Origin of the sequence: Hymenobacter polaris (assembly GCF_012927305.1) — a bacterium.
Classification (GTDB): Bacteria; Bacteroidota; Bacteroidia; order Cytophagales; family Hymenobacteraceae; genus Hymenobacter; species Hymenobacter polaris.
The window spans coordinates 801,886-858,740 of sequence record NZ_JABBGH010000001.1 but is presented as its reverse complement, the minus strand read 5'-3'; the positions used below and the strand labels follow the sequence as shown (position 1 = coordinate 858,740).

At 65.0% G+C, this 56,855-nt stretch carries 48 protein-coding genes and 1 tRNA gene (2 of these 49 only partly in view); 16 read left to right on the top strand and 33 right to left on the bottom strand.

Going from position 1 to position 56,855, the window contains the following annotated elements; translation table 11 throughout:
- The 3 genes from HHL22_RS03665 to HHL22_RS03655 form a co-directional block, all read left to right on the top strand.
- On the top strand, positions 1-176 hold the 3' portion of the coding sequence (locus HHL22_RS03665; RefSeq protein WP_169529603.1) for a porin. It extends 940 nt beyond the left edge of the window; only the last 176 of its 1,116 coding nucleotides appear in the window; its start codon lies beyond the left edge, outside the window; it ends in the stop codon at positions 174-176.
- A 73-nt stretch (positions 177-249) separates the two neighbouring features.
- Positions 250-1,422 carry a universal stress protein gene (locus tag HHL22_RS03660; RefSeq protein ID WP_169529602.1) on the top strand — a complete coding sequence of 391 codons (1,173 nt, stop codon included), beginning with the start codon at positions 250-252 and terminating at the stop codon, positions 1,420-1,422.
- Positions 1,423-1,478: 56 nt separating this feature from the next.
- Positions 1,479-3,242 (top strand): HAMP domain-containing sensor histidine kinase, encoded by a 1,764-nt coding sequence (locus HHL22_RS03655; RefSeq protein ID WP_169529601.1) that lies wholly within the window; start codon positions 1,479-1,481, stop codon positions 3,240-3,242.
- An 89-nt stretch (positions 3,243-3,331) separates the two neighbouring features.
- Here HHL22_RS03655 and HHL22_RS03650 read toward each other — a convergent pair whose 3' ends face one another.
- The 4 genes from HHL22_RS03650 to HHL22_RS03635 form a co-directional block, all read right to left on the bottom strand.
- The gene (locus HHL22_RS03650; RefSeq protein ID WP_169529600.1) at positions 3,332-3,460 is read right to left on the bottom strand and encodes a membrane lipoprotein lipid attachment site-containing protein; all 129 of its coding nucleotides are present in this window, start codon (positions 3,458-3,460) and stop codon (positions 3,332-3,334) included.
- A gap of 497 nt (positions 3,461-3,957) precedes the next feature.
- Positions 3,958-4,030 (bottom strand) — tRNA-Thr (locus tag HHL22_RS03645).
- A 117-nt stretch (positions 4,031-4,147) separates the two neighbouring features.
- The gene (locus HHL22_RS03640; RefSeq protein WP_169529599.1) at positions 4,148-6,700 is read right to left on the bottom strand and encodes a DUF349 domain-containing protein; all 2,553 of its coding nucleotides are present in this window, start codon (positions 6,698-6,700) and stop codon (positions 4,148-4,150) included.
- Between the two features lie 97 nt (positions 6,701-6,797).
- Positions 6,798-7,355 (bottom strand): YqgE/AlgH family protein, encoded by a 558-nt coding sequence (locus HHL22_RS03635; protein WP_169529598.1) that lies wholly within the window; start codon positions 7,353-7,355, stop codon positions 6,798-6,800.
- A gap of 256 nt (positions 7,356-7,611) precedes the next feature.
- Between HHL22_RS03635 and pdxH the strand changes: the two genes are divergently transcribed.
- The 4 genes from pdxH (at position 7,612) to HHL22_RS03615 (ending at position 12,340) form a co-directional block, all read left to right on the top strand.
- Positions 7,612-8,268 (top strand): pyridoxamine 5'-phosphate oxidase, encoded by a 657-nt coding sequence (gene pdxH / locus HHL22_RS03630; protein ID WP_169529597.1) that lies wholly within the window; start codon positions 7,612-7,614, stop codon positions 8,266-8,268.
- Between the two features lie 49 nt (positions 8,269-8,317).
- A complete protein-coding gene (locus HHL22_RS03625; RefSeq protein WP_169529596.1) occupies positions 8,318-9,661 on the top strand; it encodes a DUF1015 domain-containing protein in 1,344 nt (447 codons plus the stop codon).
- A gap of 155 nt (positions 9,662-9,816) precedes the next feature.
- Positions 9,817-10,443: a Maf family protein gene (locus HHL22_RS03620; protein ID WP_169529595.1), complete on the top strand. Its 627-nt coding sequence runs from the start codon at positions 9,817-9,819 to the stop codon at positions 10,441-10,443.
- A gap of 100 nt (positions 10,444-10,543) precedes the next feature.
- Complete coding sequence (locus HHL22_RS03615; protein WP_169529594.1) at positions 10,544-12,340, top strand: hypothetical protein; 1,797 nt, start codon at positions 10,544-10,546, stop codon at positions 12,338-12,340.
- Between the two features lie 638 nt (positions 12,341-12,978).
- Here the strand turns inward: HHL22_RS03615 and HHL22_RS03610 are convergent.
- Positions 12,979-13,479: an HAD domain-containing protein gene (locus HHL22_RS03610; protein WP_169529593.1), complete on the bottom strand. Its 501-nt coding sequence runs from the start codon at positions 13,477-13,479 to the stop codon at positions 12,979-12,981.
- Positions 13,480-13,529: 50 nt separating this feature from the next.
- A complete protein-coding gene (locus tag HHL22_RS03605; protein ID WP_169529592.1) occupies positions 13,530-14,522 on the bottom strand; it encodes an NAD(P)H-dependent glycerol-3-phosphate dehydrogenase in 993 nt (330 codons plus the stop codon).
- A 144-nt stretch (positions 14,523-14,666) separates the two neighbouring features.
- Between HHL22_RS03605 and HHL22_RS03600 the strand changes: the two genes are divergently transcribed.
- The 4 genes from HHL22_RS03600 (at position 14,667) to HHL22_RS03585 (ending at position 20,160) form a co-directional block, all read left to right on the top strand.
- The gene (locus tag HHL22_RS03600; RefSeq protein ID WP_169529591.1) at positions 14,667-15,359 is read left to right on the top strand and encodes an HD domain-containing protein; all 693 of its coding nucleotides are present in this window, start codon (positions 14,667-14,669) and stop codon (positions 15,357-15,359) included.
- Between the two features lie 116 nt (positions 15,360-15,475).
- Positions 15,476-15,733 carry a hypothetical protein gene (locus HHL22_RS03595; protein WP_169529590.1) on the top strand — a complete coding sequence of 86 codons (258 nt, stop codon included), beginning with the start codon at positions 15,476-15,478 and terminating at the stop codon, positions 15,731-15,733.
- Positions 15,734-16,122: 389 nt separating this feature from the next.
- Positions 16,123-18,756 carry a DNA gyrase subunit A gene (gene gyrA / locus HHL22_RS03590; RefSeq protein WP_169529589.1) on the top strand — a complete coding sequence of 878 codons (2,634 nt, stop codon included), beginning with the start codon at positions 16,123-16,125 and terminating at the stop codon, positions 18,754-18,756.
- 198 nt (positions 18,757-18,954) lie between these two features.
- Positions 18,955-20,160 carry a tetratricopeptide repeat protein gene (locus tag HHL22_RS03585; protein ID WP_169529588.1) on the top strand — a complete coding sequence of 402 codons (1,206 nt, stop codon included), beginning with the start codon at positions 18,955-18,957 and terminating at the stop codon, positions 20,158-20,160.
- Positions 20,161-20,414: 254 nt separating this feature from the next.
- Here the strand turns inward: HHL22_RS03585 and HHL22_RS03580 are convergent, their stop codons facing one another.
- Together HHL22_RS03580 and HHL22_RS03575 are read right to left on the bottom strand one after the other, a co-directional pair.
- The gene (locus HHL22_RS03580; protein WP_394354441.1) at positions 20,415-20,813 is read right to left on the bottom strand and encodes a DUF3037 domain-containing protein; all 399 of its coding nucleotides are present in this window, start codon (positions 20,811-20,813) and stop codon (positions 20,415-20,417) included.
- Complete coding sequence (locus HHL22_RS03575; protein WP_169529587.1) at positions 20,788-21,591, bottom strand: HipA family kinase; 804 nt, start codon at positions 21,589-21,591, stop codon at positions 20,788-20,790. Before HHL22_RS03575 ends, HHL22_RS03580 begins: the two co-directional genes overlap by 26 nt.
- A gap of 174 nt (positions 21,592-21,765) precedes the next feature.
- On the opposite strand from HHL22_RS03575, the gene HHL22_RS03570 reads away from it, so the two are divergent.
- Positions 21,766-22,845, top strand: coding sequence for a hypothetical protein (locus HHL22_RS03570; protein WP_169529586.1), 1,080 nt, complete (start codon positions 21,766-21,768; stop codon positions 22,843-22,845).
- Between the two features lie 136 nt (positions 22,846-22,981).
- On the opposite strand, the gene hisIE is transcribed toward HHL22_RS03570, so the two are convergent.
- From hisIE to mnmA, 16 genes are all read right to left on the bottom strand, one after another.
- Entirely contained in the window at positions 22,982-23,668 is a 687-nt protein-coding gene (gene hisIE / locus HHL22_RS03565; RefSeq protein WP_169529585.1) for a bifunctional phosphoribosyl-AMP cyclohydrolase/phosphoribosyl-ATP diphosphatase HisIE, read from the bottom strand.
- 198 nt (positions 23,669-23,866) lie between these two features.
- The gene (gene hisF, locus HHL22_RS03560; protein WP_169529584.1) at positions 23,867-24,688 is read right to left on the bottom strand and encodes an imidazole glycerol phosphate synthase subunit HisF; all 822 of its coding nucleotides are present in this window, start codon (positions 24,686-24,688) and stop codon (positions 23,867-23,869) included.
- Positions 24,689-24,847: 159 nt separating this feature from the next.
- Complete coding sequence (locus HHL22_RS03555; RefSeq protein ID WP_169529583.1) at positions 24,848-25,570, bottom strand: 1-(5-phosphoribosyl)-5-[(5-phosphoribosylamino)methylideneamino]imidazole-4-carboxamide isomerase; 723 nt, start codon at positions 25,568-25,570, stop codon at positions 24,848-24,850.
- A 23-nt stretch (positions 25,571-25,593) separates the two neighbouring features.
- The gene (locus tag HHL22_RS03550; RefSeq protein WP_169529582.1) at positions 25,594-26,277 is read right to left on the bottom strand and encodes an imidazole glycerol phosphate synthase subunit HisH; all 684 of its coding nucleotides are present in this window, start codon (positions 26,275-26,277) and stop codon (positions 25,594-25,596) included.
- Positions 26,278-26,340: 63 nt separating this feature from the next.
- Positions 26,341-27,444, bottom strand: a complete 1,104-nt coding sequence (gene hisB, locus HHL22_RS03545; RefSeq protein ID WP_169529581.1) for a bifunctional histidinol-phosphatase/imidazoleglycerol-phosphate dehydratase HisB — start codon at positions 27,442-27,444, stop codon at positions 26,341-26,343.
- Positions 27,445-27,522: 78 nt separating this feature from the next.
- The gene (gene hisC / locus HHL22_RS03540) at positions 27,523-28,572 is read right to left on the bottom strand and encodes a histidinol-phosphate transaminase (RefSeq protein WP_169529580.1); all 1,050 of its coding nucleotides are present in this window, start codon (positions 28,570-28,572) and stop codon (positions 27,523-27,525) included.
- 133 nt (positions 28,573-28,705) lie between these two features.
- The gene (hisD, locus tag HHL22_RS03535; RefSeq protein ID WP_169529579.1) at positions 28,706-30,022 is read right to left on the bottom strand and encodes a histidinol dehydrogenase; all 1,317 of its coding nucleotides are present in this window, start codon (positions 30,020-30,022) and stop codon (positions 28,706-28,708) included.
- Positions 30,023-30,135: 113 nt separating this feature from the next.
- A complete protein-coding gene (gene hisG, locus HHL22_RS03530; RefSeq protein WP_169529578.1) occupies positions 30,136-30,987 on the bottom strand; it encodes an ATP phosphoribosyltransferase in 852 nt (283 codons plus the stop codon).
- 489 nt (positions 30,988-31,476) lie between these two features.
- The gene (locus tag HHL22_RS03525) at positions 31,477-32,142 is read right to left on the bottom strand and encodes an alpha/beta hydrolase (protein ID WP_169529577.1); all 666 of its coding nucleotides are present in this window, start codon (positions 32,140-32,142) and stop codon (positions 31,477-31,479) included.
- A gap of 475 nt (positions 32,143-32,617) precedes the next feature.
- Positions 32,618-35,143, bottom strand: coding sequence for a TonB-dependent receptor (locus tag HHL22_RS03520; protein ID WP_195809216.1), 2,526 nt, complete (start codon positions 35,141-35,143; stop codon positions 32,618-32,620).
- Between the two features lie 183 nt (positions 35,144-35,326).
- Positions 35,327-36,049, bottom strand: coding sequence for a ribulose-phosphate 3-epimerase (gene rpe / locus HHL22_RS03515; protein ID WP_169529576.1), 723 nt, complete (start codon positions 36,047-36,049; stop codon positions 35,327-35,329).
- A gap of 54 nt (positions 36,050-36,103) precedes the next feature.
- Positions 36,104-36,469, bottom strand: a complete 366-nt coding sequence (locus HHL22_RS03510) for a VOC family protein (RefSeq protein ID WP_169529575.1) — start codon at positions 36,467-36,469, stop codon at positions 36,104-36,106.
- Between the two features lie 25 nt (positions 36,470-36,494).
- Positions 36,495-36,818: a hypothetical protein gene (locus tag HHL22_RS03505; protein ID WP_169529574.1), complete on the bottom strand. Its 324-nt coding sequence runs from the start codon at positions 36,816-36,818 to the stop codon at positions 36,495-36,497.
- 153 nt (positions 36,819-36,971) lie between these two features.
- Complete coding sequence (locus HHL22_RS03500) at positions 36,972-38,672, bottom strand: S8 family serine peptidase (RefSeq protein ID WP_169529573.1); 1,701 nt, start codon at positions 38,670-38,672, stop codon at positions 36,972-36,974.
- Positions 38,673-38,802: 130 nt separating this feature from the next.
- Positions 38,803-39,603, bottom strand: a complete 801-nt coding sequence (locus HHL22_RS03495) for a hypothetical protein (protein WP_169529572.1) — start codon at positions 39,601-39,603, stop codon at positions 38,803-38,805.
- Positions 39,604-39,835: 232 nt separating this feature from the next.
- A complete protein-coding gene (gene mnmA, locus HHL22_RS03490) occupies positions 39,836-40,999 on the bottom strand; it encodes a tRNA 2-thiouridine(34) synthase MnmA (protein WP_169529571.1) in 1,164 nt (387 codons plus the stop codon).
- A gap of 243 nt (positions 41,000-41,242) precedes the next feature.
- On the opposite strand from mnmA, the gene HHL22_RS03485 reads away from it, so the two are divergent.
- From HHL22_RS03485 to HHL22_RS03475, 3 genes are all read left to right on the top strand, one after another.
- A complete protein-coding gene (locus HHL22_RS03485; RefSeq protein ID WP_169529570.1) occupies positions 41,243-41,569 on the top strand; it encodes a Dabb family protein in 327 nt (108 codons plus the stop codon).
- Between the two features lie 128 nt (positions 41,570-41,697).
- Positions 41,698-43,095 (top strand): alpha-L-fucosidase, encoded by a 1,398-nt coding sequence (locus tag HHL22_RS03480; RefSeq protein WP_206680682.1) that lies wholly within the window; start codon positions 41,698-41,700, stop codon positions 43,093-43,095.
- A 301-nt stretch (positions 43,096-43,396) separates the two neighbouring features.
- Positions 43,397-44,020 carry a beta/alpha barrel domain-containing protein gene (locus HHL22_RS03475; RefSeq protein WP_169529569.1) on the top strand — a complete coding sequence of 208 codons (624 nt, stop codon included), beginning with the start codon at positions 43,397-43,399 and terminating at the stop codon, positions 44,018-44,020.
- Positions 44,021-44,122: 102 nt separating this feature from the next.
- Here HHL22_RS03475 and trmB read toward each other — a convergent pair whose 3' ends face one another.
- From trmB to HHL22_RS03430, 9 genes are all read right to left on the bottom strand, one after another.
- Positions 44,123-44,788 (bottom strand): tRNA (guanosine(46)-N7)-methyltransferase TrmB, encoded by a 666-nt coding sequence (trmB, locus tag HHL22_RS03470; protein WP_169529568.1) that lies wholly within the window; start codon positions 44,786-44,788, stop codon positions 44,123-44,125.
- Between the two features lie 45 nt (positions 44,789-44,833).
- Entirely contained in the window at positions 44,834-45,556 is a 723-nt protein-coding gene (locus tag HHL22_RS03465; RefSeq protein ID WP_169529567.1) for a potassium channel family protein, read from the bottom strand.
- A 133-nt stretch (positions 45,557-45,689) separates the two neighbouring features.
- Positions 45,690-47,015, bottom strand: coding sequence for a bifunctional folylpolyglutamate synthase/dihydrofolate synthase (locus tag HHL22_RS03460; protein ID WP_169529566.1), 1,326 nt, complete (start codon positions 47,013-47,015; stop codon positions 45,690-45,692).
- Between the two features lie 157 nt (positions 47,016-47,172).
- Entirely contained in the window at positions 47,173-48,090 is a 918-nt protein-coding gene (locus HHL22_RS03455; protein ID WP_169529565.1) for a hypothetical protein, read from the bottom strand.
- A gap of 96 nt (positions 48,091-48,186) precedes the next feature.
- Positions 48,187-48,633, bottom strand: coding sequence for an ExbD/TolR family protein (locus HHL22_RS03450; RefSeq protein ID WP_241737958.1), 447 nt, complete (start codon positions 48,631-48,633; stop codon positions 48,187-48,189).
- 79 nt (positions 48,634-48,712) lie between these two features.
- Complete coding sequence (locus HHL22_RS03445) at positions 48,713-49,420, bottom strand: MotA/TolQ/ExbB proton channel family protein (RefSeq protein WP_169529564.1); 708 nt, start codon at positions 49,418-49,420, stop codon at positions 48,713-48,715.
- Positions 49,421-49,609: 189 nt separating this feature from the next.
- Positions 49,610-50,959: an HU domain-containing protein gene (locus tag HHL22_RS03440; RefSeq protein WP_169529563.1), complete on the bottom strand. Its 1,350-nt coding sequence runs from the start codon at positions 50,957-50,959 to the stop codon at positions 49,610-49,612.
- A 115-nt stretch (positions 50,960-51,074) separates the two neighbouring features.
- Positions 51,075-52,817: a TonB-dependent receptor gene (locus HHL22_RS03435; protein ID WP_169529562.1), complete on the bottom strand. Its 1,743-nt coding sequence runs from the start codon at positions 52,815-52,817 to the stop codon at positions 51,075-51,077.
- 116 nt (positions 52,818-52,933) lie between these two features.
- A complete protein-coding gene (locus HHL22_RS03430; protein ID WP_169529561.1) occupies positions 52,934-56,191 on the bottom strand; it encodes a tetratricopeptide repeat protein in 3,258 nt (1,085 codons plus the stop codon).
- 313 nt (positions 56,192-56,504) lie between these two features.
- Between HHL22_RS03430 and HHL22_RS03425 the strand changes: the two genes are divergently transcribed.
- Positions 56,505-56,855, top strand: the 5' portion of a protein-coding gene (locus tag HHL22_RS03425; RefSeq protein ID WP_169529560.1) for an ABC transporter ATP-binding protein. 672 nt of this gene lie beyond the right edge of the window; the window shows 351 of its 1,023 coding nt (coding positions 1-351); its start codon is at positions 56,505-56,507; the stop codon falls past the right edge of the window.

Below are 56,855 nucleotides of genomic sequence, written 5' to 3'. Positions count from 1 at the left end.
ACCAGGATTTCTACGCCGGGGGCACTTCGCTCAACTTCGACTACGTGCCCACCAGCCACGTCGCGTTCCGCATCGAGGGCCGCTACCTGCGCAGCGAAAACCCCATTTTCCAGCACGATTTCGGCTTTTCGCGCAACTACGGCAACCTCACGAGCAGCATTGCGCTGTCGTTCTAAGCTACCGCCAACTCTTCCCTAGGCCCCGCTACGCGCGCCGGGCTAGGGGAGGCGCCGCCCACCAGTTCTTATCATGAACCCCACCCCCGAAGATGCCCAGCGCGACCGCTCGGCCGAGCGCTTTTTGCGCCTGGTGCAGGCCAAGCGGCGCGGCACGCTCAAGATATACCTAGGCCTGGCCGCCGGCGTGGGCAAAACCTACCGCATGCTGCAGGAAGCCCACGACCTGCGCCAGCACGGCGTGGATGTGCTGCTGGGCTACGTGGAAACCCACGGCCGCGCCGGCACCGTGGCCCAGTTGCGCGAGCTGCCCGCCATGCCGCGCAAGCAGGTCTTTTACAAGGGCCACGCGGTGGAGGAAATGGACCTGGAGGCCCTGGAGCAGCGCCGCCCGCAGGTGGTGGTGGTGGATGAGCTGGCCCACTCCAACGTGCCCGGCTCGCGCCACGCCAAGCGCTGGCAGGACGTGGAGGCGCTGGTGAGCAAGGGGATTTCGGTGATTACGGCCGTGAACGTGCAGCACCTGGAAAGCCTGCACGACCAGGTGCTCAAAATAACGGGCACCGACGTGACCGAGCGCGTGCCCGACCAACTGCTGCGCGAGGCCGACGAGGTCATCAACCTCGACCTGACGGTGGGCGAGCTGCGGGCCCGCCTCGAAGAAGGCAAGATTTACGACGCGGCCAAGGTGCCAACCGCGCTGGCCAATTTCTTCCAGGCCGAAAACCTGCTGCAGCTGCGCCGCCTGGCCGTGCGCGAAGTGGCGCAACTGCTGGGCCACCAGGTAGAAACCGGCGCGGGCGGCGCCCCGGTCGTGCCCAGCCAGCGCCGCAACGACGACCGCCTGCTGGCGTGCATCAACGCCAACGAGCAGGCCGCCACCGAAATTATTCGCAAGGCATCGCGGCTGGCCGACCGCTTTTCGGCCGCCGCCTGGTACGTGCTCTACGTGCAAACCGGCCGCGAAAGCGCCGCCCGCATCAACCTGGCCGCCCAGCGGCATCTTATTAATAACCTGCAATTAGCCACCCAGCTGGGGGCGCAAGTCCTGCGGGTGAAGGACGACGACATCGTGGGTGCCATTCGGCGGGTGGCGCAGGAGAAGCACGCCACCCTGCTCGTGTGCGGCCTCACGGGCGAGAAGAGCCTGTGGCAGCAGCTGGGCCGGGGCGGCGTAACCCACGGCCTGCTCCGGGCCGTGGCCCGCGACGGCAGCGACCTGGACGTGTACCTGGTAAACTACTGACGATACGGACTTTATTGGCTTGGCGCGCCCGCGCGCCCTAGGGCCTCTTTCTCACTATGAACCTCAAAACCAAGATTACCCTCGGCTTCGTGGCCATGCTGCTGCTGCTGCTGGGCACCGGGGGCTACGCCTACTACTCGCTGCGGCAGCTCGACCGGGCCTCGCGCGGGGTGCTGCGGGCCAATCTGTACTCCGTCGAGCTGGGCCAGCAGATGCTGGGCGCGCTCGACCAGCTGGCCCGGCCGGCCGGGGCCGCCGCCGATACGGCCGGGGCCGCCCAGTTTGCCCGCGCCCTGCGCGCCGAGGCCGGCAACATCACCGAGCCCGGCGAACAGCAGCTCGTGGCGGACTTGCAGCGGCACCTGGGCCGGGCCCTAGGGCCCGGCCCAGGTGCCGCGCCGGCAGAGGTGGCCGCCCTGCGCCGCCTCACCTACCAGATGGTGGCGCTCAACACCCGCGCCCTAACCCAGAAGATAGAGCAGGCCAACCAACGGGCCGACCAAGCCAACCGTAACCAGGTCATCTTCCTGACGCTGGCCGTGCTGCTGGCCCTGGCCCTGGTGGGCAGCGTGCCCGAGGCGGCCGTGCAGCCCCTGCATAAGCTCACGGCGGCCCTGAGCCACGCCACCGAGCGCAACTTTTCGGCCAGCATTCCGCAGGAAAGCAGCGACGAGTTTGGGCAGGTGGCGCGGGCCTTCAACCGCATGCTGGGCCAGCTGCGCGAGTACCGCACTTCCACGGCCGCCGAGCTTATCACCGCGCGCAACCGCGCCGCCAGCATCGTCAACACCCTCGACGAGGGCCTGCTGCTGCTCGATGCCGACCGCCGGATTATCCTGGCCAACCCCGTGATGTGTCAGCTGCTAGATTTACCGGCCGAGCAGCTGCTGGGCCGGCCGGCCAGCATCGTGCGCCTCGAAAACGACTTGCTGCAAACCCTGCTCAAACCCCTGGACGCCCCCAGCCGCGCGGCCGCGCTGGCCGAGGCGCCCCTGCTGCGCATCACCCAGCAGGGCGAGGAGGGGTATTTCCGCGAGGCCATTCAGGACTTAATTTCCTTCAACGAAGCCACCGACAAAACGGAGCTGGTGGGCCAGCTGCTGACGCTGCGCAACGTGTCGGACTTCAAGAAGCTCGACCAAGTGAAGTCGAACTTCCTGGCTACCGTGAGCCACGAGCTGAAAACGCCGCTCAGCAGCATCAACCTCAATACCAAGCTGCTGCAAGACGAGCGCCTGCCCGCCGGCGAGCGCCTGCGCATCACGGGCCACATCCGGCAGGAAACCCAGCGCCTGCAGCGCATGGTGGCCGAGCTGCTCGACGTGTCGCGCCTCGACGCGGGCAGCGGCATTCAGCTCGACGTGCAACCCACCAACCTGGCCGAGGTGGTGGGCTACGCCACGGCCACCGTGCAGCCCCAGCTGGCCGACAAGCACCTGCGCCTCGACTTGCAGCTGGCCCCGGCGCTGCCCGCCGTGCGGGCCGACGTGGAAAAGACCACCTGGGTGCTCATCAACCTGCTGGCCAACGCCATCCGCTACTCGCCGGCCGAGGCCGCGCTCACGGTGGGGGCGGCGGTGGCCGGTGGCTTCGTGCAGGTGCGCGTGCAAGACCACGGTCCCGGCATCGCGGCTGAAAACCACGACAAGATATTCCAGCGCTTCGCCCAGATACCCGACAAAACCGGCTACCGCGGCGGCTCGGGGCTGGGGCTGAGCATTGCCCGCGAGTTCATCACCACCCAGGGCGGGCGGCTGTGGGTAGAGAGCGAGCTGGGCAGCGGCAGCACCTTCTGCTTTACGCTGCCAGTGGCCGCCTAGGGCCCCGCGTAGAAGCTAAGGCTACCAGCCTAGCGATAAAAAGGGGGGCGGCCAAGGTTGCGCCGCTTCCACCGTAACGCCAGATTGATTTACCGCCCAACTTCAGATTCACTTTGCCAATGCCCAAGATAGGGATTGGGCGCCGGTGCTGGTTCTTCCTTCTTTGAGCAGCCAGCAAGAGTAGCAACTAATCCGATAGGAAAAAGCAGGTTTTTCATGCCTGCTAAATTAAGAAAGGGTGAGCTTAAATACTCCCAGTTCACGCAAAAACCCTACTCGCGACCAGGTGGGGCGTTACTGGTACTAAATGTACTAGATGTTAAAGAAATTACGCTTTTGAATTCGCTGGTCGTGCTGACGATAGTGGTCCCGACTGCGCTGGTTGACCCGTTGGCGGTGCTTAATAGACGGAGTTAGGTGCTGCGTAGTGCAACTAGCCAGCAGCAGTAGCAGCAGAAATATAGCTTTCATAAGAAACGATGCTTAGCCTAGCTAGCTGCCTACGAAAAAGCTCCGCTGGCGGGTGGGGCCTAGGGCTAGCTATTTCTCTTGCTTAAGAAAGTACGCTTTATAACCTACCCAGCGGAGTTAGCTACCTACTACCTTCTGGCTGGGTGGCTCAATACGTAGTTTCTTGCCTTCTTTCAGGTTATGGCAGCGCCCAACAAAAAGCCCGCCGTAATCACTTGAATTACAGCGGGCTTTACAAGCCAAGAGCCCCCAGTCGGACTCGAACCAACGACCCTCTGATTACAAGTCAGAAGCTCTACCAACTGAGCTATGGAGGCTTGATGCGGGGGCAAAAGTACGGTAAAAACTCATTGCCAAGCAACCCAGGTCACAAAAAAGGGGATGCCTACCTAGGCATCCCCTTTTTTGTGGTTACACTGGCGCAACGGTAACGCTTAGCTGCGCAGCTGCTTGAGTTGCTTTTTAAGCTTGTCAATTCGCTTTTGAGCCTCGTCCATGCGCCCTTGGTATTCCTGGCGCAGCTGGTCGGCATTCTTGGAGCGGCCAAAGAAGTCCAGGTTGGTTTGCAGGGTAGCCACGTCGTTTTCCAGCTCCTGAATTTCGCGGCGCAGGCCGGTTTCGCGGCGGGCAAAGGCTTGCTGCGATTGGGGCCGGGCCTTGAGGCGGGCAACTTCCAGCTGGAAGAGCAAGTTGTCCTGGTCGGCGGGGGTAATGCCGGCCGTTTGGCTCAGGTACTTACCCATAAGCGTAAGGAATTGTTCCTCTCCCCGGTCGGTAGTGCCCGCGCCGGGCTGGTCGGCGGTGCCGGCAAAGGCCTGCCACTCAGCGGCTAGCTGGCGGAAACCCTCCAAGGTGCCGGGCTGCTGGGGCGAGAGCGCGGCCACGGCCTGGCCGAGCTTATCCAATTGGGTAGTTTGCTCGGCGCTGGCGGCTTGCTGGCGGTCTTCCCGCTGGCGAGTCTCCTGCTTGGGGCGCTCAAAGACGGCGTCGCAGGCGGCGCGGAAGCGCTTCCAGATTTTATCAGCCTGCTTTTCGGGCACGCGGCCAATGTCTTTCCACTCGCGCTGCACGCGCACGACCACGGCCCGGGCCTCGTCGAAGTTCGGGTTTTGCTGGGCGGCTTCGGCTTGCTCGATGAGGGCGTACTTGGCTTGCAGGTTGGTGTTCTTCTCCGAGTCCAGACCCTTGAAGAACTCGTTTTTATGATTGAAGAAAGCCTTGTAGGCGTTCCAGTACTGCTTGTTGAGCTGGTCGGCCTGGGCGCGGGGCACCGGGCCGGCGGCTTCCCACTCCTTCTTTATTTCCTGCAGCTCGTCGGTACGCGAGCGCCACTCGTTGACGCGCTCGGTGGTGAAGTCGGCAAAGGGCAGCACCCGCGCCAGCAGGGACTGCTTCACGGTCAGGTTCTGGGTTTCCTGGGCGGTGCGCACGTCCACAAACTCCTTGCGGCGCAGGTGCACGGCCTCCGAGGCGGCCAGAAAGCGCTGCCAGAGCGGCTCGCGGTGCTCGCCGGGCACCGGCCCGATGTGTTTCCACTCGTCGTGCAGCTTCTTCAGCTCATCCAGCGCCTTATTGATGCCGGGCACGGCCATCAGGGCTTCGGCGCGGCCGATGAGGGCTTCCTTGGCTTCCTGGTTGCGGCGGCGGTCCAGCTCCTTCAGCTCGTAGAAGCGGCCCTGGTTGGCGTAGTAGCGGTCGAGCAGGCCGTGGTACGTATTCCAGGTTTCTTGGCTGTCGGTTTGGGGCACTGGCCCCGTGGCCTTCCAGTCGGCTTGCAGCTGCTTGAGCTTCTGCGAGCTGTCCTTGGTTTCGGCCGATTCGACCAGGGTGCGGAGCTGGTCGAGCAGCTCCTGCTTGCGGGTCAGGTTTTGGGTGCGGCTCTGGTCTTCGGCCTTGGCATCGCGGGCGCGGCCCTCGCGAAACTCCTGCAGCGCCTGGTTAAGCTCGGCCTGGCTGGCGGGGGGCTGGAAGCTGAACTCCTGGGGCGCGTTGGCATCCTCGGCCAGCTTCTGGCGCGAGGCGGCACGGGCGGCCGCCACGTGGGTTTCGTACTGGCGGTTAAGCTCAAAAATCTGCTGGCGGTTGCGGCGGGCATCGGGCCGGCGCAGCAAGCCAATCAGGTACTGGGCCTGGCTGTCAAGGTCAAGCTGCGCAAAGTCGGGGGCGGCCGTTTCGGGCACGTAGTCGTCACCTTCTTCGCCGCCTTCACTGGCATCCGGGCTTTGCGCTTCCAAGTGGGCTACCTCCGCCTGGTGGGCCGCGGCGGCCGACTCGGTATCGGAAGTGGGCAGGGTGGCAACGCCCTCGGGGGCGTCCTCGATGTCCTCGGCGCGGGCTAGCGCGTGCACGGGCGCGGCGTCGGCGGCTGGGGCCGCCGGCTCGCCCTCGGCATTTACCGCCTGGGCTTGCTGGGGTGCTGCGGCCGCTTGGGGCTCGGCTTCCTCGCCGGGCGTCAGCATGGCGTCGCCGTAGTGGGCCACGGCGCGGGCCTGCGAGGCCGAGAGGTGCTCGGCGGCCACCTCGGCGGGCACGTGCTGCGCCGTTTCGGCGGCCGCGGCCTGCTCGGGGGCCCCCGCACCCGTCATGGGGTCGGCGGCGGGGGCCGGCGAGGAAGCCAGGCCGGGAGCCGGCGCTTCGGCGGGCGCCAGGGGGCTAGGGGCCGCCGCGCCGGGGGCATTGACCGGGGCCGGGGTGGGCACGCCCAGCTCGGCGGCCAGGCCGGGCTCGCCCAGCAGCGGGTTAATCTCGGTCTGGGTGGCCCCGCCGGCGGGCGGCTCGGCGGCATCGGCGGGGGTTTCGCTCAGGGCCGGGGCGGCGGGCGTGGCGGCCTGCGGAGCCGCCGGGTCAGCGGCCGCGGCGTCGGGCTGCTTGGACCGAATCTCAGCCAGGCGGGCTTCCAGGATGCTCATGCGGTCGGCCGCGGGGGCCGGGGTGGCCGCGCCATCGGGGGCAGCGGAGGGGGCGGGTTTTTCTTCTTCGGGCAGCATAAAACGAAACAAAAGCCGGCGGCGGACCGGGTAAGCGATGGGAAGTAACGACCGCCGGCACCGGGGGGCCAGGGAAAGGGGGAAGGAGAGGAGCGGGTTAGTTGAGGCGCGGGTCGAGCGGGTAGTTGGAAAGGGCGCGGTAGCGCCCGCCTTTTTCGCGCAGCACGCCCTGCCAGAGCGAATCAGCACCCAAAGTAAATACTTTCCCGGCAGAGGCGGGCTGTTGAATCCAGGAGCCCTGGGCAATTTCGCTTTCCAGCTGCCCGGCCGACCAGCCCGAGTAGCCCACAAACAGGCGCACGGCGGCGGCCGGGGCGGCCCCGCTGGTGAGGCGCGCGAGCAGCTCGTCGAAGTCGCCGCCCCAGTAAGTATCGGCCCCTAGGGGGGTGGCGCCGGGCAGGCCCGGCACCTGATGCACTACGTGCAGGGTATCGGGCTGCACGGGGCCACCTTCGTAGAGGGGCAGCTGGGCGAGGGGCGAGGCCGCCCCCAGGGGCAGCTCCAGCACGTCGCCAAGCAGGGTGGCCAGCGGACGGGTCAGCACCAGGCCGAAGGCGCCCTCGGCGGGGGCGTAGTGGCACAGCAGCACCACGCTGCGCTCAAAGTTAGGGTCGCCCAAAAAAGGCTTGGAAATAAGAAGGGAGCCGGGTTTCATACAACTGGTAGCTAGGATAACCAACGCCCGCAGCACCTGGCCACGAGGGCCGGCCGGGGATTGGAGCAGGCGGCCGGCGGCGGCGGCCGGGCCAGCGGCGCCCGCCGGGCGGGGCGCCGCTGGCGGGTAGCTAACGTAAAGTGGGCAGCAAGTAGTTTTGCAGCGCCGCCCGCCAGAACCCTAAATTTTACGGGGCCGCCCCCGAGTGGTTCCGCCGGCCGTTGCCGGCGGCCTTGTCCTAGCCCCGTTTTTTGCCATGACCGATACCGACCTTGCCAGCCTGCGCCAAACCTACGCGCAAGCCACGTTGCTCGAAGCCGACGTGCTGCCCCAGGCCGTGCCCCAGTTTCGGCGCTGGCTCGACGAGGCCCTGGCCGCCCAGGTGCCCGAGCCCAGCGCCTTGACCCTAGCCACGGTAGACGCCGCCACGGGCCAGCCCAGCCAGCGCGTGGTGCTGCTCAAGGGCCTGCCCGACGACGCGGGCTTTTTATTTTTTACCAACTACGCCTCGCGCAAGGGCCAGGAGCTGGCGGGCCAGCCGCTGGCCGCCCTCAATTTTTTCTGGCCCGCCCTCGAGCGCCAGGTGCGCGTGGAAGGGCGCGTGGAAAAAGCCGACCCGCAGGTATCAACCGCTTATTTCCAAAGCCGGCCCCTAGGCAGCCAACTCGGAGCCTGGGCCTCGCCCCAGAGCGCAGTAATTGGCAGCCGCCAGGAGCTGGAGCAGCGCGAGCAGGCGGTGGAAGCGCGCTTCGCCGGGCAAAACCCGCTGCCCCGGCCCGACAACTGGGGCGGCTACGTGCTGCGGCCCACGCGCGTGGAGTTTTGGCAGGGCCGCCCCAGCCGCCTGCACGACCGCCTGGTGTACGAGCTGCAAGCCGACGGCAGCTGGCAGATAAGCCGCCTGGCGCCGTGAGGCCAGGTAAACGTTAACAAGTACTACTTAACGGTGCGAGCAACCTGTTTTGGCTGATATTCAACCCCTGCGCGGCTGGCGCTACAACCCCGCCCTGAGTGCCCAACTAGAGGAAGTGACCTCGCCCTTATTCGACGTGGTGAGCGCTCGGCAGCGGGCGGCGCTCTACCGGCAACCGCTCAACTCCATTCACCTCTCGGTGCCGCAGGCCGAAGACGGCCTGGCGCCCGCCCCGGCGGCGGCCCGGCGCTGGGCTGCCTGGCAAGCCGAGGGCGTGCTGCGGCAAGATGAGCTGCCGGGCATCTACGTGTATTACCAGTACTTCCGGCTGCCGGGCGAAACCCGCGAGCGCTGCCGCAAGGGCTTTATGTGCCACATCCGGGCCACGCCCTGGGCGGAAGGGCAGGTGCTGCGCCACGAAAACACGCTGCCCGCCGCCGTCAGCGACCGGGCCGAGCTGCTGGCTTCCCTGCGCCTGCAAACCAGCGCCACTCACGGCCTCTACCGCGACGACAGCTTTGCGCTGGAAGCCCTCATGGACGAGGCCATGCAGGACCCGCTCTGCCAGACCGAGGAGGACTACCAGGGCGCGCGCGACGTGCTGGCCGTGGTGCAGGACGTGGCCGCCATCCGCCAGTTTCAGGCGGTGCTGGCCGCCCAGCCGGTCATTCTGGCCGACGGGCACCACCGCTACGAGGCCTCGGTGGCTTACCGCCAGGCGCGGCAGCTGGCCCTGGGGGCCGCCACCGGCCACGAGCCCTGGCACTACCATCTGATGTACCTCACCAACGCGGCCAGCGACGACTTGCGCATCTTGCCCACCCACCGCTTGCTGCGCGCCCTGCCGGCGGGCTGGACCAGCGAGACGCTGCTGGCGCGCCTGGCCGAGTACTTCGTGGTGCGGCCCCAGGCCGAGGCGCAGGACCTGCCCGAGCTGCTGGCCGGCAAGCCGGGGGCCTTCGGGCTGTACTTGCCGGGCGGGGCGGCCTACAAGCTGCGCCTGCGCCCCGAGCTGCTCGACCAAGTAAGCTGGCCCATGCCCGCCGCCGTGCGCGCCCTCGACCTCACGCGCCTGCACTACTTCGTGTTCGAGCGGGTAATCGGGGTGCTGGGCCCTAGGCAGCGCGCCTGGCCGGGCGTGGCCTACGTGCGCGGCCTGGCCGAGGCCCTGCGCCAGGTAGACCAGGGCGAGGCCGCGGCGGCCTTCCTCACCCAGGAAGTCACGATGGCCGAGGTGGAAGCCGTCTGCCACTCGGGCGCCGTGATGCCGCCCAAGTCCACCTTTTTCTACCCCAAGGTGCTCGGGGGCCTGCTCTTTTCCAGCGTGGCCGACGAGGAAACGGCCGCCGACCAGTCGGTGTTCGACTCGGTGTTCTGGCCGGCCCCCGGCTAGCGCTTTCGCCTGGCGGCCCGGCCTTAGGGGTAACTGGCCGTCCAAACAGGTAGCGGTTGCATGGAGCCCTATGGCTCTTGGTGGCCGAAACGGGTAAGCCCGCCCCAGCCACCCCCACTTGCCCAGAAGCCACGACGCTCTTACTTATTTTACTGATGCGCTTAGTTCTTGCCTCGGGCTCGCCCCGCCGCCGCCAGCTGCTCACCGATATGGGCTTGCCCTACGAGTTACGCCTGCGCGAGGTGGACGAAAGCTACCCGCCCCAGCTGCGCCGCGCCGCCATTGCCGAGTACCTGGCCCGGCGCAAGGCTAAAGCCTATCGCCCCGACTTGGCGCCGGACGAGCTGCTGCTCACGGCCGATACCATCGTGTGCCTGGGCGAGGAGGTGCTCAATAAGCCGGCCGATGCCGCCGAGGCCCGCGCCATGCTGGGTCGCCTGCAGGGCCGGGCCCACCAGGTGTACACCGGCGTGTGCCTGCTGCCCGGCGACGGGCGGGCGCCGCTGGTGTTTGCCGACGAAACCACCGTGCACTTCCGCGCCCTGAGCACCGCCGAGATAGCGCACTACGTGGCCCGCTACCAGCCCCTGGACAAGGCCGGGGCCTACGGCGCGCAGGACTGGCTGGGGCTGGTGGGCATCGAGCGGCTCGAGGGCTCGTACTTCACCGTGATGGGCCTGCCCACGCACCGCGTGTGGGCCGGGCTGGTGGCCCTAGGGTATTTCTCCGACCCTGACGACCCTGCTACTGGCGATACTACCCACCCCAACGCTCACCCCTAATTTCGGCGGCCAGGCAGCTTGCTTTCGCTTCTCTTATCTCTTATGCTCACCCGCGGCCCGGCGCCCGGCGGGCGTTCCTAGGGTATTCTCAACCATTCGTATGCGTTTCATTGGCCGGCTGGGGGCGTGGCTGGCGCTGGCACTGGCCGGTGCCCTGGGGCTGCTTTTCAGCCTAACCACCTACGGGCACCTGGCGCAGCGCCTGGCCGAGCTGGCCACCGGCCCGAGTCGCCCGCTGGCGCCGTTGGCCCTGGCGCCGCCGCGGCTGCTGGCTTTGCGCCTGGGGCTGGGCGGGGTGGCCCTGGCAGCTGGGCTATTCCTAATCCTGGCCCGCAGCGCCCGGCCCGCACCGCGGCGGGGCGTGCGCCGGGCGCTGCGGGCCAGCTGGCGGGCGCTGTGGCAGCCGTGGCGGCAGCTCGCGCTTGGTGCGCGCGCCTGGCTGGGCGGCCTGCTAGGGGTAGTGGCGCTGGCCCGCCTCTACTACGCCGGGTGGTACCCGCTCAACCTGGACGAGCTGGCCTCCTACGACTACAGCGTGCTGCCCGGCCCGGCCGTCACGGCCAGCGTGTACGCCTACCCCAACAACCACCTGCTGGCCAATCTGCTGGCCGGGGCGGTGCACGGTGCGCTGCCCCAGGCCGCGCCGGCGCTGGCTTTGCGCCTGCTGCCCACCCTAGGGGGGCTGCTGGCGCTGCCGCTGGTAGCGGCCGGGCTGCTGCGCTACCTGCGCCCGGCGGCAGTGCTGCTGGGGCTGGGGCTGTTTTGGCTGTCGCCGCTGCCGGTGTTTTACGCCGTGGCCGGGCGCGGCTACGCCTGGGCCCTGCTGGCAACCTGGGCGGGGCTGGGGGCGGCGCTAGTGCTGGCGGCACCCGCGTCTAGGTCGGTAGCGGGCCCGCAGCGGCGGCTGGCGTGGGCGGTGTTTTGCGGCAGTGCCCTGGCCGGGCTCTACGCCGTGCCCAGTCACCTCTACGTAGTGGCGGCCCTGGGCGCGGGCTTGCTGGGAGCCCTGGCCAGCCAGGCCGACCGGCGTCGGCGCTGGCGGCTGCTGCACCTGGCCGGGGCCAGCGCGGTGGTGGGCGTGGGGGCGGCGCTGCTCTACGCGCCCGTGGGGGCGGTGTCGGGCTGGCCGGCGCTGCTGGCCAACCCCTACGTGGCCCACACGCCGGGCCCGCGCTACTGGGCTACCATCGGCCCCTTCCTCACCGGCACGGCTACCGAGCTGCTGGGCCGGCCGGGCTGGAGCGCGCTGGCCTGGCTGGCTTTGACCCTGGGGACGCCCCTAGGGCTCTGGCTTGCCCGGCGGCTGCCCGTGCCCAGCCGGCAGCTGGGCTGGCTGCTGTACGGGCAGCTGGTAGGGTGGCTGCCGCTAGCTTTACTGCAGCACGTGTACCCGCCGGCGCGCACGCTGCTGGCGGTGCTGCTGGCCTTTTTCCTGCTGCTGGCGCTGCTGGGCCAGGCGGCGTGGCTGCACGGGGCACCCCTTATGGCGAGGTGGAAACTACTCTGCGCGGGCCGCCGGGGGGCGCTGCCGCTGGCGGCCAGCCTGGTGCTGCTCTACGGGGGCTACCGCCTCTACCGCGAGCAGCGCATCCTCGCCGAGCGCCGGGCGGAGGCGGCGGCCCTGCGCCAGGCCTACGCTTGGCTGCGGGGGGAGCCGCTGCGCCGCATCTGGGTGCTGCCGGGTGGCTGGCTGCTGGTGTGGCACCACTACGCGCTGGCCGCCGGCCAGCCCCGGCTGCCGCTGGTGGAGGTAGCGGCGCCGCTGCCCGTCGGGCGACCCGGCCCGGTGGGGGAGGTGCAGGCGCTGCCTTACTTGCCCCAGGCCCCCGGCGCGCCCCTGCTTTTTCAGGCCGGGCAGCGCGTGTTTATCCTGCCCGTAGCCACCCACCGGCCCTAGGTAGCTTACTGCCTTCTTCTGGCACTTGCTTAGGGCTAAAAAGGTGGCACTGACCTACCCTAGGGGCTAGTGCCCCCGCGCCAGCAGCGCAATGCCGGCTACTACCAGCCCCAGGCCGGCCGCCTGGGTGAGCGTCAGGCTTTCGCGCAGTACTACCAGCCCAGCCCGGCCGTGAGCAAGACCGAGCCGCCCACGATAATGGGGGTGCCCACGGCGGCCGGCACCCCGCGCCGGAACACGGCAAAGGTTAGTAGCTCGGCCAGGCCCACGGCCAGCCCGGCCAGGGCCGCCAGCCCCAGGCCCCGGCCGGTAACGGGCAGCGGCTACCCCTGCAGCCGGAGGCGCAGCAGCCACAGGGCCCCCAAGGTCGCCGCCACTAGCTGCAGCACCACGGCGCCCACGGCCGGTGCTGGGCCGCGAGCTTGATAAAGAAATTATACCCCGCCAGGCACAGGGCTGTGAGCAGGGCTAGGGGCAGCCAGGTGGGCATAGGGCACTACTAAAGGGGGCGAACGGAAAACGCAGCCTGAGAAACTACAGTGCTTTCAGAGTCAGTGTACGGCTGGGTGTAGAGACGCATCCTTGCGTCTAATCGCCAGGCTTCGAGAAGGGTGGGGGTAAGCGCCACCCTTTTACCTCTAACCAGATAAACTGCTACATTGGGACAAGGGGGGAGCACTACTGCGCAAAATATGTAGTACCTGTTGAGTAGCGACGGTATCTAAGCCAATTAAAGGTTTTGTAAAAACGCAGCGGTTTTTAATAGCTAATGGCAAACCGTGTAGGGAAGGGTCGTCATCGAGAACCACATAGTTAGTCGGGTTGCCAGGCCGCGCTACCCACGCGGTAATCTCACTGGCGCGCGAGCCCGGCGCGGGTAACGTTGTTTGGTCATTCACCTTGGTAATGGCAGCAGGAACTAGACCCCGCGTATTAAAAAAGGCAGTCCATTGCGACAATGAGAAGTTGATACGGTGCGAAGTCGTCAGAACTACGGCGGCGTTGGTAGCGGCGAGGATAGTAGTCAGGTTGGCAGTGGCCTGCGCATTAAACCGAAAGAAACCATCAGGTTCGCTTTCTACTGCTCGCCAAGACGGCGTAGTAATTAAAACCCCGTCTAAATCAAGTAGAATAACCATGCGTTACGTAGGTGCGGCTGCTCACATAGTTGCTTGCGGTGAGCGTCTCCTCACCGCAGCTTCTCCTTGAGTATCTCCAGCTCCACGGCGGGGGCAATGCGCTCGTAGAGGATATTGTAGGCCGCCGTGGTAATGGGCATGTTGACCTTGAGCTGGCGGTTTAGCTCGTGGATGGATTTCACGGCGTAGTAGCCCTCGGCCACCATGTTCATTTCCAACTGGGCCGACTTGACGGAGTAGCCCCGGCCAATCATGCTCCCGAAGGTTCTGTTGCGCGAAAACTGCGAGTAGGCCGTCACCAGCAAGTCGCCCAGGTAGGCCGAGGCCGACAAATCGCGCGGCTGGGGCGAGATGGCCCGCAGGAAGCGCCCGATTTCCTGCACGGCGTTGCTCACCAGCACGGCCAGGAAGTTGTCGCCGTAGCCCAGGCCGTGGGCGATGCCGCCCGTGAGAGCGATGATGTTCTTCATCACGGCGCAGTACTCAATGCCGTCGAGGTCCTGGGCGGGGTGGGCCTGCACGTAGCGGCAGCGCAGCAGCTCGCAGAAGCCGCGGGCCAGCCCAGCCTCGGGCGAGCCGATGGTGAGGTAGCTCTGCTTTTCCAGAGCTACTTCCTCGGCGTGGCAGGGCCCGGCAATCACGCCGAGCTTGGCGGCCGGTAGGCGGAAGCGCTCCTGCACGTAGTCGGTCACGAGCACATTGCGGGTGGGAATCATGCCCTTGATGGCCGAAACCACCCCCGCCTTGTGGCGCAGCGCGTCGCGTCCCAACTTGTCGAGCACGGGCTGCACGAAGGCGGCCGGCACGGCCAGCACCAGCCAGTCGGCCTCGGCTACGGCGTCCGAGAGGTCAGTGGTGGGAAACACCAGCTGGCGGTCGAAGAGAATGCTGGAGAGGTAGCGCGGGTTGTGGCCGGTGCGCAGCAGGTGCTGCACGTCGTCTTTGGCGCGCAGCCACCAGTCCACGCGGTTGCCGTTTTCGGACAGGATTTTGGTGAGGGCCGTGGCCCAGGAGCCGCCGCCCAGCATGGCGATTTTTTCCATAGAAGCAAACCGGGCCCTAGGGGGCCCGGCACAAGGCAAGGGGAATTCAGCCCGCAAGCTAGAAGGGAAAGGTGCATCTTTGCGCCACCCGCGCCCGTCATCCCGGCCAGCCGGGCGCCTACTGCTCCCTTTTTGCCCTGTTGCATGAGTTCCCCCGTTATCGCCGCCACGGCCGCTTTTGTAGAAGAGAAATTTCAGGCCGAGGGCTCGGGCCACGACTGGCCCCACATCCGGCGGGTGTGGCAGGTGGCGCGGGCCCTCGGGGCCCAAACCCCCGGCACCGACCCAGAGGTAGTGGAGCTGGCGGCGCTGCTGCACGACATTGCCGACTGGAAGTTTCACGGCGGTGACTACGAGGCGGGGCCCCGCGCTGCCCGCGCCTGGCTAACTAGCCAGCAAGTGCCCGAGGCCACCATCGCCCGCGTCGAGCAGGTGATTCGCGAAGTCAGCTTTAAGGGCCTAGGGGTGGCAACGCCCGTGAGCAGCCCCGAGGCGGCCGTGGTGCAGGACGCCGACCGGCTCGACGCCATCGGGGCCATCGGGGTGGGCCGGGCCTTTGCCTACGGCGGCCACCGGGACCGCCCCCTGCACGACCCCGCCACGCCCCCCGTTTCGCACCAGGACTTCGAACACTATAAGCAAAGCACCGCGCCCACCATCAACCATTTCTACGAGAAGCTGTTGCACCTTAAGGACCGCCTGCACACGCCCGCCGCCCGCCAGCTGGCCCAGCAGCGCCACCAGTTTATGGAAGTCTTCGTGGCTCAGTTTCTGGCCGAGTGGGACAGCGCGGACGTGGCCACGCTGCTTGGTCAGGGTAAAATAGAGCCGGTCTAGGCCAGGCGGCCGCCCTTGCCACCCGTAGCGGAGCTGCTGGCCCTAGGCCCCCCCGGTGGGCGTTGCCCAGGCCGGTAGCTAGCCGCGGCCAACCGTAGCCAGCTTATCTTTACGCCATGATAATGCGCGCGTTTTGGGCGGCCAACCGGCGGCCGTTGTTTCTGGTGCCGCTGCTGGCCCTGCTGCTGGGGGCTTGCCGCACGTGCCCCATGGACTCGTGCCACATCCGTAAGGCGCACTACCACAACGGGGTGAAGTACCGCGCCCGGCCCATTTGGCGGATGCAGTACCCCGCCATTGGCGAGCGCATTAGGGTAAACCGCGAGGGCGACAACAAGCGCAAGGACAGCGACCACAGTAAGCCGCTGAAGTAGGTGGCAAGCATCCAGGCAAGTGGGTCCGCCGGGTTTGGGTGTCGGTCTAGTACCGCTGCCTCCACCAGAGGGGGGTGGGGCGCTAGGTAATTCCTTGCCGGGTGAGCTTATCACTAAAAAAGCTCGTTTAAGGGGGCTAGGGGAGAGGCAGTCGCTTTTGTCGTGGGGGTGACGATAGGGGGTCGAGAGTTGGCTAGAAGCTAGGAAAAGTGGGTTTTTTGCCGTAACTTGCGCGCGCATTAAGCAGTTGCGGAGCTTGGCAGCTGGCGGTAGTTCGTATACCCTAGGGCGCTGACTTCGGGTGGCTTGCCGGGCCGCCCCGCCTGCTTCATGCCTTCTTTTACCCCACGAGCTGGCAGTTAACCGCTGCCAGCGAACCGCTAACTACCATGGCCGAAGGCGAAAAAATCATTCCTATTAATATTGAAGACGAGATGCGCGGGGCTTACATCGATTACTCGATGTCGGTTATCATCTCCAGGGCCCTGCCCGACGTGCGCGACGGCCTCAAGCCCGTGCACCGGCGCGTGCTCTACGGCATGAGCGAGCTGGGCGTCTCCTATACCAAAAGCCACAAGAAATCGGCCCGTATCGTGGGGGAGGTGCTGGGTAAGTACCACCCCCACGGCGATAGCTCGGTATATGATACCATGGTGCGCATGGCCCAGGACTGGAGCCTGCGCTACCCGCTGGTGGACGGTCAGGGTAACTTCGGTTCGGTGGACGGCGACTCGCCGGCCGCCATGCGCTACACCGAGGCCCGCCTCAAGCGCATTGCCGACGAGCTGCTGGGCGACCTCGACAAGGACACGGTTGATTTCCAGCCCAACTTCGACGACTCGCTGGAGGAGCCCAGCGTGCTGCCCGCCAAGTTCCCCAACCTGCTGGTGAACGGTACCAGCGGCATTGCCGTGGGTATGGCCACTAACATGGCGCCTCACAACCTAACGGAAGTGGTGAACGGTATCGTGGCCTACCTCGACAACGAGCAGATTACCATCCCGGAGCTGATGGAGTATATTTCAGCACCCGACTTCCCCACCGGCGGCATAATTTACGGCTCCGAGGGGGTGCGCCAGGCCTTCGAAACCGGCCGGGGCCGCATTGTGCTGCGCGCCAAGCACCACTTCGAAACCCTGCCCAGCGGCAAGGAGCAGATTATCGTGACCGAGATTCCCTACCAGGTGAACAAGGCTTCGATGATTGAGAAAACGGCTGCGCTCATCAACGACAAGAAGATTGAGGGCATTGCCGCTCTGCGCGACGAAAGCGACCGCGACGGCATGCGCATCGTGTACGAGCTGAAGCGCGACGCCCTGAACACGGTCGTGCTCAACAACCTGTTCAAGTACACCCAGCTGCAATCTTCGTTCGGCGTCAACAACGTGGCCCTGGTGAAGGGCCGCCCGCAGACGCTCAACCTCCACGACCTCATCAAGTACTTCGTGGAGCACCGCGAGGACGTGATTGTGCGCCGCACCCGCTTCGAGCTGGCCGAGGCCCAGAAGCGGGCCCACATCCTGGAAGGCTTGCTCATTGCCCTCGACCACCTCGACGAGGTTATCAAGCTCATCCGCGAGTCGCGTGACCCGGAGGTAGCCCGCCTAGGCCTCATTGAGCGCTTCGCGCTGAGCGAGGTGCAGGCCCGCGCCATTCTGGACATGCGCCTGCAGCGCCTCACCGGCCTGGAGCGCGACAAGCTGGTGGCCGAGTACGAGGACTTGATGCGCCTCATCGACCGCCTGAACGCCATCCTGGCCTCGCCGGCCGAGCAGCGCGCCCTCATCAAGAGCGAGCTGCTGGAAATGCGTGACCGCTACGGCGACGAGCGCCGCACGGAAATCAACCACGCGGGCGGCGACTTCTCGCTCGAGGATATGATTGCCGACGAGGCGATGGTCATTACCGTCAGCCACGAGGGCTACATCAAGCGCACCAGCCTCGACGAGTACCGCACCCAGGGGCGGGGTGGGGTGGGGGCCCGCGGCGCCGGCTCGAAGCAGGACGACTTCACGGAGCACCTGTTTGTGGCCACCACCCACGAGTACCTGCTCATCTTCACCGAGCAGGGCCGCATGTTCTGGCTACGAGCCTACGAGGTGCCCGAAACGGCCAAGACCAGCAAGGGCACCCCGCTGCAAAACCTCATCGACAAGCCCAAGGAAGACGCCGTGCGGGCCGTGCTCAACGTGCGCAACCTGCGCTCGGCCGACTACCTGGAGAATACCTTCCTCATGTTCTGCACCGAGCAGGGCACGGTGAAGAAAACCCCTTTGGAGGCCTACTCGCGCCCTAGGGCGGCGGGCATCAACGCCATTACCATCAACGAGGGCGACCGCCTGCTGGACGTGCAGCTGCTGAGCGGCAACTCGGAAGTGGTGCTGGCCTCGCGCTCGGGCCGGGCCGTGCGCTTTCCCGAAGACAAGGTGCGCCCCATGGGCCGCACGGCGGCCGGGGTGCGTGGCATCAGCCTGAGTGAGGAAGCGGCCGCCGGCGACCGGGTGGTGGGCATGGTGTGCATTGCCGACAACAGTCAGGAGTTGCTGGTGGTGAGCGAAAACGGCTACGGCAAGCGCTCGGCGCTCGAGGAGTACCGCATCACCAACCGCGGGGGCAAGGGCGTGAAAGCCATGCAGATAACCGACAAGACCGGCCAGCTAGTGAGCATCCAGGCCGTGACGGACGCCGACGACCTGATGATAATCAACCGCTCGGGCCTCACGATTCGCCTGAGTATGGGTGAGCTGCGCACTATCGGCCGGGCCACTCAGGGGGTGCGGCTGTTTAAAGTAGCCAGCGGCGACGAAATCTCGTCGGTGGCTAAAGTAGCCGCCGCCGAGGTGGTGGATGCCGAGCAGCCGGAACTCGCGCTAGCTACCGACGCGGGCCTCTTCGACGCGGACCAGGCCCTAGGGGTAAGCCAGCCGGCGGCTGAGGCGCGGACCGCCGACGCCACTGCTGCGGACCTGGAGCTGGAAGACGACGCGGTTGACGCAGCGACCGACGGCGACCAGGAAGAGTAACCAGCCGCTGGTAAGGGCCGGCCCCTTGGCTTGGCCGCCTAGGCTTAGCTGTAACTGAAAAGACCGGGCCCGCGCAGCGGGCCCGGTCTTTTTTTGACTTTAAACCAGCTTACCAGTGCTTGCGTAGAAAATGGCATAATAGTGGTTAGCGCCCGGCGTGTAGCTTTGCGCTGTCTTTATTCCAACTTTTCCCTCCCAATGAAACATTCCTTTCTGAAGCTGGCAGCGGGTGCCCTGACCCTTGGCCTCGGCCTGAGTACGTCGGTCCAAGCCCAGAATTCGGCCGTTAATAATGCTATCCTAAGCTTAAAAGCCGGGCCGAGCCAGTACGATAAAGCCGTAACCAGCATCAACCAGGCGGTTGAGAACGAAAAAACTAAGGGGAGCGCCAAGGCCTGGTTTACGCGCGGCGAGGTGTACTACACGGTGCTCGACCCCAGCACTCAGGCGCTGTACAGCAAGTCGACGGCCGGCATGAAGCCCGGGGAGGCCCTGCAGAAAGCGGCGGAGTCGTATAAGAAAGCCTTGGAACTGGATGGCCCTACTGGGGAGTACGGCAAGCAGGTGCCCGACCGCCTAAAGAACCTCTACGGGTTGGCCTTCAATGACGGGGTGAAGTTCTACAACAGTGGCAAGGAAAACCCGCAGGACTTTGACAAGGCCATTGCCAGCTACCAGTTGGCCTCGCAGCTGATGCCCACCGATACGACGGCGGTGCTGTACACGGCCTACGCCCAGGAAGCCAAGCAAGACCCAACTGCTGCTAAAGCTACCTACAATCAGCTGCTGGGCATGGGCTATAAGTCGGTACCCGTCTACACGCGTTTGCTGCAGATTGACCAGCAAACCAAAGACGACGCGGACATGAAGAAAGTCCTGCAGCAGGCCCTGGCTGCGTACCCCAATAACAAAACCTTCCTCATTCAGGACCTGAACCAGTCGATGGGTAGCGGGTCGGATGGCGGCAGCGGGGCCATTGATAAAATCAACAAGGCGATTCTGGCCGACCCCAATAATTCCAACCTGTACGCCGTGCGGGGGGGGATTTACGACAAGCAAAAGAAAACCGACCTTGCGATGGCCGACTACAAGAAGGCCGTAGACCTGGACCCGAAGAACTTCGATGCCTTGTATAACCTAGGTACCTATAACTACAATCAGGCTGCCACGCTGTTCACTAAAGCCAGTAAAATGGACTTGAAAACGTATCAGACCAAAGGCAAGCCGATTGAGGCCGAGGCGAAGAAGTACTTCGAAGCTTCGGTGCCGTACTTCGAGAAAGCATTGGAAATTAATCCCAATGACCAAAGCTCCCTGTACGCGCTGCAGAAAGTCTACGCTCGCCTCAACCGGCCGGCCGACGCCAAGCGCATGGAAGAACGCCAAGCCGCGCTGAAGAAGTAACATAAAAAGCCCCGGTCTAATAGCCGGGGCTTTTTATTAGCAGGGTATCCTAGGCTAGGGAAGGAGTAGTAAAGCGAAATCAACAAGCTTTAACATTCTTTAAAATTCTTATTTAACATAATATAAATTATAAGACAAATAGTTAGCTTGCTTTTGCATAATAGTTTTTGGCTCAACACTTGTTACATTTTCCATTTCCATTAAAGCTGCTTTGTCGCAGGGTGACGACAACTTGTTATAGCAATAGCTTATAGTTATAGGACGAGTTGGGCGAAAAGTTTTTCGAGCGTGACGAGTGCATCAGCACATAAGCCCGGATGCACGGGTGACGCCTGCAGGCTGGTGCTGCGCTGGGCCGTTAGCCAGCGAAAGCGCTCGGCAGTTCCGAACTGGCCAATGGGCCCGGCCGCCGGGCCGCCGGTGCAGATGCGCTCAATTGCCTGCAGCCGGGCTTGTAGTTCCGCTAGTGGTAAGTCAAGGCCAGTTGCTCCGGCCAGCGCCACCAGGCGTTCCGTGGGTAGCAGCCAGCGACACCCTAGGAAGCGTTGGTCGCGGCAATACAAGATAACGCCAGCGTTCACAAATTCTTCCCGCTCAAGGCGGGGTACCAGCCGCAGGGTAGCGTATTCAAATAAGTGCACGGCGGGCAGCATTAGCTTCGGCAACAAAAGTAGCGGAGGCCGCCAGGCGGGCGCTCAAAAAGTGGTAGTACGCTTGCCGTTGCGCAGCGGGCGGGCGGGTGGCATCGGCTTTTTCCAGCCAGTCATCCGGCAGCAGGTCAACAATCCGCTGTAGTACCGGGGGCGTTAGGCGCTGGTGGGCCAGGGTGTCGGCGGCGGCTAGCTCGCTGGCCCAAGGCAAGAGCACGTGGTCGCGCACCTGCGGAAAAACGCGCGGCTTCGAACTGCTAGCCCAGTCGGGGCCGGTGTGGTGCACGTAGAGCGCGGCGCCGTGGTCGATAAGCCACAATTCCTGGTGCCACACCAGTAAGTTGGTATTGCGGGCGGTGCGGTCCACGTTCAGGGTAAAGCAATCGAGCCAGACTACCAAGGAAGCTTCTTCCGCAGAGACTTTAGTAACTAAAGGGTCAAAGGTGTTGGCGCCGCGTAAAAAGTGCAGCCCCAGATTCAAGCCGGTACTTGCCCGGAGCAAGTCTTGAATCTCCTCATCTGGCTCAGTGCGACCGAAGGCTTCCGCTAATTCACAGAAGACAAGCTCCGGCACGCGTAAGCCCAACGCCCGAGCCACCTCCCCTACCAGTAACTCGGCTACCAGCACGTTTATACCCTGGCCGGCTCCCCTAAACTTCAAGACATAGTAGAAGCCATCAGATGCTTCTACTAAAGCTGGCAAGGAGCCGCCCTCCCGGAGTGGTAATATGTACCGTGATACATCAACGGTACGGATGGTAAAAGGGGAAGTAGGATGCATGAGTATATAATACGTTAGTGGGTTATACTTACCAACAAGTACTATAAAGTATAAAAAAGTACAAAAATATAATATTATTTATTACTTTTTTATACTTTATAGTACTTGTTATAAACTAACCCTATATTTGTTATCAGTATGCCGTTACTACCCACCACCTAATACCTATTTTTTATGCCAAAGCTAATTGACTACCCCCGAACTAGCTACCCTGGAGCCTGGGAAGTGGCCGAAGTAGTTGACGACACCGGTGGCAAGAGTGCCCTAGAAACTTGTGCTCGCAAGCTTAACCGCAAGGTAAGCGGCTCATTTAAAGCTATTGTCGGCTCAGCAGTCAAGTTCGGGTTACTAACCAGTAAACGAGAGATTCTTACCACAACCACCTTATTCAGGCGAATAAAACACGCATATGACAAGCAAGAGGAACTGCTGTTTCACCGGGAGGCCTTCCTAACACCGCCACTATTTATGCAGCTCTGCCGCAAGTTTCGCTCCCGCGAACTACCCGTAGCTATGCTTGACGTACTCCTGATTCGGGAATTTGGAGTGGAAGAAATAAACGCTCAAGGGGTAGCCAAAGCATTTACTGACGGGGCACGCATGGTGGGGCTATTAGATGAGCACAACATAATGGCTGATGTCGACCATTTAGCCGCCCAACAGCCGCCACGGCGAGAAATAGCTAGCCCACAGCCCACAACTAACAATTTCCGCCAAGCAGCAAGCAATACCAAGGAAAACGATGAAACAAGTGATAATGCAGCCGGTAACTCACTACTCCGTGAAGAAATACCTACGGAAATAGCTAAACCAAGAGCAGTAATACAAGCGACTACAGCCGCCACCAACGCTCCACTAACCCGAGGAAATTTACCGCTACCAGCCAGTCGCCCTGCCCCAGTTGAAACAACGGATGCTATTGCCCATTTATTTGGGCTAGGGGCTAACGCCAACCATCCGCCTAGCTCAACAGCTACAGCTAACCAAACGGACCTCGCATCAGCTACCACTAGCACGTCCGCAGTAACCCAGCCTGGTACTCCAACAGACCGAGCTAAGCCTATTACCAAACCTGCTAGCAGCACAGAGCCAATGCCACTTAGCTCGGCCACCGAGTCCGAGAAGCTACTCTTTCGCTTGCAGCTAACTGGCCCAGGCTTAGAAACAACGCTCGAGGTATCGGATGCGGACGATTTACTGCTAGTGCGTGCGTTATTAGATAAAATTGAACGCCAGCTAAAACGTAATCAGTAAGCCTCCCTTTCAATTTTGACCTAGGGCATAATCACCTGACTACTAGACTCCTATTTGGTTATTTATTAATTATGTTAAGTATAATCAGGTAATAAGAACTGCTTTAAAACTAGCTCTTACTACTTGACTATACACGTTATTCTGGCAGGGGGCGGCGTTCCCCAGCACGGATGCGCTGGTGGCGCTGCCGCAGCACTACCAGCAACTCGGCTAGCGAAGAGCCGCTGATGCGCAGCAGTACTAGCAAGTGGTAAACAAGGTCGGCAGCTTCCCCGGCCAAGCCGGCACGATTACCCGCCATGGCGTCAATGACGGTTTCCACGGCCTCCTCCCCTACTTTTTGCGCTATGCGGGCGAGACCTTTTTCGAATAGCCGGACGGTATAAGAGCCGGGCTCTGCTTCGGGATGTTGACGCCGCTGCTCTATTAAACGGTCTAGCTCGGCCAGGAAACCCACGGCAGGAGCTGGCCAGGCGGCAGCGGGTACACCCTGAGCATCCACCGTGTCGGCACCAGCCAAGGGCTCGAAGCAGCTGGTGGTGCCCCGGTGGCAAGTTGGGCCGTGGGGGTGCGCTAGTACCAGCACCGTATCCTGGTCGCAATCGAGGTGTAGGCTCACTACCTCCAAGTAGTGACCGCTGGTCTCACCCTTGGTCCAGAGACGCTGTTTAGAGCGCGAGAAAAAGGTGACGCGCCCTTGCTGCTGCGTCAATTGCCAGGCTTCGGCATTAAAGTACCCCAGCATAAGCACTTGCCCGGTAGCGGCATCCTGCACAATAGCAGGGACAAGCTGGTCGGGCATTTTAGCGAAGTTCAAAATCATGGCGTAGACGGAGCAGCCGGAATAAAGTAATAAACAGAGAAAATAAACTATTACGAACAAGCTTGCACTGCCGACTAGCAGTGAGGATAAAGCTTAAGCAGCAAACGGTAAGTGGTAGCCCGGACCGGAACCTTTCCCCGCTTCCCTACCGGCAATACACCCAAGGCACCGCAGCAGGCAAGCAGCAGCTACTAGGAGCTACCGAGCCGGGCGCATGGCAATGCCCTCGGCCAGCAAGTAATCCTTGAGACGCGCTACCGTAAGGTCGCCAAAATGAAACACACTGGCCGCTAGAGCCGCGTCGGCCCCGCCGGGCTGCAGCACGTCACGAAAATGGACCGCAGACCCGGCCCCCCCCGACGCGATAACCGGCACCCCCACGGCAGCGGCTACCGCCCTAGTCAAGCCAAGAGCGTACCCATCGCGGGTGCCGTCGTGGCTCATACTCGTCAGCAGAATTTCCCCCGCCCCTCGCTCGGCGGCTTCCCGGCACCACGCCACGGCCTCACGCCCAGCGGGATGGCGCCCCCCGTGCGTGAACACATCCCAGGCTTCGGCGGGTGCCCCCACGTCGGGGATGGTAACCGGGGTAGTAGTTAGGTTAGGGGGTTGGGTAAGCGCGTGGCGCGCATCAACTGCCACCACGATGGCCTGGCTACCGAAGCGCCGGGCAAGCTCATCAATCAGGCCGGGGGCACGCAGCACCGACGAGTTGAGGCTAACCTTATCGGCGCCGCTGAGCAGCAAGTCCTCCACGTCGGCCACGGCCCCAATACCCCCACCCACCGTGAAGGGAATATTGACCTCGCGGGCCACGCTACGCACCAGCTCCAGCAGGGTACGGCGCTTTTCAACGGTAGCCGTGATATCAAGCAGCACCAGCTCATCGATGCCTTCCTGGGCATAGCGGGCGGCCAGGGCCACGGGGTCGCCCGCGTCGCGCAGGTTCACGAAGTTGGTGCCCTTCACCGTGCGGCCATTCTGCACGTCGAGGCAAGCAATAAGGCGTTTAGTTAGCATAAGAGTGAGGGTAATCTAGAGTCTAGGGCTGATAGACGGATAAGATAGCCGGGCATAATAGCAGCCAGGAGTGGGGTCGTCTACGTCGAAGACTACAGTTGTTATTGGGATACGCATAAGCAGAAGGAGCACCAGCAATAAGTGGGCAGCCAACAAGCCCTAGGGGTGCAGCTCGGCCCGCAACTCGTGCTCCGTAATGGTTCCCTCGTAGAGCGCTTTGCCAATAATGGCCCCGCTCATGCCCAGTTGCCGCAACGCCGCCACGTCGGCCACCGTCGTGACGCCGCCGCTGGCCACCAGCTGCGCCGCGGGGTAGTCTTGCCGCAGGCTGGCGTACGTGGCAATGGCCGGGCCCCGCAGCTGGCCGTCGCGGCTCACATCCGTGCAAATAAATGTAGTAGCCCCGGCCGCCAGGTAAGCGGCGACAAAGTCAGGTAGGCGCTGGGTGCTCTGCTCCGTCCAGGCACTTACGGCCACGTAGTCCCCCTTAAAATCGGCCCCAATAATGATGCGCGCCGCCCCGAACCGGGCTAGCCACTCCCCCACCAGCGCCGGCTCGCGGGCGGCAATGCTGCCGGCTGTCAGCTGCGCCGCGCCCGCTGCGAAGGCCGCCTCGGCGGCCGCCGTCGTTTGAATTCCGCCCCCAAAGTCGATGTGCAGGCTAGTGTGACGGGCCAGGCGCTCCAACACCGGCAGTTGGCGCGGCTCGCGGGCCCTGGCCCCATCCAAATCTACCAGGTGCAGGTGAGTTGCGCCCAGCTGCTCGAAGTACTGCGCCTGCGCCAGCGGGTCGGCTGCATAGGTGGTTTGGCGGGCAAAATCTCCGCCCGTTAGGCGCACGCAGGCACCATTAATTAAATCGATAGCTGGAATTATATCCATTTGGATAAAGAAAGAATAGCGCCTTAGTAAACCGCCTCCATTAGAAAATTGCGCAGAATATGCTCGCCCACCGGCCCGCTCTTCTCCACGTGAAACTGCACCCCGTAGAAATTACGGTGGCGCACCCCGGCGCTAAACGGCACCCCAGCGGGGTAGCTGGCCTGGGCAATGGTATACTCGCCCACCGGCGCGTAGTAGCTGTGCACGAAGTACACGTAGTCGGTAGCGGGCAGCCCGAGCGCGGGGGTTAGCCCCTGGTTGGCGGCCAGCGGGGAGCTTAGGTGCGCTGGGCTGCCTAGGCCCGCAAACAACGGCGTACGCACGTCGTGCAGGTTGTTCCAGCCCATGTGCGGCACTTTCTGCGTAACATCTTGCGGCACAAAGCGCTGCACGTCGAAAGGAAGTATTCCCAGTAGCTCGGTGCCGCCCGCTGGACCTTCCGCACTGTGGCGGCCCAGCAGCTGCATGCCCAGGCAGATACCCAGAAAAGGCTGCGTCAGAGTGGGTAATAGCTGGTCGAGTCCCGCGGCCCGCAACGAGCGCATGGCCGAACTGGCCTCCCCTTCCCCAGGGAATAACACCCGGTCGGCGGCGCGAATTCGGGCGGGGTCAGCCGTGAGCGTGGCCGAGCTAATGCCGAGCCGCTCCAAGGCAAAGAGCAGCGATTGCACGTTGCCTCCCTGGTAATCGATGACGGCAATTTCCATTATTTATTCAAATGTTAAATATGAGCTAACAGGACATTTTGTAGATTTATCCATTTGAGAAATCTACAAAATGCCCTTGGTGCTCGGGATAACGGCCTGCCCGGCGGGGTCGCGGTGCACAGCCTGCTTGATGGACTTGGCCACGGCCTTGAAAATCGCCTCAATTTTGTGGTGTTCGTTGTCGCCCTCACACTTGATGTTAAGGTTGCAGCGCGCGGCGTCGGAGAAGCTTTTCCAAAAGTGGTAAAACAACTCGGTGGGTACATCTCCCACCCGCTCGCGCCGAAAATCGGCGGCCCACACCAGCCAGGGGCGACCCGAGAAATCGATGGCCGCCTGGGCCAGCGCATCATCCATGGGCAGCAAAAAGCCGTAGCGGTTTACGCCGCGCTTATCCCCTAGGGCCTCGTTGTAAGCGGCGCCAATGGCGATGGCCGTATCCTCCACCGTGTGGTGCTCGTCGATGTGCAGGTCGCCATGGGTGCGCACGTAAAGGTCACAGCCACTGTGCTTGCCTAGCTGGTCGAGCATGTGGTCGAAAAACCCCAGGCCGGTCTGGCAGTCGGTGTGGCCGGTGCCGTCGAGGTTGAGAATAATCTCGATACGCGTCTCGTTGGTGTTGCGCATCACGTGGGCCTTGCGCGGGGGCCGGCGCAGATGCTCGTACACCTGGGCCCAGTCGGTGGTGCTGAGGGCGGCGCGCGCGTCGGCCTCGGCGTGCAGCAAAATGGCCTGGCAGCCCAGGTTCTGGGCCAGTTGCACGTCGGTCAGCCGGTCGCCGATGACGTAGCTGTGGGTTAGGTCGTAGCCACCGGCCGGGTCAAGGTAGCGCGTGAGCAGGCCCGTGCCCGGCTTGCGGGTCGGGGCTGGGTCGTGGGCAAAGCTGCGGTCGATGAGAATCTCCTTGAACTCGACCCCCTCCCCTTTCAGAATGTCGAGCATCTTCTGCTGGTAGGGCCAGAAGGTTGCCTCGGGGAAGCTGCTCGTGCCCAGCCCGTCCTGGTTGGTCACCAGCACCAGCTCGTACTCGCCGTCGCGCGCCAGCTGGGCCAGGGCCGTAATGGCGCCGGGTACAAAATCAAATTTGTCCCAGGCATCAATCTGGTAATCGGTGGGCGGCTCAATGAGGATGGTGCCGTCGCGGTCAATAAAGAGAACTTTCATCACGGATTTAACTAATTTAGCGGACTTCGCGGCCTGGATTACTCCGCCGCTGGCGTGGGTAGCAGGGTGCGGTGAAGGCTCTTACTTAGTAAACGTGCGCAGCGCGGCTACCAACGCTTCGTTCTCGGCCGGGGTGCCCACCGTGAGGCGGAGCGTGCCGGCGCAGGCCGCCTGGCTGGGGCGGCGCACCACAATGCCCTGGCCAAGCAAATGCTGGTAGACGGCGCCCGCATCGGGTTGGAAGCGGGTGAGCAGGAAGTTGGCGTCGGAGGGGAAAATGTGGTCCACAATGGGCAGCTCCCCCAGGGTCTGCCGCAGCCAGGTGCGGCCTTGTAGCAGCTCTTGGCGCAGGGCCTCGAAGCGGCTGGTATCGGCCAGGGCCCCTAGGGCCAGGCGCTGGGTATTTTCCGACACGTTGTAGGGCATCTTGATGCGGCTTAAGTAGGCAATCAGCTCGGCCGAGGCGAAGGCCATCCCCAGGCGGATGCCCGCCAGGCCCCAGGCCTTGGAGAAGGTTTGCAGCACCACCAGGTTCTCGAACTCGCCGAGGCGCGTTAGCCAGCTCGGCTGCTCGGCAAAGTCGCCGTAGGCTTCGTCTACCACCACCAAGCCCCGGAAGCCGCGCAGTACCGCCTCCACGTCGGCCGGGCGCAGGGCGTTGCCAGTGGGGTTGTTGGGCGAGCACAAAAAGGCAATTTTGGCGTCCGAGGCAACGATTTGCCGCACGGCCTCGGCGCTGAGTTGGTAGTCCGCATCGAGCGGCACGCGCTCTAGCTCCACGTCGTTGAGGGCGGCGGCCACCTCGTACATGCCGAAGGTGGGCGGTGTGCTCAGGATGCGGTCCTGCCCCGGCCGGGCCACCAGGCGCACCAGCAGGTCAATCACCTCGTCCGAGCCGTTGCTGAGGAAAATCTGCGCCGGGGCCACCCCCTTGAGCGGGGCCAGGGCGGCTTTCACGGCGCGCTGGTGCGGGTCGGGGTAGCGGTTATACTCGGCGGGGCCGGCGCTGCCCAGGCTGTTCTCGTTGGCGTCGAGCATCACCCGGGCCTCGCCCTGAAACTCGTCGCGGGCCGACGAGTAGGGCTTCATGGCCCGCACGTTGGGCCGAATCAAGGAAGCTAAGTCAAACATGACCGCAGATTTAACGGATTGAACGGATTGCGCGGCTACGCCCCGCTGCGCGGGGCTGGCTACGCGAGTGGGCCTGGGCTAGCAACTAGTTACTAGTTGCTAGCTATTGGCTGCATGGATAGCAATGGCATGGTTAGTGGGCCGCCGGCGGGGCGGCCAGGGCTTCGCGGCGCAGGGCTACGGCGTGGGCGTGGGCGCCTAGGCCCTCGGCTTCGGCCATAGCCTCTACCACTGGGGCCAGGGCGGTGAGGCCGGCCGGCGAGAGCTGCTGGAAGGTGATTTTTTTGTAGAATGAGTCAAGCGACACGCCGCTGTAGCTGCGGGCGTAGCCGCCGGTGGGCAGCGTGTGGTTGGTGCCCGAGGCGTAGTCGCCCACGGCTTCGGGCGTGAGGTGGCCCATGAATACCGAACCCGCGTTATAAATATCGGCGGCCAGCGCTTCTGGGTCGGCCACAGCCAGGATGAGGTGCTCGGGCGCGTACTGGTTGCTGAAGTCCAGCATCGCGGCCACGTCGGGCAGCAGGATGGCGCGGCTCTCAGCCAGGGCCTGGCGGGCCACGTCGGCCCTAGGTAGCAGCGGCAGCTGGCGGTCCAGCTCTGTCAGTACCCCGCTCAGCACTTCCTCCGCGTCCGTGAGCAGCACCACCTGCGAGTCGGGGCCGTGCTCGGCCTGCGAGAGCAAGTCGGCCGCCACGAAGGCCGGGTTGGCGCTGGCATCGGCAATTACCAGCACCTCGCTCGGGCCGGCGGGCATGTCGATGGCCACCCCGCGCTGGGCCGCCAGCTGCTTGGCCGCCGTCACGTAGCGGTTGCCAGGCCCGAAGATTTTGTCTACGGCCGGCACCGAGGCCGTGCCTACCGTGAGCGCGGCCACGGCCTGCGCCCCCCCGGCCTTGATGATGGTGCTGAGCCCTAGGGCCTGGGCGGCGAACAAGATGACCGGCGCCACCTGCCCCGTGCCGCGGCCGGGCGGCGTGCACAGCACAATCTGGCGGCAGCCCGCCAGCTGGGCCGGAATACCCAGCATGAGCAGCGTGCTAAAGAGCGGGGCCGACCCGCCCGGCACGTACAGGCCCACGCGCGGCACCGGCACGCTACGCCGCCAGCAGCGAACGCCGGGCATAGTTTCGACCTCGGCCTCCACGGCCGGCGGGCGCTGGGCGGCGTGAAAAGTGGTAATATTCTGGATGGCCTGGCGAATGGCGGCTTGCAAGGCGGGCGGCACCTGGGCGGCCCCGGCGGCCAGCTCTTCGGCGCTCACCCGCAGCGCGCCCAGGTCGGGCACGCCGTCGAGCTGGGCGGCGTACTGGCGCAGGGCCACGTCGCCGCGCTGGGTTACGTCGTCGAAGATGGCGGCGGCGCGGGCCAGCACCTGGGCGTTCTGCTCGGCCTGCGGACGCTGCTGCAAGCCGGGCCACTGGGCCGGCGCGGGGGTACGGAAGATTTGCATCTCTATTTTGACTATTGGCTGCTGGCTAGTAGCTGTTAGCTTTTTTTGAAACCGCCCCCGTCGCTTTTTCCTGGCAGGAAAAAGCTAACAGCTAGCAGCTAAAGGCTAACAGCTTAGGATATCCGTTTTTCAATGGGCATCACCAGGATGCCTTCGGCGCCGATGGCTTGCAGCTCGCCGGCAATATGCCAGAACTGGTCTTCCTGCACCACCGACTGCACCGACACCCAGCCTTCCTCGGCCAGGGGCGTCACGGTGGGCGACTTGATGCCCGGCAGCAAGGCCTTCACCGCTTCCAGGGCCGAGGCCGGGGCGTTGAGCACGATGTACTTTGAGCGCTGGGCCCGGCGCACGGCCTGCATCCGGAAGCGCAGTTGGTCGAGCAGCTGCTGCTTCTCGGCGCTCAGGCGGGGGGCGGCGATGAGCACGGCCTCGGAGCGGAAGATGGTTTCGACCTCGCGCAGGCCGTTGCCGAGTAGGGTCGAACCGCTGCTCACGATGTCGCAGATAGCCTCGGCCAGCCCAATGCTGGGCGCAATTTCCACCGAGCCCGAGATGGTGTGCAGGTGCGCCTGCACGCCCTGGCCGGCCAGGTAGTCGCCCAGCAGCCGCGGGTACGAGGTGGCAATGTTCTTACCCTGCAGGTCGGCCACCGAGTTGTACTCGGCCCCGCGCGGCACGGCAAGGCTCAGCCGGCACTTGCTGAAGCCCAGGGGCTCCACTTCGAGCTGGGCGCCGCCGGCCTCTACCAGCACGTTCTGGCCCACGATGCCCACGTCGGCCACCCCGTCCTGCACGTAGCCCGGAATGTCGTCGTCGCGCAGGTAGAGGATTTCGAGGGGGAAGTTGCTGGCCTCGACCTTGAGCTTGTAGGACGAGGAAACGAAGCTAATGCCGCACTCCCGGATGAGTTGCAGCGAGTCGTCCGATAGGCGGCCGGACTTTTGGATGGCGATGCGAAGCATGAATAAGTAACGTGCGGACGGCCCTAGGGCATCATCCGGCGGCGAAGCGGCCCCAGGCGGGCCAACCTAAAAAACCCAAACGGAAAAACGGGGCGGCGGTGGAGACGCGGGCGGCTGGCCTCGGCTACGGCGTAGCCTCCAGCCCGGTGGCCCGGCCTCCTAGCGGTGGTGGTGATGATGCACGGCGGCAACCCGCCCCCCCAGGGGGACCAGGTGGGCGGCGGCGAGCGCGGGCGCAGAAAGGCGGGCGAAAAGCATCATTGCGGGGCAAAGGTAGGCCGCGAAACGTAAACCCGCCAACTTAGTTGGCGGGCACGTTGGGGTTAGCCCCGGCGACCTACAGCGGTTCGCGTTAAAATGAGGAAGCCCCAAAACTGCTAGGAATAGTCTGGGGCTTCAGAAGTGCGGGGGAGATTCGACCACCTCTTTACTTCAGCGCAAATGACAACGGAACGTGCGCAAAAGATTCTCCGCCCGCCCCTGGGCCCCCTAGCCCAGCAGCGGGCGGATGGCGGCCAGCACCTGCTGCGGGTAGAAATAGTGCCCGAAGTGGTCACCGGCAATCTCGACGTAGAACTCGGTGGGCGGCAGAATGATGTGGTCGTGGCGGGCGTGCAGGCGCAGGTCGGGCCGGGCGGTGAGCGGCGGGGCGGGCGCGAACAGGATTTGCAGCTGCTGGTAGAGGTAGGCGCGGCTCAGCCGCCGAGTATCGTCGAGCAGCTGGCCGTAGAGGGCGCGCGACTCGGCGAAGGGGTAGCGGCGCTTGAAACGGGCGTTGAGCCAGCGGCTTTGCAGCAGGCCCGCCTGCACCACCAGCCGCAGCACCCCTAGGCCCCGCAGCCGCGAGATAATGCGGTTTTGGTGGGTGAAGCCGCTTAGCAGCACGGCAGTGCAGCCAGTTTCTTGCTTGAGGTAGGCCGCCAGCCAGCCGCCCATCGAGTGGCCCAGCACCACGTCGTGCGCCGTTACACGGTAGTACGCGGCCAGGCGCCGCGCGGCGCTGGCTACGTTCACCGGCCCTAGGGGGCGCCAGTCGGCCAGGGCCTCGGCCAGCTCCATTGCCACCACCGGCAACCCGGGCGGCAGTAGCGGCCGCAACGGGGCGAAGGTTGCGCTGCTTTCGGTGTAGCCGTGCAGCAAAAGCAGGCGTTTCATAGAGGAAAGCTGATAGGGCAGCAAGCTGTCAGCGCAACTTAGCGGCAAAGCAAAGTACAGCGCCCCCTGAGGCAAGAACTCAACAAACAATAATTGCGTTAGGCAGCTTATCTTCGCCCCGTAAAAAAGGGTGCCGACCACTTGGCCAACACCCTTTCCAACTACCGTAGCCAGTGAGCGATGAGCAGTGCGGCTAACGCCTTGGCTGCCCCGCTTACTAACCCCAACAAGATTGCCTTTCCGACATCTTGCAGTAGTTTAGTCGCGCTTTCCCTATTCATGTTTCCCGATGAAGTAGAGGTTGTACCATAACCCCACACTTCAGAAACCCCGGCTGTTCCTAGGCAGCTGGGGTTTCATTTTTTAGGAAACCCGTTTTGGTCGTGGGGCATAACCCAACGCGCTTGCGGCAAAGATACCGCCACCACCCCCAAAACTAAGTATTTTAGCTATATTTCTAGGTATTTTTTAGCACTCAAAATCGCGCTACCGCTTTGATATTCAGCACCCTTTGCGAGAGGTAGCTGGGTACCGAGTAGGTGGTGCCGCTCACGTCCTGCAGGTAGCTGTAGCTGGCCACGTTGTTGGCCCCTAGGATGTTGAGAATCTCCAGGCCCAGCCACAGGCTTTCGAGCGAGGACAGGTGGGGCTTGGGGGTGCCGGCGCGCAGGCTAACTACTTTGCTGAAGCCCACGTCCACGCGGTTATAGGCGCTCGTGAGGGCGTTGTCGCCGCGGTACTGGGGCAGGCCGGGTGGGCTGAAGGGCAGGCCGGTGCCGAATACCAGGTTCACGTAGCCGCGCACCGAGGGATTGTCGGGCAGGTGGTCCTGGAAGAAGATGCTGGCCGTCAGGCGCTGGTCCTGGGGCCGCCGAATCCACCCTAGGGGCTGCACGCCGGTGCGGTTGCCCTGGGCGTCGAAGGTCGTCACGGTGTCGCCGGCAATCAGCTCCTTGGTGGTCAGCAGGCTCAAACTCAGCCACGACTCCACCCCACGCACGAACTCGCCCGAGAGGCGCGCGTCGAGGCCGGCGGCGTAGGCGCGGGCGCTATTTTGGGCCGCGTAGCGCAGGCGCACGTTGTCGATTTCGTAGGGCACCACGTCGCGCAGCAGCTTGTAGTAGGCCTCGGTGCTGAGGCGGAACGGCCGCCCGCCCAGGTGCAGCACCACCTCGCGGCCCAGCACGAAGTGGTACGACTTCTGGGCCCGTAAATCGAGGTTGAGCTGCCCCTGGGGCGAGCGCAGCTCGCGGTAAAAGGGCGGCTGGGCGTAGAGGCCCACCGCCGCCTTCCAGCTGCGGTCGGGGTGGCGCCGGTCGCGGCTCGCAAACTGCGCCCTAGGGCTGAACACCAGCTGCTTATTCACCGACCAGTAGTGGGCCCGCACCCCGTAGGTGAGCGTGCGCAGGCTGTCGATTTCCCAGCTGTGCTGCGCGTAGCCCTGGGTGCGCTGGCTGTTCAGGCCCAGGGTGGCGGCCAGCCGGGTGCGCCGGGCGTCGGGCACGTAGTCGGCCGAGTCGGCGAAGCTGTACTCGTCCAGGCGGTCGTCGATAATTTCGCGGCCCGTCTTCACGCCCCAGCGCAGCAGGTGCGGGCCCTGGGGGTTACCGCCGGGGTTCCAACGCCCGCGCAGCTCGGCCGTGTACACGCGGGCCAGCAGGTCATTGCGGGCGTGGCTGAATGAGGAGCCAATGCTGCGCTGGCGCACCGGCTGGTTGTAGTCGGCGCTGGTGGGGTCGCGGTTGATGTCGGCAAAGCGGTAGCCGGCCTCCACGTCCCGAAACTCAAACTCGCGCGTGCTCAGGGCCGACGCCAGCAGCTCGAACTGCAAACCCGCGTGCACGTTGTGCTTGAGGTCGAGGCCACCCTGGTAGGTGTCGTACTGCATCCGCTCGCGCCCCTGGTAGTCAATGCTGACGCGGGCAAACTGGTTGACGGCCGTCGAAAACGTCACCTGCCCGCTCACCGGCACGAAGCGGTAGTCGTTGTGGGCCACCACCCCCAGCAGGCCCAGACTGGTGCGCTGCAAGTCGCCGTTCTTGTTGCCCAGGCCGATGTTCACGTAGGCCTGCCCGTCGTAGAAAGTGGGGTTGTACTGGCCCTGGTTTTGGCGCAGCGAATTAAACACGTACTGCGCGTTTTTGTAGCGCACGCCCCCTAGGTAGCTCACGCGCTCGTTCTTCGAGCGCGCCTCCACGTGGGCCGAGCCGCCCACCAGGCTGGCCGTGGCCGAGGCCGCGAACTTGGTGGGCTCCTTGTATTGGATGTCGAGCACCGACGAGAGTTTGTCGCCGTACTTGGGCTGCCAGCCGCCGGTGCTGAAGCTCACTTGCTGCACCAGCTCGGGATTCACAAAGCTTAGGCCCTCCTGCTGGGCCTGCGTCACCAGAAACGGCCGGTATACCTCGATGCCGTTCACGTAGAGCAGGTTTTCCTCGTAGTTGCCGCCGCGCACGCCGTAGGTACTGCTCAGCTCGTTGTTGCTCACCACGCCCGGCAGGGTCTTAAGCACGGCGCTGAAATCACCGAACGGCGAGGGAATGACCTTGGCCGTGTTGGGGTCGAGCTGGGTGAGGCTGACTTGCTCGCGGCTGTCGGCGTCGGCGCGGCGGCCGCGCACCCGCACGCCCCCTAGGGCGTGGGCGTCGGGCTGCAGTTGCAGCTGCAGAGGCTGGCCAGCCGCCTCGGGCAGGGTAAGCAGCTGGCGCTGGGGCTGGTAGCCCAGGCGCCGCGCCACCAGCGTCACGCGCGTGCCGGGCGCCAGCGCTCGCAGCACCCGCAGCCGAAACGTGCCGTCGGGCCCGGTGGTGGCCCCGCCGGGCAGGCCCTCCAGGCCCACCACCACCAGTTCCAGGGGCTGGCCCTGGGCGTCGCGCACGGTGCCGCTGAGCACCAGCACGGCGGGGGTCGCCGGGGGCGCGGCGGGCGCCGGCGCTTGCTGGGCCAGGACGGGCCCGGCCAGCGGCAAACTAAGAATAGCGAGTAGCGGTAGATACTTCAAGCAGCGGCAGGACGGGATAAGCGGCTAAGAACGGCAAGTGGCCGAACGTCGCCGCCTCAACGCCAACCTTCGGTTTTTAGTAAGCCCCGGTCGAAAATACGGCGGGCCGCGCGGTGGGGTCGTTGTTTCAGGGCGCCGAGGCCCTAGGGAACATTGGGTTGACGGGCAGGCGCTGGCTCGCTACTACGCTGCCGCGCGCTCCTCCCCTGCCTGGCGCAGCTGCTGGCGCAGGGCGGCCAGCGTGGCCACCGGCCCGGCACTGGCCTTAAATACGAAGCTGCCCGCGATGAGTACGTCGGCCCCAGCCTGCACCAGGGCAGCGGCATTGCGGTCGTCCACGCCGCCATCCACGCCGATAAGGGCGGGCGAGCCGGCGTCGAGCAGCAAGTCTTTCAGTTCGGCTACCTTTTGCAGGGTGTGCGGAATAAAGGCCTGCCCGCCGAAGCCGGGGTTCACCGACATCACCAGCACGTAGTCGAGGTCGGCGGCAATGTCCACGAGTAGGCCCGCCGGGGTGGCCGGGTTCAGGGCCACGCCCGCCACGCACCCTAGGGCCTTGATTTGCTGCACCACGCGGTGCAGGTGCGGGCAGGCCTCGTAGTGCACCGTTAGGTTGGTGGCGCCCGCGTCGCGGAAGGCAGCCAGGTAGTTTTGCGGCTCCTCAATCATGAGGTGCACGTCGATGGGCTGCTTGGCGTGGGGCTTGAGGGCTTCGAGGATGGGCAGCCCGAACGAGATATTGGGCACGAAGCACCCGTCCATCACGTCGAAGTGCAGCCAGTCGGCTTCGGCGCCGGCCAGGGTTTCGGCCGTGGCCTGAATGTTGGCCAGGTCGCTAGCCAGCAGCGAGGGGGCCAGCAGCGGCTCGCGGCGGGGGGGGCCGGCGGCAATGGGGTGTACGCTCATGCCCGCAAAGGTAGAAACCCGCCGGCTAGGCCCGACGGGCAACAACGCGGCCAGCTAGCGGGCAAACTCGCCCACGTGCCAGAGGATGCCGCAGGGGTCGTACAGGTAGCACTCCTTGCCCCAGGCAAAAGTTTGCACCGGCGTTAGCCGGGCGCCCGCATACCGGGCCGGCAAGTCCAGGGCCCGCAGCTGCTGGTAGTACTGGTCGGCGTCGGTTACTTCCAGAAAAACCATGGTATTCGCAATCCAGTCCGGCACGTAGGCGTCCTGCAAGTAAAACCCCAGCGCCTCAGTGGCAAACAGCGACAGGGTTGGCGTCAAAGCGGTTTCCTGAAAACCCAGCTCGGCGTAGAAGGCCCGGGACTGCGCAAAGTCCCGGGCCCCGATAAACGGCCGCAGCGAAAGCGCGTTAAGCTTCATGGTGGTGCAAGACCCTAGGCCGGGCCTACTCGGGCTTCTTTTCCATGGGGCGCCAGTCAAGCTCGCCGCCCGGCTTGCGGCGCAAAAAGTACGTATCCTCGTCTTCCTGCATCTTGCCAAAGGTGAGGTCGCCCTTGCAGTCCTTGCACTTAATGCTGGTGTACTTGAACTTGCCCTGGGCCACCCGGCTGGTCAGGTCGAGGTTATCGGAGCCGCAGAGGCCGCAGGCCCCCACGTCGGGAAAGCTCAGGCGGTCGTACTCGGCCACCACTTCGTGAAAGTTTTTGCCCTCCACCGTGAAGTGGAACTGGCGGCGCCCAATGCGCTTGGTAGTCATTAGCTGTAACATGGCGTGCGTCGGTTGAATGACGGCTTAAAGATACGACAACCGATTATATTTGCCAATATTTTTAGAAATATTTAGCCAATCATATTAGATTTCTATTGTCTGGGGAAAGTTAAAAGGTCGGCGAAACTACTGCTAACCTTTAACCCCAGGCCCCTACTGCTGGCTGAACCGCACTACCTGCCCGGCCCCGCCCGCCGCGGGCCGCACCACGCACTGGTAGGTGCCGGGCGCCAGGCCGCGCGCCGGCAGCCGCAGCGGCACCGGGGCCGCGCCCGGCGGCACCAGCTGCTCGGCCACCAGCGCGCCGCGCGCATCCACGATGCGCACGCGCAGGGCCTGGCCGCGCAGCGCCGGCGGCAACCCCAGCAGCAGCTCGCTGCCGCGGCTGGGGTTGGGAAACACGCTCAGCGTTTCGGTAGGGGGCGCGGGGGCGGCCGGCGTGGCGGCCAGCGGCTGGCCGGGGTGCAGCAGATTGTAGGCGGTGGTGAAGTCGGGAATGCCGTAGCCCAAGGTATTGTCGGGCGCCGCAGCCTGCGAGCCCGCGCGCGTGAGCGCCGCAATGACTTGCTGGGCAGTGAGCGTGGGGTTAGCCTGCCAGAAATCGGCCACCAGGCCCGCCAGCTCGGGGCAGGCGTAGGAGGTGCCGTTGCCCCGCACCACGGTGCCCACGGGCGTGAGCACGGCCGAGGCTACGCCCATGGCCGCCAGCGTGGGCTTTATTCGCCCATCGGCCGTGGGCCCGTACGAGCTGAAGCCCGCGTGCTGGCGCAAGGAGTCGACGGCGCCCACCGTGATGATGCTGTCGGCGTCGGCCGGCACCCCGATGTAGTGCCAGGCGTTGCCGCCGTCGTTGCCAGCCGAGTTGCACACCACCATGCCCACACGCGCCGCCCCCAGGGCCGCTAGGCTGCTGATGGCCGTGCGCCCGTTCAACTCGGCGTAGGTGTGCGAGAGGGCGGGCTGGTCGAAGGTGGTGTAGCCCAACGACGAGCTGATAACGTCCACCCCCACCGAGTCGGCGTACTCGGCGGCGGCCAGCCAGTTGGCTTCCTCAATGGGATACTCGCTGTTCACGTCCTCCGTGATGCAGAGGTGGAAGGTGGCCCTGGGGGCGGTGCCCACGTAGGTGCCCGGCAGCTCGCCCGCTATCAAGCCCAGGGTGGCGGTGCCGTGGCCGTTGCGCAAGTACACGCTGGTGCCGCCGTCCACGAAGTTGCGGGTGCTGGCCACCCGGCCCTGGGTTTGCAGCGCCTGCAAAGCGGCCATTTGGTTGACGCCCGGAAAGCCGGCGTCGAACACCGCCACCTGCATGCCCTCGCCCCGGAAGCCCGCGCCGTGGGCCGCCACGGCGCCGATGAGCTGGTTTTGGGCGTAGGCCGCGCCGTAGGTGGCGCGGGCCTCGGTGGTGCGGGCGGCGGGCGGGCCGGGCAGCACCGGCGGGGCGGCCCTAGGGGCCACCGGGGGCAGCAGGCTCAGCGGGCGGCCGCTGCGCACCGCCGGCAGTTGCAGCACCTGGGCGTAGGTGGCCGAGTCGCAGCTGAGCACGGCCCCGTTGAGCCAGCGCGTGGTGTAAAGCACCTGCGGGCTACCGCTCACGGCCCGCACCTGGGCCACGTAGGCAGGGGTCACGGGCAAGTCGCGCGGGCGCACGGCAATGCCCTGGCGCTGGCGCCGGGCCAGCGCCCGCGCCGACAAAAACTGCTGCGGCCGGGCCACCGAGTAGGGCGAGTTGGCTTTGTCTTGAAAATAAACCAGGTAGCGGCGCGGCGCCAGCGTAGTCGTTTGGGCCTGGGCGCGCGGCAAGGCGCCTAGGCCCCCTACCAGCAGCCAAGCCAGCCAAATAATACGTTTCATGCAGGTAGTCAGTGAATCGCTTGTGTAAAAAGGCAGCGAGCGGCCCTCGCCCGCCCAGCGCTGGGCGCGCCCGCTGCCGCTAAGGTGCCACCCCAAGCCCGCGCCAAGCCGCAGCGGGGTTAGCCGGCCCCTACAGCGTGCCGGTTTCGAGCAGGGTTTCGCGGCGCGAGGTGCCGTTCTGGATGCTGCTGGTGGGGGTTTGCTGGCCGCCGCTGCCGGTCGTGAACAGCTCGTAGTAGTAGCGGCGGCGCAGCACCGGGCCGGTGCCCAGGGCAAACACCTGCTGGTAGCCGCTGCGCCGGTAAATGCCGTCGTTCAGGCCCACGGGCAGGATGTCGAGCACCGTGGCGGTGGTGGCGTACGCTTTGGCGGCCGCCGGGCCGGCGGCGGGCGTGGTGTAGGCCCCGCCCACGCTGGGCCCGTAGCGCCGCGTCAGGTTAGTCACGGTATCGACGAACTGGTAGGTGGCGGCCTGGCCGTTGACGGTGAGGGCGTACTGGTTCCAGCCCTTGCCAGCCACGGGCGGATAAATCATTTCCACGGTGCGCACGTTGCTGCGCGTCAGCAGCAGGGCCCGCGGCAGGGGCTGCACCACCAGCACGCTGTCATCCGTCCAGGCGGCGCTGGCGTCGGCGCGGCGCGAGCGCACCAGGCGGTAGGCGGGCAGCCCGGCGGCGTCGCTAAACTGCTCGCTCACGCGCTCGCGCAGCTGGTACTGGGTGGTAGTCACCTTACCGGCCTTCCAGGTCGAGTCCTGCACCACGTAGCTGCGGTAGGCGCCCAGCGTCAGCGGGTAATAGTCGCTGTAGGCAGGCACTACCACCGACTCGTGGCGGCAGCTGCCCAGGGCCAGGGCCGCCGCGAGGCCCGCTGCCCCTAGGGCCAGTACCCGGCCGGTAAGCCTATCTGCTGTGCTAAAACGTCGAATCATACAAAAGAATAACGGCATAAAAATACCTTGCTAGCGGGTGCACGCACCGGCTAGCAAGGTACTAACGCCCGGTCGCAACTGGGCCGTATGCGCGGGCGGGTGGTGTTACGCAGGCGCGGTCGCCCTCCGCGCGGACCCCACCCCCTAGCCCCCTCCCCTCCGGGAGAGGGGGCTAGGGGGTGGGGTCCGCGCGGAGGGCGACCGCGCCTGCCCAACGTCCTATTTTAACTCCCTAGGCCAGTGCGGCCACCCCGGCCGCTGGCGCTGGTGCTTCGCCAATGACGTGGCGCGTAATCCAGCCGCCGCCCAGCACATCGGCTCCGTCGTAGAAGACGGCGGCCTGGCCGGGCGTAACGGCGTGCACCGGCTCGGTGAAGTAGAGGCGGATGTGGTCGGGACCATCTTGCTCAAGCAAGGCGGGCGTGCCGGCGTGGTGGTAGCGCACCTTCACCACGGCCGGCACCAGGCCGCGCCCTTCCAGCGAGGCCAGCTTGCCCAGGTTGAGCTTGTGCACGGTAGTGAAGGAGGAAGCCAGCTCGTCGTAGTTGCCCAGCACCACCTCGTTGGTATCGGGCCGGATGGCCACCACGTAGGCCGGAAACCCAAGGGCAATGCCCAGGCCCTTGCGCTGCCCGATGGTATAGAACGGGTAGCCCTCGTGCGGGCCCAGGTCGCGTCCGGCGCTATCCACGAAGCGGCCGCCGGCCACGCGCTCATCGAGGCCCGGCACCCGGCGACGCAGGAAGCCGCGGTAGTCGTTGTCGGGGATAAAGCAAATTTCGTAGCTCTCGGGCTTGTTCACGAGGGCCGTGAAGCCGCGGCGGCGGGCCTCGTCGTAAATCTCCGACTTGCGCAGCTCGCCCAGCGGAAACAGCGTGCGGCTCAGGCTGGCCTGGCTCACGCCCCACAGCGCGTAGCTCTGGTCTTTGTTTTCGTCGAGGCCCTTGCTCACCACGTAGCGCCCGGTTTCGGCGTCGTGCCGGATGCGGGCGTAGTGGCCGGTGGCGATGAACTCGCAGCCCAGCATGTCGGCCCGGCGCAGCAGGGCGTCCCACTTAATGTGGGTGTTGCAGAGCACGCAGGGGTTGGGGGTGCGGCCGGCCAGGTACTCCTCCGTGAAGTTGTCGATGACGTAGTCGCCGAATTCCTCCCGAATGTCGATGATATAGTGCGGGAAACCCAGGCGCACGGCAATGTCGCGGGCATCGTTAATGGAGTCCAGCGAGCAGCAGCCGGTTTCCTTCTTCGAGCCGCCGGCCGTGGCGTAGTCCCAGGTTTTCATGGTCATGCCCACTACTTCGTAGCCGGCTTCGTGCAGCAGCACCGCGGCCACGCTCGAGTCGATGCCGCCACTCATGGCCACGAGGACGCGGCCTTTCACTTGGTTGGTGTTCATTAGCTTGGCAACCCACCCTAGGGAGGTGAACGTTCCGGCTGGGGCCAGCCGCAAAGATACGGCGCCCAAACCAGCCGGGGCCCGCGGGCCAGCAGCAGGCTGCGCGCGGCCCGATAGCCGGCGGGGCGCGGGCGGCGGCCAGGCGGCGCCGGGCCGCCGGGCGGGGCCAGTTGCCGTATTTTGCGCCCGTCGGTGCCAGCTCGCGCGGCCCGGCGCAGTTTCTCGCTTTTTCCTATTCGCCCCATGGTCCCCAATTCCACCCTGTTTGTGCACCACGTCTTGTTCTACGCCCCGGCCGGCGCCAGCGCGGCCGACCAGGCCCAGCTGCTGGAAGGCCTGCAGCTGCTGCGCGGCGTTCCCAGCATTAAGCTGGCCCACATCGGCACGCCCGCCGCCACCGACCGCGCCGTCATCGACCGCAGCTACACCTACTCCTGGCTGTGCTTCTTTGCCAGCGCGGCCGATGAGCAAAGCTACCAGCAGCACCCGCTGCACGAGGAGTTTCGGCAGCGCTACGCCCGCTACTGGGAGAAAGTCGTCATCTACGACGCGGTAGGGCCCGCGTTGTAAGGCTGGCCGGGCCGCTCGCGACCGGGCTTTCCTACCCTGGACTAACCACAACAGCCTTTAATATGATGGCTTTCTCGTCCTGCTGGCGCTGGTGGGGGCTGCCTGCGCTCCTAGGCGTTGCTGCGGTCTTGCCCCTGCCCGCTCGCGCCCAGGCGCTCTATGCGCCCACGTGGTCGTCGCTCGACCAGCGCCCCGTGCCGGCGTGGTTCACCGAGGCCAAGTTTGGCATCTTCATTCACTGGGGGGTGTATTCGGTGCCCGCCTACCGCCCCGTCAGCCCTAGGCCCTATGAAACCTACGCCGAGTGGTACGGGGCCGACGTGTACGGCAACCCGGCGCTGCGCCAAAGCTTCCACAACAAGAATTACGGCCCCTCCTTCACCTACCGCGACTTCGGCCCCCTGTTCCGGGCCGAGCTGTTTGACCCCGCCCGCTGGGCCGACTTGTTTGCGCGCGCCGGGGCCCGCTACGTGGTGCTCACAGCCAAGCACCACGATGGTTACTGCCTCTGGCCCACCACGGCGCCCTACAAGCAGGATTGGAACAGCGCCGCCGTGGGCCCCCACCGCGACCTGGTGGGCGAGCTTGCCCAGGCCGTGCGCGCCCGCCACCTGAAGATGGGCCTCTACTACTCGCTGCTGGAGTGGGAAAGCACGCCAACCAGCCGCCGCCCGAGCGGCTACTACCTGCCGCCCGCCGACGTGGCGCGTCACCAAATACCCGAGAGCCAGTACGTCGCGCAAAACTCACTCTACCAGCTTAAAGAGCTGGTGACCCGCTACCAGCCCGCCCTGCTCTTTGCCGACGGCGAGTGGGACTACCCCGCCACCTACTGGCGCAGCCCCGAGTTTCTGGCCTGGCTCTACAACTACGCCCCCAACAAAGACGAGGTGGTCGTGAACGACCGCTGGGGCCAGGGCACCCGCGGCCAGCACGGCGGCTACTACACCAGCGAGTACGCCAGCGACGACGCGCACGTGGGCCCCGCCCACGCCTGGGAGGAGAGCCGGGGCATGGGCGAGTCTTACGGCTTCAACCGGGCCGAGAACATCAACGACTACCGCACCTCAGCTCAGCTCGTGCAGCAACTCATCGCCATCGTGAGCCGGGGCGGCAACCTGCTGCTCAACATCGGGCCGGCCGCCGATGGCACGATTCCCGTGCTCATGCAGGAGCGGCTGCTCGACATCGGCCAGTGGCTGGCCGTCAACGGCGAAGCCATCTACGGCACGCACGCGTGGGCTCCCCCCGGCGCGCCCCTACCCGGGCCGCAGCCCCCGGCGCTCTACTACACGGCCAAGGGGCGCGACGTGTACGTGCTGGCCCCGCGCTGGCCGCCGGCGGCTTTTGTAGTGGCGGGCGTGCCGGCCCGCCGCCACCCCACCGTGACGCTGCTGGGCAGCCCGGTGCCCGTTAAGTGCCGGCGCCGGCGGGGCCAGTTCCTCATCCAGCCGCCCGCCCTTACGCCGGCGCAAGTGCCGTCGCCGTTCGCCTACGTGTTTAAAGTGCACAACGCCCTGCCCTAGGGCCCAGCCCGCGCCGGCTAAGGGGTTACTGATAGCCAAAAAGCCCGTCATGCTGAGCTTGTCGAAGCATCTTGGCTGGCGGGTGTCGTGCGGGTGTCGCCCTGCCAAGATGCTGCGACAAGCTCAGCATGACGGGCTTTTTGGTTACCAGACATGCTCTTCAAACTATTCTAGCCTACCGTTAACAGTTCCTAACACGCTTGGCTGTTTCGCGCCCTGGGGTGGCCCTAGGTGGTAGCCGGCCGCGCCCATGCGCCTGCCTTACTTTTGCGCTCGCTTGCTACCATTTACCCACGCACCCATGCTTGCCCTTCCAGTCCTCGTTCGCGGCATTAATAACCTTTCCGACGCCCGCTATTGCGCGGGCATGGGGGCCCAGGGCCTCATCTTCACCCTCGACCAGCAGCTGCCCGGCGCCCTCGATGCGGCCACGGCCCGCGAGCTGGCCGGCTGGGTGGCCGGCGTCGATATCATCGGCGAGTTTGGGCACGTGGCCGGCGCCGAAATCAACCGCCTGGTGGAAGAGTGCGACTTGTCGGGGGTGCTGCTGCGCCTCGACCGCGGGCGCCCGGCCTGGCCCCAGGGCCTGGCCGTGCCGGTGCTGGTAGAAGTGCCCGAAGTGGTGCTCACCCACCCCGACCACCTGGCGGCCACCCTGGCCGACCTCACGGCCAGCTTCCCGGCCGGCTTTGCCCTGTTTGGCGAAGCCCCGCGCCCCTACGCCACCGACCGGGCCTACTACCACCAGCTGGCCCGCCAGGCGCCGCTCTGGCTGGCCGCCCCCGCCGACCCCACCCAGGCCGCCGACACGGCCCAGCAAGTGCACCCAGCCGGCCTCATCCTCAGCGGCGGCGACGAGCTGAAACCCGGCCTGCGCGACTTCACCGAGCTGGAGGCCGTATTTGAGGCCCTGGAAGAAGCCTAGGGAATTACCGAGTATCAAGTAGCAGTAGGCTTTAGGCAGTAGGCTCGCCATGACAAATGCCTGCCACCTAAAGCCTACTGCTACTTGATGGCTGCTAACTGACTACCCCAACCGGAAGCGCACGTACTTGATGGGCACGCCCTGGGCCCGGTACTTACCTTCGAAATGCGTCTGAATGGCCTGGGCGGCGGCGAAGGCGGGGTCGGTTTCGGCGTACAGGTCGCGGGTGGCTACCTCAATGGCGGCGCCGGGCCGGGTGGCCAGCACCTCCAGCGTGTAGTCGAACAGGCCCGCGCTGTCGGTTTTGAGCTGGGCCACGCCGCCGGGCGCCAGCAGCGCCTGGTAAAGGTCGAGGAAGCGCGGGGCGGTGAGGCGGCGCTTGATGTCGCGGTCGCGGGGGCGCGGGTCGGGGAAGGTTATCCAGATTTCACTTAGCTCGCCGGGGGCAAAGTGCGCGGCCAGCTGGTGGGCCAGCAGGCGCACGAAGCCCGCGTTGCGCAGCCCCAGGGCCTCGGCGCGGGTGCTGCCCCGCCAAATGCGCTCGCCCTTGATGTCGAGGCCCAGGAAATTCTGCTCGGGATGAAGCTGGGCCAGGCCCACCGTGTACTCGCCCTTGCCGCAGCCCACTTCCAGCACCAGCGGGTGGTCGTTGCCAAAAAACTCGGGGCGCCAGCGGCCGGCCAATTGGCCGAAGGTGGGTTTGCCCGGCTCCACAATGTCGGGGCGGGTGGCATTCTCGGCAAAGCGCTGGAGCTTGATGCGGGGCACGGCGGGCGGGGGAATTTATTGCAAAAACGGGCCGCAAAGCTACGCCTAGGCCTTGTCTTGCGCCGCTGCGGGCGGGGCCGCTTCGTTTTGAGCGGCCTCCACGCTGCGGCTCACGTACTTGCCTACCACCACGCCCACCACAAACACGTCGTAGAAGTGCCCGGCCAGGCCCAGCAGCACGGTCGCCTTGCGCGCCACGTTGGTGAGGGGCACGATGTCGCCGAAGCCCACGGTGAGCAGCGTGGTGAAGCTGAAGTAGTTGAGGGCCTGCACGCTGGTAGGCCCCACCGGCACCCCCGCAAACGCGTCGGCCTGAAAGAAGGTGATGGCGATAAACAGAAACATGCCCACCATGCCCAGCAGCACGAAGCCGCACATGCTGGCCGCCAGCAACTCGGCCGTCACGCGGCCAGCCGAGAGCAGCTTGCGAAAAATCTGCAGGGTGATAACCAGGCAGAACACGCTGTAGGCCAAACCCGTGAGGCTGCGCAGCGCCGCCCAGCCCCACACCTGCACGCCCGCCTCGAGGGCCGCCGCCGCCAGCAGGCACAGCAGCAGTAGCCAGCGCCGCCGGGCCGAAAATACCAGCACGCCCACCACCATATTTTGCAGCACCAGCGCCGTAAACAGGAGCGGGTCGGCACTGGCTGGCGCGAAGCCAGAGCCCAACACCAGCGCCAGCAGGCTGACCAGCAGCAGCTTGTAGTGGTGGCGCGCCAGCCTAGGGGCGTAGCGGTGCAGAAAGCTGGTATCGGCGAGGGGCAGCAATGGGCAGCGGGCAGGTGAGGCCGCAAAAGTAGCCGCCCGGCCGGGGTTGCCTAGGGCCTGAAGTAGCCTTAGTCAACCCCGGCCGGGCCTATCCAACCTGCTCACTATAGCCCTGCGCCCGCCGCCAGCGGCCCTAGGGGGTTTCGTACAGCTCGGCCACCTCGGCCACCACGAAGGTGCTGCCCCCAATAAATACCAGGTCTTCGGGGCCGGCCGCCGCGCGGGCCGCCGCCACGGCCGCCGCCACCGGCCCGTAGGCCCGGCCCACCAGCCCCACCGCGGCCGCCCGCGCGGCCAGCTCGTCGGCCGGCAGGGCCCTGGGGATGTCGGCCTGGCAGAAGTAGTAGGTGGCCGTCTGGGGCAGCAGCGCCAGCACAGTGCCCACGTCCTTGTCGTTGACGGTGCCCAGCACCAGGTGCAGCGCGCGGTGCGGCACCCGCGCCAGCTGCGCCAGCACCAGGCGCAGGCCGCCCTCGTTATGGGCCGTGTCGGCCACTACCAGCGGGCGGTGGCCCAGCACGCTCCAGCGCCCGCGCAGGCCGGTCAGGCGCGTCACCTCGGCCAAGCCCTGGCGCAGGGCGGCCTCGGGCACGGGCAGGCCCAGCGGCCCCAGGGCTTCCAGCACGGCCAGTACGCCGGGCAGGTTCAGGCGCTGGTAGTCGCCGGGCAGGCCTAGGGTCACGTCGCGCAGCCAAGGCCGGTACTCCCGGGTGATGTCCACCACCTGGCTGGCCGCGCCGGTCAGGGCCGGGTCGGGCTGGCTGGCGGCCAGCCGAGCCTCCCAGGTCTGGTCGGCAAACCAGAGCGGACTACCCTGCTGCTGAGCCTTGGCCTTGAACACGTCGGCTACCTCGGGCTGGCTCTGGCTGACCACCACCTGGACGCCGGGCTTGATGATGCCGGCTTTCTCACCCGCGATTTCGGGCAGCGTGTCGCCCAGCATCGCCTGGTGGTCGTAGCTGATGTTGGTGATGAGCGACACCAGCGGGGTGATGATGTTCGTTGAATCCAGCCGCCCGCCTAGGCCCACTTCCACCACGGCCACGTCGACCTGCTCGGCGGCGAAGTAGTCGAAGGCTAAGGCCACGCACATCTCAAAAAACGACGGCTGAATGGTGTCGAACAAGTCGCGGTGCTCGGCCACCCAGCGCACCAGGTAGTCGGGCGCCAGCTCCTGCCCGTTCACGCGGATGCGCTCGGTGAACTCGCGCAGGTGCGGCGAGGTATAGAGACCCACCTTGTAGCCCGCGCTTTGCAGCACCGCCGCCAGCATATGCGAGCTGCTGCCCTTGCCGTTGGTGCCCGCCACGTGCACGCTGCGAAACCGCCGCTCGGGGTGCCCTAGGGCTTCGGCCAGCGCCTCGGTGTTGCCCAAGCCTTTCTTGAAGCCCGCTGCTCCTACCCGCTGGTACATGGGCAGTTGCGCGTACAGCCAGGCCAGAGTTTCAGAGTAATTCATCGTGTTTATTAGTTGCTCAATTAATATCGACAATGATTAAAAACGTCATGCTGAGCTTGTCGAAGCATCTCTACCGAACAACCCCTAGGGGCGCGGGAGAGATGCTTCGGCAAGCTCAGCATGACGTTCATGGTTTGCACCTTCTACTAGCGTATACTTAGCGCACCGAATACCGGAAATTGTAGTAGCCAGTGGCCCCGCCGTCTTTGCCGTTGATATTGCGGAAGGAGGCGTTCTGCAGCGCGTTGCGCACGGCCTGGGCCTGCTCGGGCGAGATGCTACCCGACACCCGGGTGACCGATACCACCTCGCCATCGTTGTTAATCACGATTTTAAAGCGGGCCACGCCGGGGTTGTCGTCGATTTTGGGAATGTCCGGCACGTTGTCGATGGCCCAGCCGCTCATTTCGAGGCCGCTGCCGCCGCCGCTGCCGGCGCGCGAGCCGCTGCCGCCGCTGCCCGGCTCGCCGTACAGGGCCTTGGCGTTGAGCGAGCCCCTAGGGTCGCCCTGGTCGCCCACGGTGCCGGGGTGGTCGCCGTTGCTGTTGCCAGTGGGGTTGTTGCTGGTGCCGGCCACGCCGTTGCCGCCGGGCGTGCCGGTGGCGCTGCCCTTGGGCGTGTACAGGGTGCGGGGCTGCTCGCGGGGCCTAGGGGTAGACGCGGGCGGCGTTTCGGGGGCGGGCTGGGCGGCTTTGGGGCTGGGCTTGGCTACGGGCGGCGCGGTGGCGCCCGCCTCCTCAGCGTCGCTGGTAATCACCTTGGCTTGCTCGGCGGGCGGCGGGGGCGTGGCCACGGTGCGCGGCTGCGCGGGCTGGGGCGTGGGCCGGGCGGCGGCGGGCGGGCGCGAGTCCTCGCGGCTGCGGGAGGCGTTGGCGGTAGCCATCGTTTGCACGTCGCCCCCGCCGGCCTCGTCAAGGCCGTAGTTCAGCTCCACGCCGTCGCCGCCCATCAGCTCGAGGGGTGGGTTGGGGCCGTTGAAACGCAGGAAAAAGCACAGCAGCCCCAGCAGTAGCATTATCGCGGTGGTGATAAGCAGTGCCTCGCGCCGGTGCTCTTCGGGATAATCCAGGGCCATCTTTTGGAGTTATGAAGTATGAACTTAAAATTATGAATTCAGAAAATATGAATTGTTTCAAACCCAATTCATAACTCATAATTTCTACTTCATAATTTACCCTTGCTGTGCCTGGGTGGCCATGACCATGCGGATTTTCAGGCGGTTGCCAATTTCCAGCACATCCACCAGCTTCTGCACGTTCAGCGAGTTATCGACGCGCAGCACGACGGTGGGCAAGTCCAGGTTTTCCTGCTGAATGAGCGCTTTCAGCTCGGGCTCGAGGGTGGTTGAGGTCACCGGCTTCTTGTTCACGAAGTACTCGCCGGCGGCGTTAATGCTCACCGTAATGGGCTGCTTCATCACCTGCTTAGTGCTCTTGGCGTTGGGCAGCAGCAGCTTGATGACGTTGGGGTTCACCATCGTGGACACAATCAGGAAGAACAGCATCAGGAAAAACATGATGTCGTTCATCGAGCTGGTTTCGACGTGCGAGCTGGAATGACGGCGGCGCGAGAGGTTCACGTTGTTGAATGTGGAAATTTGAAAATGTGAGAGATGCAAAGAATGAGTACTTAGTGCACGCTGTAGCACCTAGCCCATTTTTTACATTTTTTCATCTCCCACATTTCCACATTTAAAACTAATTATCCTGCAAGATGTCCATGAACTCAATGGCCGAGTTTTCCATGCGGAACACCATGCGCTCAACCAAGATGCTGAGCCAGTTGTAGCCGATGTGGGCAATAATACCTACGATAAGTCCCGCCGCCGAGGTCACCATCTTGGTGTAGAGGCCGCCGGCAATCTGGGTAATGCCAAATTCGCCGCTGCTCGAAATGGCGTAGAAAATTTTGATCACCCCGATGATAGTACCCACGAAGCCCAGCATGGGCGCGATGCCGGCGATGATGCCCAGGATGCTGATGTTCTTTTCGAGGCGGGCAATCTCAATCTTGCCCACGTTCTCGACGCTGGCCTCAATCTCGGTGATGGGTAGGCCGATGCGGCGCAGGCCCTTCTCCACCATGCGGGCCAGCGGCGAGGGGTGCTGGGCGCAGTAGAGCTTGGCGCCCTGCAAGTCGCCCTTCACCATGAGGGCCCGGATGCCCTGCATAAACGATTCGGGCTGCCCCCCGGCCTTGCGAATGGTGAGGTAGCGCTCAATCATAATGTAGAGCGCGATAAAGAGCAGGATAAAGAGCGGGAGCATTATCCACCCCCCTTTTCCAATCAAGTCGACCAAGGAGAGACCGGGGGCGGCATTGGCCAGGGCAGTGGCGCGGGCGGCGGCCGTATCGGTAACCGCCGGGGTGAGCGCCGGGGCGGCTTGCAGCAAAAGAACGGACATTAATGCGGGGAAAACGAGACGAAGAGCGAGGCAACAAGCGCGCGGCCAAGTAGTGGCCGGCAGCGCAATCAAACGCAGAGGCTAACTTCCAGCCGCCGCCTGGCGACTAAGCTACTACTTCATTAAGCCAAGGCTAAATTAGTATTTAGCAAGGACTTATTAAACAGCTGGCGATAAACCGCGCAGCAGCTAGTAGGGCAATACGGAAGAAGCTTTGTCGAAATTGGGATTGTGGCGCAGCTTGGCGGCGGTGTAGCTGGCCGTGGCTTTATCGGGAAAGTCGGCGGCCGAGAGGCGGTAGTGCCGGGTGCCGAAGTAGGGAAAAATAATCTTGGCGGGGCGGCCGGCTTTGGCCAGGCGGCGGCGGCCTTCTTCGGCGTGGGCCAGGTCGTCGTAGGCGGCCACCACCACGTAGAAACGCCCGGTGCGCCGTTTAATTGTGGTAGTAGCCCCTAGGGCATGGGCGGCGGCCAGCGCCTGGGCGGTGCCGGGGCGGGCTGGGCTGGCCAAAGCCTTCGCTGCAGCCACCTTGACCAGCGGCTTGGCAGCCGGGGCTTCCGCGGGTGCCGCGGCCGGGCTAGCCGCAGGTGCTGCGGCCAGCGGCTTGGTTACTGCGGGCGCTAGCGTGGCAGCCGGCTGCTTGGTCGCGGTAGCCGGTACTGCTGTGGTAGCGGGCGCCGAAGCTTCCCAAGCAGTCTCGGCAGTGGCAGCGGCCGGAACGGTAGCGGCGGCGGTAGTCGCCGCCTCGCCGGGGGCAGTTGAGTTGGCCGCTGATGCCGGGGTGGCGGTTGAGGCCGCGGGCAGCAGCTCGGTGACCGGCTCGGTGTTGGCGCCGGGGCGCACGGTGGGCACCGGGGCGAAGCTAGGCTGCCCTAGGGTAGCCTGTTGCGGCGCGGGCCGGCTAGCAACTTGGTCGAAGCGCGGCAGGTAGCTGCGCAGCGCCACGGGAGCCGCGTCGGGGTGCAGGCCCAATAAGTACACGGTAGCCACGGCCACGCCAGCCAGCAGGCCGATGGCGGCGCCCGGCACCAGGCGGGCCCAGCGCACCTGCCGGCCCGCCGAGCGCAGGCGCGGCACCAGCTGGGCCTGCTGCTCGCGGGCCGCGCGGGCGTCGAGGGTGCGCACGGGGTGGGCCGTCAGTTCGGGCAGGCCGTAGGCGGCGGGCAATAAATTATCGGTGCCGGTGTAGTCGAACTGCAAGCCGCGGCCCGGCAGCTGCCGAAACACGCCAATGCCCGGCAGCTCGGTGCGCTGCTCGGTGCGCAGCTGCTGGTGCAGGGTGGCCACAGCTTGGCGCACGGCCTCGCGGGCCTCGGGGGCGCCTAGGCCCAGATGCTGGCGCAGGGCATCTACCAGCAGGCCGTCGTTACGAGTAAGAGCTTGGTTGAACGCTACTTGGCGGGTGGGCGGAAACAGCAGGTGCCGGCCGGCGGGGCGCACCTGCGCCGGGGTGTACTCCACCACCAGCCCCCCAAAGTCCGGAATTATCACGCAATCGTGGTCGCGGAGCAAGGGGCGTAGGTGGTCGGCAAGATTCATTTTTCAGTGACTAGTTGGTAGTGACTAGTGACTAATGGGCAGTAGCTCCAACTTAGTGGCGCGGCTCCGCAATAGAGCCGCGCACCACTAGTCGTTAGTCACTGGTCACTAGTCACTAAAACGTGTAGCCGACGCCGCCGATGACGTTGATTCCCTTCACCGGGTAGTTGAGGAAGCGCTGGTAGCGGCGGTTGGCTAGGTTGTTTCCAAGGGCAAAGATGCTAAATTTTGGGGTAATGCGGTACTCGGCGCGCAGGCTGAGGTCTACGACGGCGGTGGTTTGCTGGTCTTGCGGCACGCGCGGAAACACCGAGCCGGCGTCGCGCGCCACGTAGTTGGTGCCCCAGTTGGGCGAGTAGTAGCTGAAGTCGGCCCCGAGCAGCAGCTTGCTGCTGGCGTTGTAGGTGCCGTAGAGCGTGCTCACCAGCGCGGGGCGGCCGTAGGGGTGCGCCAGCTTATCGAGGCCGTAGTGGTTGTAGTCGGCCTTGAGGCCGGCGCGCCACTTCTCGGCGCGGCTGTAAAGCAGGTCGGCGTGCACACTCAGCACACCCACGTTGGTGGAGTCGTAGACTAGTCCATAACCTGAGAAGCCTCCTAAACTATTTCCTCCAAGATTATAGAAATACAGATTGCGAGCGCGGCCGTAGCTGGCGCGGGCGGCCAGCGAGAGGCCACTAGCCGGCGCGGCCGTAAAGCCTATGTAGGCATTAGGGCCGTAGCGCGTGTCGGCCACGCGCTGACTACTATACCCAGCAAGCCAAGGGTTTTCCTGAGTCAGGTCGTAGAGCGTGACGCGCTGGATGGCGCCGCCCAGGCCAGCATATAGTTGGAATTTCTCAGGTACGATGTTGTAGCCCACCCGAATGGCCGGGTACACCGCGCCCTTGCCCGCGTCATCGGGGTTTTTGCCGTTGCCCAGCGGCTCGTTGGAGTAGCCTAGGGTGGCACCTAGCTGCAAAGTCAGGCCCTCCTTGGCGTTGAACTCGTAGGCGGGCGTCACCTGCACAAAGTTGCGGTGACGAGGATTGGCAAAATAAACCGGAAACAATTTGGATGTTTCATCATCTTCTTTCTCCGTGATGAACGAGCCATTCGCCTGCACAGTAATTCGGCTGCTTTCACCCAAAGCGTAGCCAGCTTTGCCATCGAGCAGGAAGTTGTTTTCCGACGAGCCAAAGTCGTTTTTCCAGTACTTGTAGCCCACGCCCAGCTCGTAGGTGAATTTGGCCTCGGGCGCGTGGTTGCGCACGTAGCCGCGCACGCCGAAGCGGTTGAAGGTTTGCTGGATGTTGCTGGGGTCGGGCGGCGTGGTTTGCACCGCCGGGTCGTAGCCGTAGAAGTGGTAGCGCTCGCGGGCGTAGTCGAGGCTGGCCCCTAAGGCGGCTTGACCCAGGTAGTACTCGCCGGTGGCGGCCACGCTGGTTTGGGCCACGGCCGAGTTCTTGCCATCGACCGGGCCGCTGGCCGAGCTTTGGTGGCGCAAGTCGAGGCCGTAGCTATACTGCTCGTTGCGGGTCGAGTGCAGGTGGGCGCGGCCGTACACGGTGCCGTAGTTGCCCACGCCCAGCTTGGCGTAGTTGCCGGTGAGGGGCTCCAGGGTTTCGGGCGCTACGGTGAGCACCTGGCTGACGGGGTTGAGGCGCCCGGCCGGCAGCCGGAAATCGGGGTAGCTGTAGGTGAGCTGGCGGGTAGCTTTGGGCGGGGGCGCCAGCTTTATCTTTTCGAAGTTGCGGGTAGCCTCGGGCAGCGTGTTCACCCGGTCTTTCACCACCTCGATTTCGGCATCCTGGATGGTGCCCCGCGCCTTGCCCCGGCCCTGGGCCTGGGCGCCTAGCGTGGCCGCAGCCCCTAGGCCCACGGCTAACCCAATGCTTGATGCCTTACGTGCTAAACCTTTCATTTATCTTATTTTAACCCAACAAGGTACTAAACTAATGAGGCAACCGCCCACCGCTGGCGCCGTCCCGGCCCCACTTATTTCACCGGCTTAGCTGGCGCTGACCTTTGGTTGCGCACGGGGGCTTTAACCGGCGTAGTGGGCCTAGGCGCGGCGGGCGCGGCAGTTTTCGGCGCGGCGCTGGCGGGCGCGGCGGCTGGCTTGCTGGCCTTGGGCGCGGGCGCCGGGGCGGGCTCGTCGCCGTCGCCGGCGGGCAGGCCCTGCAGGCGCTGGCGGGCGCCCTCCACTATCTCGGGCACCGGAAACTTATTGTCAATGATGGAGTTGAGCGTGGCCCGCGCCTGGAAGATGTCGCGCTGCGCCGTGTAGACGTCGGCCAGTAGCAAAAAAGCGCGGCCCTGCCACTGCTCGTAGGCGCTGTAGTTGGTGTTCACCTTAAAGGCCTCGGTGAGGGCCTCGTCGTACTTCTTCTGCTTGAAGCGCACGTCGGCCAGCAGGTACTGGGCCTCGGCGCCGTTCACGTCGCTGGGGGCGGCCTGCACGGTGGCTTGCAGCTCCTGGGCGGCTTGGTCGAGGTTGCCGAGCTGGTAGTCAGCCTTGCCCAGGTAGAGCAGGGCGCTGGTAGTAGCGCTGGCAGTGGCGCCAGCCAAGGTGCTCAACTCCTGGGCGGTGGCGCGGGCCTGGGTATAGTTGCCGCCGTCGTAGTAGGCGCGCAGCAGCCCTAGGGTAGCGGTGGCTACCTCGCGCCGGTTTTGCGAGGCCGAGCGCAGGCGCTGGTAATACTTAATGGCCTCGGGGTAGTTCTTGTTAGCCAGCTCCAGGTCGGCCACCCGGCCCACGGCGCGGTTCACGTACTCGCTCTTATTCTCGTCTACCACGGCGCGTAGCAGCGGCAGGGCCTTGGTGGCGTCGCCGGTCCGCAGGTACGAGTCGGCCAGCAAATAGCGGGCGTCGGGCGAGAGGGCGTTGTCGGGGTACTGCTGCAAGTAGGCCTGCAGGCGCGGCAGGGCCTGCTGGTACTTCTCAGCCAGGTACAGCGACTTGGCGGCCTCAAATTCCACGCTCTCGGTGGCTTTCGAGTTGGGGTTTTGCGCCTTGTAGGCGGCCAGGGCCTGGTCAAACTCTTCGGTGCGTCCGAGGCTCGTCAGGCTTTCCTGCAGGTTGTAGAGGGCCTGCTGGGCGGCGCTGCTGCGCGGGTAGTCGGTCAGCACCTTCTGGAAGTCGGTCACCGCCTTGTCCTGCTGCTCCAGGTTGGCGTAGGCCACGCCGCGGCGCTGGTAGGCCTCGGGCAAGAGGCTGCTGGTGGGCCGGTTAGTTATCAGGCGCGTGAAGCCATCGACGGCCGGCTGGTAGTCGCCGGCCTGAAAATCGAGCTGCGCCTGCTGAAATACCGCCTGCTCGGCGTAGCGCGAGTCGGGCGCGGCCTTGAGCAAGGCGGCCAGCGTTTGGTTGGCTTCGTCGCGGCGGCCCAGCAGCCCAAGGGTCACGCCCTTCTGGTAGTAGGCGTAGTCTTTCTGGGGCGCGTTGGCGTCAATTACCTTGTCGTAGAGGCCTAGGGCGGTGTTGTAGTCCTTGGCCACGTAGTAGGTGTCGGCCAGGCGCAGGGTGGCGTCGTAGTAGTTTGGGTCCGAGGGCGTGGCGCTGGGGTCGCTCAGGTAAGCCTTAAACTGCGGCTGGGCCTGGGCGTAGGCCTTGGTGTTGTAGTAGGCGTAGCCCAGGCCGTAGCGGGCCAGCTGCACGTACTGGGTTTCGTCGGCGCTCACGCCGCCCTGGCGGGCGGTGCGAGCGGCGGCGGCGTAGGCGTTGATGGCCTCGGGGTACTGCTGGCCCACCGAGTAGATTTCGCCGCGCAGCACCTGGGCGGCGGCCCGCAGCGCATCGTCCTGCGGGTAGCGCAGGCTCTTGTCCAGCAGAGGCAGCGCTTCGCTGTACTTGCCGTCGTTGAAGAGCGTGGCGGCCTGGGCGTAGGCCACGCGCTGGTAGGTGCCGTTGAGGGTGGTGCCGCGCTCGTCGCCCAGGCTCTCCAGGTACCCTAGGGCCTGCTGGTAGTCGGTGCTCGACAAGAAGGCGTCGCTCAGCAGCTGGTCGGCGGCGGGCTGGTTTTTGGAGCGCGGGTACTTGCGGCGGAAGTCGCGCAGGGCGGCGATGACCTCGGGGCCGTTGCCCAGCTCGTACTCCACCTGGGCGTACTTGAGGGTGGCGTTTTCGGCCACGTCCTTCTGCAGCTGGCTTTGGCGGGCGGCGTCGAAGGCAGCCAGGGCCTGGGGCTTCTGGCCGGCTTGCAGGTAGCTCAGGCCCAGGTGGTAGGCCGCGTTCTGGCCCAGCGAGTCGCGCCGGCTGGCCACGGGCTTAAACGCCGCGATGGCGCCGGGGTAGTCGCCCTGCTTGTAGTTGGCAAAGCCGATTTTGTACTGCACGGCCGGCTCCAATTGCCCTTTGTGGGCGGCGGCGTACTGGTCGAAGTAGGGCGCGGCGGCCTTGTAGTCCTGCTGCTGGTAGTAGGCGTCGCCCACCAGCAGGGCCAGCTCGCCGGCCTGCTGGGGCGGCGGGTTTTGCTTCAGCGCCTGGCTGCCGTAGGTAATCAGGCCGGGGTAGTCGCCCTGCTTGTAGTAGCTCTGGGCGATGAGCGTGGGCACCACGGAGCGGTAGGTGGCGCTTTCGCCGGCCAGCTGCAAGTCCTTGCGCGCCCCGGCGTAGTCACCGCTTTGCAGGCCCAGGTAGCCGGCGTAGTAGGCGCTGGCGGGGCGGTACTCGCTCACCTCCTGCTTGTTGCGGTCGAAGAGCGGCTTGGCCTTGGCGTAGTCCTGGAGCTGGAAGTAGCTGTAGCCGAGCTTAAAGTCGGTTTCCGAGCGCTGGGCGGCGCTCAGGTTGCTGGGGGCCGTGCGCTGGAAGTAGGTGCTGGCCTGCGCGTAGTCGCCCTTGGTGAAGTAGAACTTGGCCAGCTCGAAGTAGGCCACGGCCGCCTGCGGGTGCGTAGGGTGGCGCTCGGCAAAGGCCAGGATGAGTGCCACCGCGTCGGGGTGCTGCTGGTAGAGGCCGCTCACGGCGTAGTAGTACTCGGCATCGGCCAGGCGCTCCTGGCGGCCGGTGGTTTCGGGCGGCCCGCTTTGCTCACCGGCCCCCAGGCTGGCCCTGGGGGGCACCTGCTGCATGTACTGCTGCATGGCCTGCTGGGCCGCGCCGTACTGCCGGCGGTCAAAGAGGTCGAGGCCTTCCTGGTAAAAGCGCTCGGCGCTGGCGAAGGTCTGGGTTTGCTGGGCGTGGGCGGCGGGGTGGGCCAAAGCCAGCGGGGCCGCCAGGCCAGCCGCCAGCGCCAGCCGGGGGAGTTGCTTCATACGAAAGGGCAGTCAGGCAGGAGCCGGGCGGCGGCACCGCCCGGCAGCGGTCAAAAGTAGGGCGAAAATGCGGGGTGCGCCAGTTGGGGAAGCAAACGCGGCGTGGGCGGCGTTTGGTGTACTAGGCGCTGGCTAGGAGCAAATCCGGATTTTGCAACTTGCCACGCTGGAACGTCAGGCTGAGCCTACCGAAGCAGCTCTACTGCTTCGCAGAACGACCCAGGTGAAGCGGTAGAGCTGCTTCGGTAGGCTCAGCCTGACGTTCTTTTGGCCTTACCTTGCCCGCCCAACCACCCCTAGGCCTCCCTCCCGCTTGCCCACCGTTCCCGCCCTCCGCGTTGCCCACCTCAGCAAGCGCTACGGCGCGCAGGTGGTGCTCGACGACCTGAGCTTCGAGGTGGCCCAGGGCGAAACGCTGGTGCTGCTGGGCCCCAGCGGCTGCGGCAAAACCACCATGCTCAAAACCCTCAACCGCCTGGTGGAGCCCGACGCGGGCACCATTGAGGTGAACGGCCAGGACGTACGCCAGCTGCCGCCCGCCCAGCTGCGGCGCGGCCTGGGCTACGTCATTCAGCAGGTGGGGCTGCTGCCGCACCTCACCGTGGCCCAAAACGTGGGGCTGGTACCGGGCCTGCTGGGTCGCCCGGCGGCCGAAACCCAGGCC

Excerpts from the sequence above, each read along its gene's own strand:
- HHL22_RS03580 (WP_394354441.1), bottom strand. The coding sequence starts at position 20,813 with ATGCTGCCCGCCGTGCACTTATTTGAATACGCTACCCTGCGGCTGGTA.
- hisG (WP_169529578.1), bottom strand. The coding sequence starts at position 30,987 with ATGCTTCGCATCGCCATCCAAAAGTCCGGCCGCCTATCGGACGACTCG.
- HHL22_RS03660 (WP_169529602.1), top strand. The coding sequence starts at position 250 with ATGAACCCCACCCCCGAAGATGCCCAGCGCGACCGCTCGGCCGAGCGC.
- HHL22_RS03555 (WP_169529583.1), bottom strand. The coding sequence starts at position 25,570 with ATGGATATAATTCCAGCTATCGATTTAATTAATGGTGCCTGCGTGCGC.
- HHL22_RS03440 (WP_169529563.1), bottom strand. The coding sequence starts at position 50,959 with ATGAATCTTGCCGACCACCTACGCCCCTTGCTCCGCGACCACGATTGC.
- HHL22_RS03655 (WP_169529601.1), top strand. The coding sequence starts at position 1,479 with ATGAACCTCAAAACCAAGATTACCCTCGGCTTCGTGGCCATGCTGCTG.
- rpe (WP_169529576.1), bottom strand. The coding sequence starts at position 36,049 with ATGAGCGTACACCCCATTGCCGCCGGCCCCCCCCGCCGCGAGCCGCTG.
- HHL22_RS03500 (WP_169529573.1), bottom strand. The coding sequence starts at position 38,672 with ATGAAACGTATTATTTGGCTGGCTTGGCTGCTGGTAGGGGGCCTAGGC.
- HHL22_RS03600 (WP_169529591.1), top strand. The coding sequence starts at position 14,667 with ATGAGTTCCCCCGTTATCGCCGCCACGGCCGCTTTTGTAGAAGAGAAA.
- hisIE (WP_169529585.1), bottom strand. The coding sequence starts at position 23,668 with ATGATTTTGAACTTCGCTAAAATGCCCGACCAGCTTGTCCCTGCTATT.
- HHL22_RS03475 (WP_169529569.1), top strand. The coding sequence starts at position 43,397 with ATGCTTGCCCTTCCAGTCCTCGTTCGCGGCATTAATAACCTTTCCGAC.
- HHL22_RS03595 (WP_169529590.1), top strand. The coding sequence starts at position 15,476 with ATGATAATGCGCGCGTTTTGGGCGGCCAACCGGCGGCCGTTGTTTCTG.
- mnmA (WP_169529571.1), bottom strand. The coding sequence starts at position 40,999 with ATGAACACCAACCAAGTGAAAGGCCGCGTCCTCGTGGCCATGAGTGGC.
- HHL22_RS03635 (WP_169529598.1), bottom strand. The coding sequence starts at position 7,355 with ATGAAACCCGGCTCCCTTCTTATTTCCAAGCCTTTTTTGGGCGACCCT.
- HHL22_RS03455 (WP_169529565.1), bottom strand. The coding sequence starts at position 48,090 with ATGGCCCTGGATTATCCCGAAGAGCACCGGCGCGAGGCACTGCTTATC.
- HHL22_RS03650 (WP_169529600.1), bottom strand. The coding sequence starts at position 3,460 with ATGAAAAACCTGCTTTTTCCTATCGGATTAGTTGCTACTCTTGCTGGC.
- HHL22_RS03510 (WP_169529575.1), bottom strand. The coding sequence starts at position 36,469 with ATGAAGCTTAACGCGCTTTCGCTGCGGCCGTTTATCGGGGCCCGGGAC.
- HHL22_RS03585 (WP_169529588.1), top strand. The coding sequence starts at position 18,955 with ATGAAACATTCCTTTCTGAAGCTGGCAGCGGGTGCCCTGACCCTTGGC.
- HHL22_RS03640 (WP_169529599.1), bottom strand. The coding sequence starts at position 6,700 with ATGCTGCCCGAAGAAGAAAAACCCGCCCCCTCCGCTGCCCCCGATGGC.
- HHL22_RS03570 (WP_169529586.1), top strand. The coding sequence starts at position 21,766 with ATGCCAAAGCTAATTGACTACCCCCGAACTAGCTACCCTGGAGCCTGG.
- HHL22_RS03615 (WP_169529594.1), top strand. The coding sequence starts at position 10,544 with ATGCGTTTCATTGGCCGGCTGGGGGCGTGGCTGGCGCTGGCACTGGCC.
- HHL22_RS03430 (WP_169529561.1), bottom strand. The coding sequence starts at position 56,191 with ATGAAGCAACTCCCCCGGCTGGCGCTGGCGGCTGGCCTGGCGGCCCCG.
- HHL22_RS03575 (WP_169529587.1), bottom strand. The coding sequence starts at position 21,591 with ATGCATCCTACTTCCCCTTTTACCATCCGTACCGTTGATGTATCACGG.
- pdxH (WP_169529597.1), top strand. The coding sequence starts at position 7,612 with ATGACCGATACCGACCTTGCCAGCCTGCGCCAAACCTACGCGCAAGCC.
- HHL22_RS03485 (WP_169529570.1), top strand. The coding sequence starts at position 41,243 with ATGGTCCCCAATTCCACCCTGTTTGTGCACCACGTCTTGTTCTACGCC.
- HHL22_RS03445 (WP_169529564.1), bottom strand. The coding sequence starts at position 49,420 with ATGTCCGTTCTTTTGCTGCAAGCCGCCCCGGCGCTCACCCCGGCGGTT.
- HHL22_RS03550 (WP_169529582.1), bottom strand. The coding sequence starts at position 26,277 with ATGGAAATTGCCGTCATCGATTACCAGGGAGGCAACGTGCAATCGCTG.
- hisD (WP_169529579.1), bottom strand. The coding sequence starts at position 30,022 with ATGCAAATCTTCCGTACCCCCGCGCCGGCCCAGTGGCCCGGCTTGCAG.
- HHL22_RS03620 (WP_169529595.1), top strand. The coding sequence starts at position 9,817 with ATGCGCTTAGTTCTTGCCTCGGGCTCGCCCCGCCGCCGCCAGCTGCTC.
- HHL22_RS03605 (WP_169529592.1), bottom strand. The coding sequence starts at position 14,522 with ATGGAAAAAATCGCCATGCTGGGCGGCGGCTCCTGGGCCACGGCCCTC.
- hisF (WP_169529584.1), bottom strand. The coding sequence starts at position 24,688 with ATGCTAACTAAACGCCTTATTGCTTGCCTCGACGTGCAGAATGGCCGC.
- gyrA (WP_169529589.1), top strand. The coding sequence starts at position 16,123 with ATGGCCGAAGGCGAAAAAATCATTCCTATTAATATTGAAGACGAGATG.
- HHL22_RS03505 (WP_169529574.1), bottom strand. The coding sequence starts at position 36,818 with ATGTTACAGCTAATGACTACCAAGCGCATTGGGCGCCGCCAGTTCCAC.
- HHL22_RS03495 (WP_169529572.1), bottom strand. The coding sequence starts at position 39,603 with ATGATTCGACGTTTTAGCACAGCAGATAGGCTTACCGGCCGGGTACTG.
- HHL22_RS03460 (WP_169529566.1), bottom strand. The coding sequence starts at position 47,015 with ATGAATTACTCTGAAACTCTGGCCTGGCTGTACGCGCAACTGCCCATG.
- hisC (WP_169529580.1), bottom strand. The coding sequence starts at position 28,572 with ATGTTTGACTTAGCTTCCTTGATTCGGCCCAACGTGCGGGCCATGAAG.
- HHL22_RS03610 (WP_169529593.1), bottom strand. The coding sequence starts at position 13,479 with ATGGTTATTCTACTTGATTTAGACGGGGTTTTAATTACTACGCCGTCT.
- HHL22_RS03525 (WP_169529577.1), bottom strand. The coding sequence starts at position 32,142 with ATGAAACGCCTGCTTTTGCTGCACGGCTACACCGAAAGCAGCGCAACC.